45 protein-coding genes and 3 pseudogenes (1 of these 48 only partly in view) are annotated in these 57,671 nt (G+C 71.3%); 23 read left to right on the top strand and 25 right to left on the bottom strand.

The window, feature by feature from the left end; all coding sequences use genetic code 11:
* Positions 1-149 precede the first annotated feature (149 nt).
* The 3 genes from efeB to OG900_35005 form a co-directional block, all read right to left on the bottom strand.
* On the bottom strand, positions 150-1,403 hold the full coding sequence (efeB, locus tag OG900_34995; GenBank protein ID WUH94842.1) for an iron uptake transporter deferrochelatase/peroxidase subunit: 1,254 nt from the start codon (positions 1,401-1,403) through the stop codon (positions 150-152).
* Entirely contained in the window at positions 1,400-2,647 is a 1,248-nt protein-coding gene (locus OG900_35000) for an EfeM/EfeO family lipoprotein (GenBank protein ID WUH94843.1), read from the bottom strand. The genes efeB and OG900_35000 overlap by 4 nt, the downstream gene beginning before the upstream one ends.
* A 536-nt stretch (positions 2,648-3,183) precedes the next feature.
* Positions 3,184-5,838, bottom strand: coding sequence for a glycoside hydrolase family 9 protein (locus tag OG900_35005; GenBank protein WUH94844.1), 2,655 nt, complete (start codon positions 5,836-5,838; stop codon positions 3,184-3,186).
* A 347-nt stretch (positions 5,839-6,185) separates the two neighbouring features.
* Between OG900_35005 and OG900_35010 the strand changes: the two genes are divergently transcribed.
* A complete protein-coding gene (locus OG900_35010) occupies positions 6,186-7,565 on the top strand; it encodes a glycoside hydrolase family 3 protein (GenBank protein WUH94845.1) in 1,380 nt (459 codons plus the stop codon).
* A 10-nt stretch (positions 7,566-7,575) separates the two neighbouring features.
* Here the strand turns inward: OG900_35010 and OG900_35015 are convergent, their stop codons facing one another.
* Positions 7,576-8,424, bottom strand: a complete 849-nt coding sequence (locus OG900_35015; protein WUH94846.1) for a LysR substrate-binding domain-containing protein — start codon at positions 8,422-8,424, stop codon at positions 7,576-7,578.
* A gap of 142 nt (positions 8,425-8,566) precedes the next feature.
* Between OG900_35015 and OG900_35020 the strand changes: the two genes are divergently transcribed.
* On the top strand, positions 8,567-9,307 hold the full coding sequence (locus tag OG900_35020) for a dienelactone hydrolase family protein (protein ID WUH94847.1): 741 nt from the start codon (positions 8,567-8,569) through the stop codon (positions 9,305-9,307).
* A 698-nt stretch (positions 9,308-10,005) separates the two neighbouring features.
* Here the strand turns inward: OG900_35020 and OG900_35025 are convergent.
* From OG900_35025 to OG900_35035, 3 genes are all read right to left on the bottom strand, one after another.
* The gene (locus OG900_35025) at positions 10,006-11,274 is read right to left on the bottom strand and encodes a sigma-70 family RNA polymerase sigma factor (protein WUH94848.1); all 1,269 of its coding nucleotides are present in this window, start codon (positions 11,272-11,274) and stop codon (positions 10,006-10,008) included.
* A gap of 7 nt (positions 11,275-11,281) precedes the next feature.
* Positions 11,282-11,617 carry a YciI family protein gene (locus tag OG900_35030; GenBank protein WUH94849.1) on the bottom strand — a complete coding sequence of 112 codons (336 nt, stop codon included), beginning with the start codon at positions 11,615-11,617 and terminating at the stop codon, positions 11,282-11,284.
* 147 nt (positions 11,618-11,764) lie between these two features.
* A complete protein-coding gene (locus OG900_35035; GenBank protein ID WUH94850.1) occupies positions 11,765-12,493 on the bottom strand; it encodes a DUF1275 domain-containing protein in 729 nt (242 codons plus the stop codon).
* A gap of 188 nt (positions 12,494-12,681) precedes the next feature.
* Here OG900_35035 and OG900_35040 point away from each other — a divergent pair, with 188 nt between their 5' ends.
* Entirely contained in the window at positions 12,682-14,181 is a 1,500-nt protein-coding gene (locus OG900_35040) for an MFS transporter (protein WUH94851.1), read from the top strand.
* A gap of 171 nt (positions 14,182-14,352) precedes the next feature.
* Complete coding sequence (locus tag OG900_35045) at positions 14,353-14,610, top strand: hypothetical protein (protein WUH94852.1); 258 nt, start codon at positions 14,353-14,355, stop codon at positions 14,608-14,610.
* A 67-nt stretch (positions 14,611-14,677) separates the two neighbouring features.
* Here the strand turns inward: OG900_35045 and OG900_35050 are convergent, their stop codons facing one another.
* From OG900_35050 to OG900_35060, 3 genes are all read right to left on the bottom strand, one after another.
* A complete protein-coding gene (locus tag OG900_35050; GenBank protein WUH94853.1) occupies positions 14,678-15,601 on the bottom strand; it encodes a SigB/SigF/SigG family RNA polymerase sigma factor in 924 nt (307 codons plus the stop codon).
* A 57-nt stretch (positions 15,602-15,658) separates the two neighbouring features.
* Complete coding sequence (locus OG900_35055; GenBank protein ID WUH94854.1) at positions 15,659-16,642, bottom strand: acetylxylan esterase; 984 nt, start codon at positions 16,640-16,642, stop codon at positions 15,659-15,661.
* A 364-nt stretch (positions 16,643-17,006) separates the two neighbouring features.
* The gene (locus OG900_35060; GenBank protein ID WUH94855.1) at positions 17,007-17,588 is read right to left on the bottom strand and encodes a GNAT family N-acetyltransferase; all 582 of its coding nucleotides are present in this window, start codon (positions 17,586-17,588) and stop codon (positions 17,007-17,009) included.
* Positions 17,589-17,839: 251 nt separating this feature from the next.
* Between OG900_35060 and OG900_35065 the strand changes: the two genes are divergently transcribed.
* From OG900_35065 to glgC, 3 genes are all read left to right on the top strand, one after another.
* On the top strand, positions 17,840-18,265 hold the full coding sequence (locus tag OG900_35065) for a nitroreductase family deazaflavin-dependent oxidoreductase (protein ID WUH94856.1): 426 nt from the start codon (positions 17,840-17,842) through the stop codon (positions 18,263-18,265).
* A 60-nt stretch (positions 18,266-18,325) separates the two neighbouring features.
* Positions 18,326-19,492 carry a glycogen synthase gene (glgA, locus tag OG900_35070; protein ID WUH94857.1) on the top strand — a complete coding sequence of 389 codons (1,167 nt, stop codon included), beginning with the start codon at positions 18,326-18,328 and terminating at the stop codon, positions 19,490-19,492.
* A gap of 101 nt (positions 19,493-19,593) precedes the next feature.
* The gene (gene glgC / locus OG900_35075; GenBank protein WUH94858.1) at positions 19,594-20,811 is read left to right on the top strand and encodes a glucose-1-phosphate adenylyltransferase; all 1,218 of its coding nucleotides are present in this window, start codon (positions 19,594-19,596) and stop codon (positions 20,809-20,811) included.
* 12 nt (positions 20,812-20,823) lie between these two features.
* Here the strand turns inward: glgC and OG900_35080 are convergent, their stop codons facing one another.
* The gene (locus OG900_35080; protein WUH94859.1) at positions 20,824-23,925 is read right to left on the bottom strand and encodes a GH92 family glycosyl hydrolase; all 3,102 of its coding nucleotides are present in this window, start codon (positions 23,923-23,925) and stop codon (positions 20,824-20,826) included.
* A gap of 301 nt (positions 23,926-24,226) precedes the next feature.
* Here OG900_35080 and OG900_35085 point away from each other — a divergent pair, with 301 nt between their 5' ends.
* Positions 24,227-24,715 (top strand): substrate-binding domain-containing protein, encoded by a 489-nt coding sequence (locus tag OG900_35085; GenBank protein WUH94860.1) that lies wholly within the window; start codon positions 24,227-24,229, stop codon positions 24,713-24,715.
* 130 nt (positions 24,716-24,845) lie between these two features.
* Positions 24,846-25,853 carry a LacI family transcriptional regulator gene (locus OG900_35090; protein ID WUH94861.1) on the top strand — a complete coding sequence of 336 codons (1,008 nt, stop codon included), beginning with the start codon at positions 24,846-24,848 and terminating at the stop codon, positions 25,851-25,853.
* A 650-nt stretch (positions 25,854-26,503) separates the two neighbouring features.
* Here OG900_35090 and OG900_35095 read toward each other — a convergent pair.
* The 3 genes from OG900_35095 to OG900_35105 form a co-directional block, all read right to left on the bottom strand.
* Complete coding sequence (locus OG900_35095; GenBank protein ID WUH94862.1) at positions 26,504-26,926, bottom strand: type II toxin-antitoxin system VapC family toxin; 423 nt, start codon at positions 26,924-26,926, stop codon at positions 26,504-26,506.
* Positions 26,923-27,153, bottom strand: a complete 231-nt coding sequence (locus tag OG900_35100) for an antitoxin (protein ID WUH94863.1) — start codon at positions 27,151-27,153, stop codon at positions 26,923-26,925. The genes OG900_35095 and OG900_35100 overlap by 4 nt, the downstream gene beginning before the upstream one ends.
* Positions 27,154-27,870: 717 nt before the next feature.
* Positions 27,871-29,040, bottom strand: a complete 1,170-nt coding sequence (locus OG900_35105) for a hypothetical protein (GenBank protein ID WUH94864.1) — start codon at positions 29,038-29,040, stop codon at positions 27,871-27,873.
* 1,292 nt (positions 29,041-30,332) lie between these two features.
* Between OG900_35105 and OG900_35110 the strand changes: the two genes are divergently transcribed.
* The 3 genes from OG900_35110 (at position 30,333) to OG900_35120 (ending at position 32,999) form a co-directional block, all read left to right on the top strand.
* Positions 30,333-30,665 (top strand): MerR family transcriptional regulator, encoded by a 333-nt coding sequence (locus tag OG900_35110; protein ID WUH94865.1) that lies wholly within the window; start codon positions 30,333-30,335, stop codon positions 30,663-30,665.
* A gap of 59 nt (positions 30,666-30,724) precedes the next feature.
* Positions 30,725-31,528 (top strand): hemolysin III family protein, encoded by an 804-nt coding sequence (locus OG900_35115; protein WUH94866.1) that lies wholly within the window; start codon positions 30,725-30,727, stop codon positions 31,526-31,528.
* 232 nt (positions 31,529-31,760) lie between these two features.
* The gene (locus tag OG900_35120) at positions 31,761-32,999 is read left to right on the top strand and encodes a serine/threonine-protein phosphatase (protein ID WUH96038.1); all 1,239 of its coding nucleotides are present in this window, start codon (positions 31,761-31,763) and stop codon (positions 32,997-32,999) included.
* 120 nt (positions 33,000-33,119) lie between these two features.
* Here the strand turns inward: OG900_35120 and thiM are convergent, their stop codons facing one another.
* The gene (gene thiM, locus OG900_35125) at positions 33,120-33,935 is read right to left on the bottom strand and encodes a hydroxyethylthiazole kinase (GenBank protein ID WUH94867.1); all 816 of its coding nucleotides are present in this window, start codon (positions 33,933-33,935) and stop codon (positions 33,120-33,122) included.
* 558 nt (positions 33,936-34,493) lie between these two features.
* Here thiM and OG900_35130 point away from each other — a divergent pair.
* From OG900_35130 to OG900_35140, 3 genes and pseudogenes are all read left to right on the top strand, one after another.
* Complete coding sequence (locus OG900_35130) at positions 34,494-35,438, top strand: NADP-dependent oxidoreductase (GenBank protein ID WUH94868.1); 945 nt, start codon at positions 34,494-34,496, stop codon at positions 35,436-35,438.
* 420 nt (positions 35,439-35,858) lie between these two features.
* Positions 35,859-36,407 (top strand): annotated as a pseudogene (locus OG900_35135) (transposase).
* Between the two features lie 503 nt (positions 36,408-36,910).
* A complete protein-coding gene (locus OG900_35140; GenBank protein WUH94869.1) occupies positions 36,911-40,654 on the top strand; it encodes an RICIN domain-containing protein in 3,744 nt (1,247 codons plus the stop codon).
* Between the two features lie 137 nt (positions 40,655-40,791).
* Here the strand turns inward: OG900_35140 and OG900_35145 are convergent, their stop codons facing one another.
* Complete coding sequence (locus tag OG900_35145) at positions 40,792-41,112, bottom strand: nitroreductase family deazaflavin-dependent oxidoreductase (protein WUH96039.1); 321 nt, start codon at positions 41,110-41,112, stop codon at positions 40,792-40,794.
* Between the two features lie 219 nt (positions 41,113-41,331).
* On the opposite strand from OG900_35145, the gene OG900_35150 reads away from it, so the two are divergent.
* The 3 genes from OG900_35150 (at position 41,332) to OG900_35160 (ending at position 43,775) form a co-directional block, all read left to right on the top strand.
* On the top strand, positions 41,332-41,949 hold the full coding sequence (locus OG900_35150; GenBank protein WUH94870.1) for a DsbA family protein: 618 nt from the start codon (positions 41,332-41,334) through the stop codon (positions 41,947-41,949).
* Between the two features lie 49 nt (positions 41,950-41,998).
* On the top strand, positions 41,999-42,538 hold the full coding sequence (locus OG900_35155) for a cupin domain-containing protein (GenBank protein WUH94871.1): 540 nt from the start codon (positions 41,999-42,001) through the stop codon (positions 42,536-42,538).
* Between the two features lie 253 nt (positions 42,539-42,791).
* A complete protein-coding gene (locus OG900_35160) occupies positions 42,792-43,775 on the top strand; it encodes an alpha/beta hydrolase (GenBank protein ID WUH94872.1) in 984 nt (327 codons plus the stop codon).
* A gap of 574 nt (positions 43,776-44,349) precedes the next feature.
* Here the strand turns inward: OG900_35160 and OG900_35165 are convergent.
* The 4 genes and pseudogenes from OG900_35165 to OG900_35180 form a co-directional block, all read right to left on the bottom strand.
* Positions 44,350-44,928, bottom strand: a complete 579-nt coding sequence (locus OG900_35165; protein WUH94873.1) for a GNAT family N-acetyltransferase — start codon at positions 44,926-44,928, stop codon at positions 44,350-44,352.
* A gap of 53 nt (positions 44,929-44,981) precedes the next feature.
* Positions 44,982-45,562, bottom strand: a pseudogene (locus tag OG900_35170) (transposase).
* Between the two features lie 90 nt (positions 45,563-45,652).
* Positions 45,653-45,850, bottom strand: a pseudogene (locus tag OG900_35175) (site-specific integrase).
* Positions 45,851-46,313: 463 nt separating this feature from the next.
* Positions 46,314-47,150, bottom strand: a complete 837-nt coding sequence (locus OG900_35180) for an aldo/keto reductase (protein WUH94874.1) — start codon at positions 47,148-47,150, stop codon at positions 46,314-46,316.
* 246 nt (positions 47,151-47,396) lie between these two features.
* Here OG900_35180 and OG900_35185 point away from each other — a divergent pair, with 246 nt between their 5' ends.
* Together OG900_35185 and OG900_35190 are read left to right on the top strand one after the other, a co-directional pair.
* Positions 47,397-48,443 (top strand): LacI family transcriptional regulator, encoded by a 1,047-nt coding sequence (locus OG900_35185; GenBank protein ID WUH94875.1) that lies wholly within the window; start codon positions 47,397-47,399, stop codon positions 48,441-48,443.
* Positions 48,444-48,614: 171 nt separating this feature from the next.
* Positions 48,615-50,696: a SpoIIE family protein phosphatase gene (locus OG900_35190; protein ID WUH94876.1), complete on the top strand. Its 2,082-nt coding sequence runs from the start codon at positions 48,615-48,617 to the stop codon at positions 50,694-50,696.
* A gap of 113 nt (positions 50,697-50,809) precedes the next feature.
* On the opposite strand, the gene OG900_35195 is transcribed toward OG900_35190, so the two are convergent.
* On the bottom strand, positions 50,810-51,421 hold the full coding sequence (locus OG900_35195) for a LysE family transporter (GenBank protein WUH94877.1): 612 nt from the start codon (positions 51,419-51,421) through the stop codon (positions 50,810-50,812).
* A gap of 69 nt (positions 51,422-51,490) precedes the next feature.
* Between OG900_35195 and OG900_35200 the strand changes: the two genes are divergently transcribed.
* On the top strand, positions 51,491-52,420 hold the full coding sequence (locus OG900_35200; protein WUH94878.1) for a LysR family transcriptional regulator ArgP: 930 nt from the start codon (positions 51,491-51,493) through the stop codon (positions 52,418-52,420).
* Here the strand turns inward: OG900_35200 and OG900_35205 are convergent.
* Together OG900_35205 and OG900_35210 are read right to left on the bottom strand one after the other, a co-directional pair.
* The gene (locus OG900_35205) at positions 52,401-53,324 is read right to left on the bottom strand and encodes a GNAT family N-acetyltransferase (protein WUH96040.1); all 924 of its coding nucleotides are present in this window, start codon (positions 53,322-53,324) and stop codon (positions 52,401-52,403) included. The genes OG900_35200 and OG900_35205 overlap by 20 nt on opposite strands.
* Before the next feature lie 186 nt (positions 53,325-53,510).
* Positions 53,511-53,771: a hypothetical protein gene (locus tag OG900_35210; protein ID WUH94879.1), complete on the bottom strand. Its 261-nt coding sequence runs from the start codon at positions 53,769-53,771 to the stop codon at positions 53,511-53,513.
* A gap of 108 nt (positions 53,772-53,879) precedes the next feature.
* On the opposite strand from OG900_35210, the gene ykgO reads away from it, so the two are divergent.
* Positions 53,880-54,002 (top strand): type B 50S ribosomal protein L36, encoded by a 123-nt coding sequence (gene ykgO / locus OG900_35215; GenBank protein WUH94880.1) that lies wholly within the window; start codon positions 53,880-53,882, stop codon positions 54,000-54,002.
* 459 nt (positions 54,003-54,461) lie between these two features.
* Here ykgO and OG900_35220 read toward each other — a convergent pair whose 3' ends face one another.
* On the bottom strand, positions 54,462-55,163 hold the full coding sequence (locus OG900_35220) for a TetR/AcrR family transcriptional regulator (GenBank protein ID WUH94881.1): 702 nt from the start codon (positions 55,161-55,163) through the stop codon (positions 54,462-54,464).
* Positions 55,164-55,205: 42 nt separating this feature from the next.
* Positions 55,206-56,675, bottom strand: coding sequence for an MFS transporter (locus OG900_35225; GenBank protein WUH94882.1), 1,470 nt, complete (start codon positions 56,673-56,675; stop codon positions 55,206-55,208).
* 297 nt (positions 56,676-56,972) lie between these two features.
* On the opposite strand from OG900_35225, the gene uppS reads away from it, so the two are divergent.
* Positions 56,973-57,671 carry the 5' portion of a polyprenyl diphosphate synthase gene (gene uppS, locus OG900_35230; protein ID WUH94883.1) on the top strand. It continues 78 nt past the right edge of the window, so 699 of the gene's 777 nt are visible here — the first part of the coding sequence; it begins with the start codon at positions 56,973-56,975; the stop codon falls past the right edge of the window.

Raw genomic sequence — 57,671 nt, forward strand, 5'->3', positions numbered from 1 at the left:
CGTGCCGCTGTGGATTCGTGCACGTTGTCGAACGCGATCGTCCGGGCGGTCCGCGACATGACAAAGTCCCGGTGGTGGCGCTGGGGTGAACAGCGGGTCAGTAAATCCAGGGCAATTCTTGACCCGCTCTTTGTGTGTCGGGCGCCGCCTCAGCCGAGCAGGGCCCGCCCCAGCCAGTCGCCGCGGTCGCGTACACCCGGCAGAGCGTAGAAGTACCCGCCACCGAAAGGTGAGATGTAGTCCACCAGGGGTTCACCGGCGAGTCGCCGCTGCACCGCGGCGAACTGCCGCTCCAGGTCCTGCTGGTAGCAGACGAAGATCAGCCCCATGTCGAGGTTGCCGTTGCTGTCCATGCCCCGGTCGTAGTTGTAACCCCGGCGCAGCAGGCGGGAGTCGTCGGTCTTCGCGGTCCGCGGGTTGGCGAGCCTGATGTGGCTGTCCAGCGGGATGATGTCGCCGGTCGGGTCCTCGGCGAACTTCGGCACGTCGAACTCGCGCGAGCCGTCGAGCGGCGCGCCGGTGTCCCGGTTGCGGCCGAACATCCGCTCCTGCTCGGTGATCGAGACCCGGTCCCAGAATTCCACCAGCATCCGGATCAGCCGCACCACCTGGTAGGAGCCGCCCGCCGTCCAGGCCGGCTCGGCCCCGGCGCCGACCCACACCAGGTCGTCGGCGACCGCCGGGTCGGCGACGTTCGGGTTGGCCGTGCCGTCCTTGAAGCCCATGTGGTTGCGCGGGGTGCCGCTGGGCCGCGGCGGGCTGGTGAAACCGTCCATCCGCCAGCGCACCTGCATGCCGCCGCGGGTGTTGCGGGCGATGTCGCGCAGCGCGTGCAGCACGGTGTCCGGGTGCGGCGCGCTCAGCTGCAGGCTCAGGTCGCCGTGGCACCAGGCCTCGTCGAGGTCGTCGTCGGCGAAGGCCGGCATCTGCGACAGCCGCAGCGGCTTGCGGTCGGCGAGCCCGAACCGCCCGTCGAAGAGCGACGCGCCCACCCCCGCGGTCACCGTCAGCCCGTCGCCCGGCAGCCGCGGGCCCAGCGTGCCGCTGTCCGACGGCGAGTCGGTTATGCCCAGCGGGGCAGGCGTACCGCCCGCGGTCAGGAAGCGCGCCCGGTCGGTGACGGTGTGCAGCAGCTCGGCCAGCTCCCGCCGGTCCGCCGCCGTGACGTCGAAGGACAGGAAGGCGGTGGACAGCCGGACGTCCTCGACGATGCCCGCCTGGTGCACCCCGTGGAAGCCGGGCCCGCGCTTCGCGGGAGCGGCCGTCGGCGTGGCCGCTGACGCGGTGGAGCCGGCCAGCGCCGTGGCGCCGCCGGCGGCCGCGCCCACCGCCCCCACGCCCAGGGCGGCGCCGCGCAGGAAACCCCGCCTGCGCAGGTCGCCGCTGCTGTGGGTGTCGGTCATGCCGTCCTCCGTACTTCGAAGATCGCCGCCACCGGGGCGAGCTGTTCGAGCAGGTCGCCGAAGTCGGCGTTGACCTGCTGGCGCTGCGTGTGGGTGAGCTTGCCGACCGGCGTCCAGACGCCGCCGTGCCGCAGGGCGTCCAGCGTCGCCTGCGTACGGTCGAGCGCCGCGTCGAGCTTCGCGACACCGGCGTCGCGGGACTCCAGAAGGGGGCGCAGCTCGTCCAGGATCACCCGGGTGCCGTCCACGTTCGCGCGGGCGGTGGCCAGATTCGTGCCGCTGCCGTAGTCCGTGCGGGCGGTCAGCTCGAACTGATCCGCGTTCTCGATGATCTCGTGGGCGCGCAGGCCCATCGCCGCCGGGTCCATCCGCTGGTCCGGCCAGCCGTCGAGCAGGTCGTGCACCGCGCTGTCCAGCGCGGCGGCCGGTGCGCGCAGCGAGGCCGCGGACCGGCCGTGCCACAGCCCGTACTCGATCCGGTGGAAACCCGCGAAGTCCGGGGCGTCGACAGCGCCGGGCGTACGGGCCACCGTCCCGTTGATCGCCGCGTCCGCGTCGCCGAAGGTGTCGTAGGCCGCGCCCATCCGCTCGTAGACCAGGTGCGCGGGCAGCCAGTCCCGGCGGGCGGCGGCCAGGTCGCCGCCGTCGATGTCGGCCTTCAGCCTGCCCGTGCCGGCGGCGAGTTCGGCGATCCGCTGCCCCACCCACTTCTGGTACGCCAGCGTCGGCGGGATCAGGTCGTGCTGGTTGACCGGCGCCGCGGCCGGCCCCTGGGGCTGCTTGCCGGCCACCACGACGGTCGGCCCGGTCACCGCGTCCGTGTCGTTCTGCAGGCATTTGAACGCGTAGCTGCCGCCGCCCAGCTCCACCGTCATCGGCCGGGTGGTGCCGGGCGCCAGGCCCTCCACCTCGCCGAAGACCTTGCCCGTGCGCGGGTCGGTCAGGTCGACATCGGAGGCCGCGCTCGACGTGTTGTGCAGATCGAAGACCTGCATCCCGGTCCGCGGCCGGCTCCAACCCTGCCCGCACGTACCGGTCGACACGTCGATCGCGGTGTGCCGCAGCCCGTCGGCGGGCGCCTGCGCCTGCGGCTTCGCGTCCGCGCGCTTGCCGCTGCCGCCGCCCGAACCGGCGGCCAGCACGGTGGCGGTCACCGCCGCGGCGACGGCGACCACCGCGGCGGCGGCCCGCCACCTGCGGGTGAAGCGCGTCCCGGCGGACGAGGGCGGGTGTGGCGGGATCATGCCGTCAGGTTCGGCGGACACACCGGACCTCCAGTTTCGGTGCAGCGGATCGGGGTGCGGCTCATGCTAAGCACCACTTGGCTGCGCCATGCGGTTGACGGTGGGCGGGAATCCACAATTCCGTGCCAGTTCACCAACCAGCCATCTAAGGGTACCCTTAGGAGGGTTTTCCCGGCCCGCTGCCACTCCCTGCGGGGTGCTGTCACGGACTCCACAGTTGCGCTGTGTGGGTGGCTTGTCGCGCTGTTCTCCCCCAGCGCTTCGCCTGGGGGTACCCGCGCAGAGGGCCCCTGGCAGGGGCGAACGCCTGACGGCGGAGGACGCAGGCCAAAAGGGGCGCGGGGAACTGCGCGCCCCGCCGGAAAGGCGGGAAAGAAAGCAACGCCACCGCAAGGGGCAATCACCCAGGGGCGCGTGGGGGTACCCAAACGCGAAGCTCTGGGGGAGAACAGCGCGACAAACCACGACGGCGGGGCGGGCGGCGGGTCACCGCAAGAGGCAACCCCCCCGGATCCGCCCACCCCGCGCGGGAAGCGCTATGTGCAGGCCACCCCGTTCAGTGAAAAGCCGGACGGCGCCGAGTTACTCGTGGAGTACGTCGCCGTGAAGCCGGGATCCACCGTGCCGCCCGCGGGGATCGACGGGGCGTACGACGGGTTGGTCACCGTGACCTTCTGCCCGGACTGGGCAAACGTGCCGTTCCAGCCGCTGCCGATCTTCTGGTCGCCGCCGAAGGTGAAGGCCAGCGTCCAGCCGCTGAGCGCCGCGGAACCGGTGTTGGTGACCAGGACGTCCGCCTGGAAGCCGCCCGACCAGGCGTTGGTCACCCTGTAGACGGCGGTGCAGGCGGCCCCGCCGCCGGAGGAAGTGCCGGCCGTGGTCACCGACAGCGCGGGGGACGCCGAGGACACGGTGCCCGCGGTGTCGACCGCCTTCACGGTGAAGGCGTAGGCCGTGCTGGCCGTCAGCCCGGTGACGGCCAGGCTCGTACCGCTCGGGGACCCGACAAGCACGGGCCCCGTGCCGCGGTTGGCATAGACCTGGTAGCCGGCCAGGGGCAGAGTGCCCGGGGTGGCCGCGGGCCAGGACAGGGTGAGCGTGGTGCTGGTGACGGCGGACGCGGTGGGCGTGCCGGGGGGGCCCGGCGGGGTCGCGGTCGGGTCGGTGGTGCCCGAACCGCTGGGCGCGGTGCCCCACACCGCGGTCGAACCGTCGTAGAGGACCATGTCGTTGACGGTCACCGGCGTCGAGCCGGGCACCGTGGAGACCCCCTGGTAGGACCAGTCGCCGGACGGGTTGTGCGGCCCGGGGAAGGCGAGCCGGAACTGCACTTCGCGGTGGAAGGCGGACTGCCCGGCGGGGGCGATGTCCTGGCCCTCGCAGCTGATCGTCACGTAGTAGATGCTCCCTGAGAACTGCGTGGGACCGCCCGGCGCCAGGCACTGGCTGTACGCCGAGGTCACCGTGACCTGCGACGGGCTGGTGCCGGCGTCGAGGGTGAAGTAGTAGCGGAAGCTGCCGTGCTTGAGGTGGCGGGCCGGCCAGCCGGACTTGTTGACCACCTGCGCCTTGATCTCGTAGAAGTTCGTGCCCGCCGCGTTGACGGCGGCCTGCAGGAATTCCTCGGGACCGTCGGGGGTCTCCTTCGGCGGGAAGTTCGCCGCCGGAGTGCCGCCGTATTCGTCGGTCAGCGCGGCGAGCGCGCTGGAGAAGCCGGCGTTGTAGTCCAACGCCCCCTCGGTCTCGCCGTAGTTGGACCGCTCGTCGGAGAAGCCGTCATCGGCGGAGCCGGGGCCGCCGACCAGCAGGCCGTAGTCGAGGTGCCGGGTCGCGGTCGGCTCGGTCATCGACTGCGACCAGGAGCCGTGCGCGGCCCTGCTGTGCGGATTCCGCGGCCACTTGGTGTTCTTGCCGGAATTGGTGAAGCCGATCTCGTAGCTCTCCTTGGCCGGGTTGTCGCCGAGGACGTAGTCGATCTGCCGTACGCCGAAGTCGTGGTAGGTCTGCGCCTTGGCCGCGTCCTTGCCCTGCGCGTTGAGCCAGTCGGAGAACTGCAGTGCCGCGTATGCGGTGTTGGATGAGTAGCGCAGCGAGCCCCAGGTGTCGAGGAAGGCCTCGCCGCCGGGCGAGTAGGCCACCTTCTGGCCGTTCACGCCGGTCGTCCACCAGTCGAGCCAGCGCTCGGCGTCGTTGACGTAGACCTGCTTGCCGGTGAGTTCGGCGAGCAGGACGTAGTCGCCGTAGGACTTGTCGTCCCAGGCCAGCGTCCAGTTGTACTCGGGCGTGGTGGTCTGGTTCATCTTGGGCAGCTGGGCGTAGTACGTCTCCGCCTTCGCCAGGTACGTGCTGTCGCCGGTGGCGCGGTAGAGCCACAGCGCGCCCCACACCAGCTCGTCCCAGTAGCCGCTCCAGGAGTTGTAGTAGCCCTGGGCGGCGGTGATGCACTTGTCGTAGGTGCCGCGGTAGGTGTCGGCGAAGGTGTAGAGCTGCTTGGCGTTCGCCAGCAGGGTGGCGGCGTAGGTCGGGTCGCTCGCCTTGAAGACCATGGACGAGGAGGCGAGCGCCGCGGCGGACTCGCCCGCGAGGTCGGAGCCGGGGCAGGAGGCGTCGATCTTGAAGGAGGGCCGCGGCGACGGGTTGACCTCGGGCGGGCCCCAGAAGGAGTGGTCGCTGCCGCCGTCGCCCACCTGGCCGTAGAGCACGTTGGCCGACGGGTGGGCCTTGAGCAGCCAGTCGTCGCCCCAGCGCAGGTTGCGCAGCAGGTAGGTGCTCTGCCCGCTCTTGGTGTAGCCGGACGTCTCGTCGATGCCGCCCCAGCCGAGCATGGTCATCGAGAAGGCCATCGGGAAGCCGAACTTCACCTCGTCGCCTGCGTCGTGGTAGCCGCCGGTCAGGTCGATGCCGGCGTCGGCGCCGTCGGTGAGGTCGGAGTCGCCGCGCCAGCTGACGCGGTTGTCCGCGGGCAGTTTGCCGGAGCGCTGGGACTCGTAGAAGAGCATCGAGTCCTGGAGCGCCTCGGCGTAGTTGTAGCCGCCGGCCGCGGCGGGGGCGGCGGCCGGGGTGGCGGCGCGGGCCGCGGGGGCGCCCGCGGTGGCCGCCATCGCGAGCGGCAGCAGGGCGGCGACGGCGGTGACCGCCGCGGCCCGCGCGCGGCGGACGGCGCGGACGGGCGGTTTTCCGAAGATGGGCACGCGTCCTCCTGGGAGGGCGATGGTCGTGGTGGGGGGAGCGCGCCCGCGGGCGGACGGTCGGCCGGGAATCGCTGCCCGCCCGCCCATGGGAGCGCTCCCACATGCTCGCCCCGGGCCTTGCGCACCGTCAAGCACCGTGCGTACGCCAGTGCGTACGGCCTGGAGGCGCCCAGGAGGAGCAGCCCTCAGAAGATGCGCGACAGGGCCGTCAGGGGGCATCCTGATCCACTCACGAGGGTTTCTTTTCTTCACATGAGATGACTGATGTCTCGGGTGGCAGGAAGAAAGTGAGACGCAACCGCCGTTTCCGGCCCTTCCCCGACGACCGACGAGGTGTGAGGTCCACCGTGCGCCAGCCGACCCGTTCCCCCGCCGACCCGCGACCCCGTCGCGCGCCGAGACGCGCCGGATCCCGCGGCGGCCTCCTCCCCGGTGCGGCCGGCGGCGTCCGCGGCGCCGGACTCGTACTCGGCCTGCTGGCCACCGCCACCGCCGGACTCACCGCCTGCGGCAGCGACAACTCGAACTCCTCCAGCAGCACCACCTCCGCCTCGGCCCCCGAGTCCTCCGCCGCGACCACGTCCGGCACGACCAGCGCCACCACGACCCCGGCCTCGCCCTCCGCCTCGCGCACCACCGCCGTACCGCCGCCCGCGAACACCGGCACCGCCGAGCCGAGCAGCTGCGTGAACAAGGCGGTCGCCGGGATGAGCCAGGCGCAGCAGGTCGGCCAGCTCTTCATGAGCGCCGTGGGCTCCGCGCACATGACCACCGCGCAGTCCGCCGCGGTCACCGGCGGCCGGGTCGGCTCGGTCTTCCTGATGGGCCATACGACCGCGGGCGTGGCGACCGTCAGGAAGGTCACCGACCAGGTCAGGAAGCTGGCGCCGAAGGTGAAGGGCGCCACGGTCGGGATGCTGGTCTCCACCGACCAGGAGGGCGGCAAGGTCCAGGTGCTCGCCGGCCCCGGCTTCAGCACCATCCCGACGGCGGTGCAGCAGGGCAAGCTGGCGACGGGCACCCTGCAGAAGGACGCGAAGACCTGGGGGCAGCAGCTGAGGGCCGCCGGGGTGACGATGAATCTCGCACCGGTCGCCGACACCGTGCCGCCCAACCTGGTCAACGTCAACGCGCCGATCGGCAAGCTGCAGCGCGAGTACGGCACCAACCCCGCCACGGTGGCCACCCACAGCACCGCCTTCCTGCGCGGCATGCTCCAGGCAGGCGTCATCACCACCGCCAAGCACTTCCCCGGCCTCGGCCGGGTGACCGGCAACACCGACTTCACCCTCGGCGTCACCGACTCCACGACCACCCGCACCGACCCGGATCTGGAGCCCTTCCGCAGCGCGGTCAAGGCGGGCACGCCGTTCGTGATGGTCTCCAACGCGATCTACTCGCGGATCGACCCGCACATCCAGGCGGCCTTCTCCTCCATGGTGATGCGCGACCTGCTGCGCGGCTCGCTCGGCTTCAAGGGCGTGATCATCTCCGACGACCTCGGCGCGGCTGTCGCGGTCAGCAACCTCACGCCCGCCCAGCGGGCGGTGGACTTCTTCAAGGCGGGCGGCAATGTGCTGCTCACCGTCAAGCCGAGCGACATCGCGCCGATGACCGCCGCGGTGCTCAGCCGGATGCCGCAGGACGCGGCGCTGCGCAGCGCGGTGTCCGACAGCCTGCGCCGGGTGCTGGCGGCCAAGCAGAACGCCGGGCTGCTCACCTGCTGAGCCCGGCGCCTCAGCCCCCGGCGGGCGGCCCGGCGCGCAGCGCCGCCGCGGCGAAGGCGGCGGCCAGCGGCGCGGGCCGCCGCGCCGGGCGGGCCAGCGCGACCTGGTCCTGCGGCAGGTCGGCCACCGGCCGGTAGACGACGTCGGGGCGGCGGTGGAGCAGCGCGGCCGACCGCGGCAGGCAGGTCACCCCGCGGCCGGCCGCCACGTACTCCAGCTTCTCCTCGACCGTGCGGACCGCGGAGGGCTGCCGCGGGTCCGCCGCCTCCGGATTGACGCACAGGTGCAGGATCTCGGTCTGCGCCGCCAGGTCCGCCGCGGTCAGCCGCTCGCGGGCGGCCAGCGGGTGACCCGCGGGCAGCGCGGCCATCCGCGGCTCGCCGTACAGCGGGGTCAGCGCGAGTCCGGGCTCGACCACCGGCAGCCGTACGTAGGCCACGTCGACCCGCCCGTCGAGTACGGCCTCGGCCTGGTCGTCCCACTCCAGCCGGCGCACCTCGACGCTCACCCCCGGATGGGCGGCGCCGAAGGCGCGGACCGCCTCGGTGACCCGGATGCCCGTACGGAATCCCACCACCAGCCGGCCCGCTCCCTGGGCCACCCGCCCGACCCGCCGCCGGGCCGCGTCGGCCGCGGCCAGCAGCGGGCCCGCGTCGTCCAGCAGCTGCCGCCCGGCCGCGGTCAGCGCCACGCGGTGGCTGTCCCGGACGAACAGCTCGGCCCGCAGCTCCTTCTCCAGGGCGCGGATCTGCCGGCTCAGCGCCGGCTGGGCGATGAGCAGGTCCTCGGCGGCGCGGCCGAAGTGCAGGCGCTCGGCGACGGCGACGAAGTAGCGCAGCTTGCGCAGGTCGAGATCCACGGCCGCCCCCCACGGGGCCGCCGCGGGCGCGGCGGCGATGCGCCGAGGGTATCGCCGCGGACCGAACGGGTCTTGGACGCGGTGTCCGCGGCGACCGCAGACTCGGTCGCACCACCCGGTCCACGCAAGGAGAGTCCTCGTCATGGAAGCGACAACCGCCACGGTCGGCATCCCGGTCGCCGGGACGGCGGAGCCGATGACCGCCTACGTCAGCCGCCCGGCGGGCGACGGGCCGTGGCCCGCGGTGATCGTGGGCTTCGAGATGTTCGGCCTGACGCCGTACATCCGCAGGACCGCCGACCGGCTCGCCGGGCTCGGACTGCTCGCCGTCGTACCGGACTTCTACCACCGCACCGCGCCCGGCTTCTCCGGCACCGCCGACGACCGGGGCCGCGCCGAGGCCTACGCCCTGCTCGACCGGCTCACCCGGCAGGAGGTCACGGCCGACCTGCTGGCCACGCTCGCCCATCTGGAACACCGCGAGGACACCGCGGGGCGGGCGAGGATGGCCGGCTTCAGCCTCGGCGGCCACCTCGCCTTCTACGCGGCGAGCCACGTGCCGCTGGCCGCCGTCGCGGTGGTCTACCCGGGCTGGCTCGACACCCCGGGCACCGCCCTGAGCCGGCCCGAGCCGCTGCTCGACCTCACGCCCGGCATCGCCGAGCAGGGCTGCCGCCTGCTCTACCTGGTCGGTTCCGACGACCACGTCGTGACCCCGGCGCAGACCCGGCTGACGACCCGTCGCCTCGCCGCCGCGGGCGTCCCCCACCAGGTCGTGGTCTACCCCGACACCCCCCACGGCTTCCTCGCCGACGACCGCCCCACCTTCCACCCCGCCGCCTCCGCGGACGCCTGGCACCACCTCGCTTCCACCCTGCGGTGACCCCTGCGGGGCGGCTTGCGGACTCCACGGTGCCCTGCGCGGCGGGCCGGCCCACCGTGACGGAATGCGCTCCTACCGGCAGCCCCCGCCCGGCGCCGCCGACGACAGCGACCTCGTGAAAGCCCGAGGCCAGGCCAGGTGCTCAGGTCCCACCGGGCCCCATGTTCTGCCTCGTGGCGTTCGCGGCGCTCAGCCCCCGTGCGAGTCCTTGGGACGCCGCCGCGTGCTCCAGTGCCCCGCGTTCCCCCGACCCGCCTCTGCGCCGCAGTACGAGCAAGCACACCCCGACCGCGGCCGCGAGTACGGCCACCATAGAAACAACGAAGATCATGTGTCCCCCGTCTGGCTGGCGGGACCGTCCTGCGGTCCCTCCCTCGTTGATCGTTATTGTCGCCTGCCGCCCGCTCGCGGCCAAGCCCGAAGGACCCGGGACATCCGCGGGGCCCCATGAGTGACCGCAGCTCGCGGACGAGTTGGACGACCCCGGCCTGGGCGCGACACGGACGGTCGGCGCCGAGTGTCCGTTTCCGCCCCATGTCAGTCGGGGGACGATGCTCAGCAAACGCATACGGTTCGCGCAGCGTTGAAAAGCAGCGGGCCGCACGCAGGAGAATCTGCCCGAAGACCATGGCGTCGAGCGGTCGTACGGCCAGCTGAGGTGCGGTTTTGTGCTCTCGTCGGGCCGAGTGGCCTCGGCGTCACGACGGTGCCGGTCCGGGGGCGAGGGCGGCCAGGCGGGAGGCCAGGTAGCGGCGTTCGGCCTCGGTCGGGGCCAGGGGGAGGGCCTCGCGGTAGGCGGCGGCCGCCTCCTCGGGGCGGCCGAGGCGGCGCAGGAGGTCGGCCCGGGTCGCCGGGAGGAGGTGGTAGGCGGAGAGCTCGCCGCCCGAGGCGATGGCGTCGACCAGGGCCAGCCCGGCCCGCGGGCCCTGCGCCATCGCCACGGCCACCGCCCGGTTCAGCTCGACGACCGGGCCGGGGGCCATCCGGGCCAACTCCCCGTAGAGCAGCGCGATCTGCGGCCAGTCCGTGGCCGCCGCGTCAACCGCCTCCGCGTGGCACGCGGCGATCGCCGCCTGCACCTGGTAAGGACCGGGCCGCCTGGCGGCGAGCGCGGCCTCCAGGACGGCCGTGCCCTCGACGATGCGCTGCCGGTCCCACCGCGAGCGGTCCTGCTCGTCCAGCGGCACCAGATCCCCGGCCGCGTCGGTCCTGGCCGCGGACCGCGCGTCGTGCAGCAGCATGAGCGCCAGCAGCCCGCCCGCCTCCGGCTCGTCGTGCAGCAGGGCCGCGAGCAGCCGCGCCAGGCGGATCGCCTCCGCGGTGACCCGGCGCTGGTCGAGGCCCGCGGCCCCTGGGGCGTAACCGGCGTTGAAGAGCAGGTAGAGCACGGCGAGCACGGCCGCGGTGCGCTCGGGCAGCAGTTCGGGCGGCGGCACCCGGAAGGGGATGCCGGCGTTCTTGATCTTGTTCTTGGCGCGGGTCAACCGCTGCGCCATCGTGCCCTCGGGCACCAGGAAGGCGCGGGCGATCTCCGCGGTGCCGAGACCGGTCAGGGTGCGCAGTGTCAGGGCGACCTGCGCGGGCAGCGGGAGCGCCGGGTGGCAGCAGGTGAAGATCAGCTGCAGCCGGTCGTCGGGCAGCGCCTCGTCCCGCGGCAGCGCGTCCGGCGCCGCGGGGTGCGGCGGCTCGGGGGTGAGCCGGGCCGCCTCGCGCAGCTTGGCCTTCTCGTTGGCGGCCCGGCGCAGCCGGTCGAGCGCCCGGTTGCGTGCCGTGGTGGTCAGCCAGGCGCCGGGGCGGCGCGGCACACCGTCGCGCGGCCAGCGCTCCAGCGCCCGCTCGAAGGCGTCCTGCGCGCACTCCTCCGCCAGGTCCCAGTCCCCGGTCTGCCGGATCACCGCCGCCACGACCCGGCCCCACTCCTGGGACCAGGCCGTGGCGACGGCCTCCTTCACCGCGTCGTCGCGCACGAGGGGGTCAGTCCGTCCAGAACGGCCGCACCTCGACCATGCCGAATTTCGCCACCGGGTGCTTGGCCGCGATCTCGATGGCCTCGTCCAGGTCGGCGCAGTCGATGATGTCGAAGCCGGCCATCTGCTCCTTGGTCTCGGCGTAGGGCCCGTCGGTGAGCAGTCGGGCGCCGTTCCTGACGCGTACGGTCGTGGCGTCCTCGGCGGCCCGGGTCCTGTTGCCGTCCAGCCGGACGCCCCTGCGGGTCATCTCCTCGACCCACGGCGTGGCGTCCATGTCCTCGGGCGTGGCGCCCGGGAATCCGTCGGCGGTCTCACTGCAGATCAGCAGCAGGTACTTCATGGCACATCTCCTCGTCCGTTCCGTCGCCGGGAGGTCTTCCCCGGTCACCCCTACGACGATCGGGAACCGCCCCGATGTACACCTCGCGGAAGATCCGCGGGAAGTTTCTCAGCTCGGCCGGAATCCCTGACCCGCGGGAGACCCCCGCTACCCCGCCCACCGGCGCGTGGTGCGCCGCTGCGCGAAGAGCGCCGCCGACACCGCGGCCAGCACCGCCGCGGCCGCCGGCAGCGGCAGCTCGCGGCCCGCGTGCCCGACCAGCGCGGCCCCGGCCAGCGCGCCGAGGAAAAGCGCGGCCGCCGACAGCATCCTGCTGCCCACCTTGGAGCCCGACCCGCCCGCGAGGCGGCTGTCGGAGGCCATCCCGGTGATCGTCATGGTCAGTACGGTGGTGGTCAGTTCGGGCACGGCCAGCCGCCGCACGACCGCGTTCTGCCCGCCCATCGCCAGGGCCATCACGATGATCAGCGCCGCCCGCCAGCCGCCCCGCGCGGGCAGGTCGGCCACCGACGCCAGCACCCAGGCCAGCACCACCAGCGCCGTCTGCGCCGTGGTGACCGCCAGCAGCAGCCGACCGCGGTGCCCCGGCATGGCGTGGGCCAGCCGCCCGCCGGACAGCGCGCCGACCGCGAAGGCGGCCAGCGCCAGCACCGAGGCGGTCACCGAGAAGCCGCTCGCCCCGGCCAGCGAGAAGCCGAGAAAGACGACGTTGCCGGTCATGTTCGCGACGAAGACATGGCCCAGCACCAGGTAGCTGAAGGCGTCCACCAGACCGGTGACCAGGGTCAGCGCCAGCAGCAGCGGCGGCAGTGGGCCGTGCGGTCCGTCCGGGTCGGGGACGAGCGTGTCGCGGGCCTGGCGGAGCACGGGGTGCACGGCTGACGACCTCCGGAGGGCGTATCCACGGGCGTTCGGGACAGACGTACCCACCGAGGTGGGGGCACCCCTCCCAGGCCTGGCCCTGGGGGAGCCCGACGCCATCGTGCCCGGTCGGACGCACCGGGTGTGGCAGCCGCGCGAGGAACGGCGGCCGATGTGAGACTGCGACACGGAGGTGATCTTCGATGGACGGATCCGCTGCCCGCCCCTCTGCGGCGGCCGGTGACACCATCACCACGGATGTGCCGGCACGGCTCGACCGACTGCCCTGGTCGCGCTGGCACTGGATGATCGTCATCGGGCTCGGGACGGTGTGGATCCTCGACGGCCTCGAAGTGACGACCGTCGGCAACATCGCCGGGCGGATCGCGGAGGACGGCAGCGGCCTGGCGGTGTCGGCCGCCCAGATCACCGGCCTGGCCGCCGCGCTCTACGTGGCGGGCGCCTGCGCGGGCGCGCTGTTCTTCGGCTGGCTGACCGACAGGTACGGCCGCAAGAAGCTCTTCATGATCACCCTCGCGGTGTACCTGGGCGCCACCGCGATGACCGCTCTGTCCTTCCAGCCCTGGTGGTTCTTCACCTTCCGCTTCCTGACCGGCTTCGGTATCGGCGGTGAGTACGCGGCCATCAACTCCGCCATCGACGAGCTGATCCCGTCCCGCTTCCGCGGCCGCGTCGACCTGATCATCAACGGCAGCTACTGGCTGGGCGCGATCGGCGGCTCGCTGCTGTCGATCGTGATGCTCAACACGAACATCTTTCCCCTGAACGTCGGGTGGCGGCTCACCTTCGCCCTCGGGGTGGTGCTCGGCCTGGTGATCATGCTGGTCCGCCGCCATGTGCCGGAGAGCCCGCGCTGGCAGTTCATCCACGGCCACGGCGACGAGGCGAACGAGCTGGTCGGCACGGTCGAGAAGGACGTCGAGCGGGAGAAGCACCAGCGGCTGCCCGAGCCGGAGTCGAAGATCACCATCCACCAGCGGGCCGGCGTCGGCTTCGGGGTGATCGCGAGGACCGTCTTCACCCGCTACCCCCGGCGCGCGGTGCTCAGCCTGTCGCTCTTCGTCGGCCAGGCCTTCCTCTACAACGCCATCACCTTCGGCTTCGGCAACATCCTGACCACCTTCTTCGGCGTGTCGACCGGCAAGACCGGCTATTACTTCGCGGTGATCGCGGCCGGCAACTTCCTGGGCCCGCTGCTGCTCGGCAAGCTCTTCGACACCGTCGGCCGGCGGATCATGATCTCGTCCACCTACCTGCTGTCCGGCCTGCTGCTCTTCGGCACCGCGTGGCTGTTCGACCGCGGCTCGCTGAACGCCACGACGATGACGGCCTGCTGGTGCGCGGTGCTCTTCTTCGCGTCGGCCGGCGCGAGCAGCGCGTATCTGACCGTCTCGGAGATCTTCCCGATGGAGACCAGGGCGATGGCCATCGCCTTCTTCTACGCGGTCGGCACCGCCGCCGGCGGCATCAGCGGCCCGCTGGTCTTCGCCGACCTGACCAAGTCGGGCGTGGTCGGCGACACGGTGACCGCCTTCGTGATCGGCGCGTCGCTGATGTGCGCGGGCGGGCTGGTCGCGGCCTTCCTCGCGATCAGGGCCGAGGGCCGGTCGCTGGAGGACATCGCCACCCCGTTGTCCCAGGCCACCCCGCCCGAGCCGGCGTCGGCCGACGTCCGGGCCTGATCCGCGCCTCGACCGGCTGTCCGCCTCCGGCGTCACCGCGGCCGCCCACGCGATCTGGTCCGACCGCTGCGGCGCAGGCACCCCGGACTCGCTGCTGGTCGGCGGGCAGGCGACGGCAGCACCGCGGTCGCGGCCTTCGCCTTCCGCGGCACCCAGGTCGCCCTGCACGCGGTGCGCGACACCGACCAGGGCATCATGCCGCTGTCCGTGGACGGCGGTTCACCGGTCAGTGTCGACAACTACGCCATGAGCCGCGGCGCCTCGGGCGCGGTGTGGACCAGTCCGCGCCTGGCCGCGGGCACGCACACCCTGGCCGTCACCGTCACCGTCACCGTCACCGTCACCGTCACCGTCACCGACACCGGGCAGCGCAACGCCGGCGGCGGCACCACCATCGCCCTGGGCCGGGCGGACGTCACACCGTCCTGACCCGGACGCCCCGCGACCCCCCGGCCCGAGTGGGCCGGGGGGTCGCGGCGGTGCGGGGCCGGCGGCGTCAGTCCTGGACCAGCAGTCCGCTGCGCAGCCGGGAGACGATCCGGCTCAGCAGCCGGGACACGTGCATCTGCGAGCAGCCCAGCCGCTCGCCGATCTGCGCCTGGGTCAGCTCCTCGCCGAACCGCAGCCGCAGCAGCAGCCGGTCGCGCTCCGGCAGCTTCTCGATCAGCGGTGCCAGGGTGTGGAAGTCCTCGAAGAGGTCCATCGCCGGGTCGCACTCGCCGAAGGTCTCGCCCAGCGTGCGGCCCTCGCCGTCGGTCGCGCTGTCCGAGTCGCTGTAGGGGGTGTCGATGGAGCCCGCGGTGTATCCGTTGGCGGCCACCAGGCCCTCGATGACCTCCTGCTCCGACAGGTCCAGATGCGCGGCCAGTTCGGCCACCGTCGGGTCGCGGTCCAGGTCGAGGGACAGCGTCTCCTTGGCCTTGCTCAGCTCCACCCGCAGTTCCTGGAGCCGCCGGGGCACATGCACCGCCCAGGTGGTGTCGCGGAAGAAGCGCTTCATCTCCCCGACGATGTAGGGCACCGCGAAAGTGGTGAACTCCGTCTCGCGGGACAGGTCGAAGCGGTCGATCGCCTTGATCAGGCCGATGGTGCCGACCTGCACGATCTCCTCGTGGTCGGTGGCGGGCCGGTTGCGGTAGCGCCCCGCGGCGAAGTGCACCAGGGACAGGTTCATCTCGATCAGCGTGTTGCGCGCGTAACTGTAGGGCGCGGTGCCCTCCTCCAGTTCCTGGAGGCGGTCGAAGAACAGCTTCGAGAGCACCCGCGCGTCCTGCGGCGCCACGGCCGTCGCGTCGTCGATCAACGGCAGTCCGCCGGTGGCGGCCTCCGGTCCGCTCGGCCACCGCGCGGCCCGCGGCGCCTCGGGCGCCACGGTGGCCGACCTGTCCGTGCCTTCCGACTGCTGAACCATTGCGGTCACGTCATCGCCTCGCACTCGTACGACTGGTGACGAGGCGCCTTCCCCGGTTCTCCACGGCTATTCCTCTTTGTTCGCGGCCAACGTGCCCGGGAGCCACCGCAGCTGGGCCGCCTGCTGGTGGGGGCCGCCGCCCTCATGGCCGTTGAAGTCGTAGACCTCGATCTGCTTGTCCCGGCCGGCGTACGCGTTGAAGGCCGCGAAGACGGTGGACGGCGGGCAGGTGTCGTCCTCCAGCGCGGTGGAGAACAGCGCGGGCGCCCGGCCGCGGGCGGCGAAGTGCACGCCGTCGAAGTACGCCAGGGTGTCGAGCACCCGCGCCTTGCGGTCGCGGTGCACCGACAGGTACCTGCCGACCTCGCGGTAGGGATCCAGGTCGGTGAGGGTGACGGCCCGCGGGAAGTCGCACAGGAAGGGCACGTCGGGGGCGATCGCCGCCAGGTCGGGCACCAGGCCGCCGACCGCCAGCGTGATGCCGCCGCCCTGGCTGATCCCCGCCGCCACCGTGCGCGAGGCGTCGGCCAGCGGGTGCGAGCGGGCCGCCTCGACCGCGCGGACCGCGTCGGTGAAGACCCGGCGGTAGTAGAAGTCGTAGGGGTCCTCTATGCCGCGGGTCAGGAAGCCGGGGGCGGCCGGGCTGCTGCCGACCGGGTCCTCGGTGTCGCCGGCCGACCAGCCGCTGCCCTGGCCGCGGGTGTCCATCACGAAGTGCGCGTAGCCCGCCGACGCCCACAGCAGATGGGTGTGCGCCAGACCGCGGCCGCCGCCGTATCCGACGAATTCCACCACCAGGGGCAGCGGCTCGGTGGTGCCCGCGGGCACTGTGAACCAGCCCTTGACCGGGTGCCCGCCGAAGCCCGCAAAGGTCACGTCGTAGGTGTCCAGGGTCGTCAGCCCGGTCGGCACCCGCTCGAAGCGCGCGTCGAGGGCGTACTGCCGCGCCTGGCCGAGGGTGTCGGTCCAGAACTGGTCGAAGTCCGCGGGCTCCACCGAACTGCTGCGACGGTCGCGAAGCTGGTCGAGCGGCAGGTCGAAGAGGGCCATACGGAGTCCTTCACGGCAGGGTGGTGGTCGTTCAGGGACACCGTACGTCCTGTCGGGGCCCGCGCAGAAGCCCCTGCTTAACCGGTTGAGTCGTGGGTGCGTGCACAGGGGCGGCCGGACGGGTCCCGCGTGATGCGGTACGGGAGCCGCCCGGCCGCCCCTGTCGTGCGGAATCGCGAAGAATGGGGGGGATGGTCGCCGGTCAGCGCTTGGAGCCGCCGCTGCCGGCAGGCCGGCCTCGGTCCGGATCAGTCGTGCAGCCGCCCTTGCGGCAGTTCACGTCGGGGCAGGACATGGTGGGTCACCTCTCCTCTGCGAGTCACTTCTTTCCCTCTGGAGTCACTTCTTCTCTGTGAATCGCTTCTTATGTGCGGGCAGCCGCACATCGCAGCTGCCTTCCGACGAGGTCGTCGGGTACGCAGTCGAACAGCAGCTTGTCGACCCGCCTGCCGTGCCACAGGGCGGCGCTGCGCAGCCGCCCGGCGGCCCGGAAGCCGGCCTTGAGGTAGGCGTTGACGGCGGGGGTGTGGGGCGCGGGTACCTGGAGCCACACCGAGTCGAGCGAGGCGATGGTGAAAGCCCACTCGAGGGTCAGGGCGGTGGCCTCGGCCGCGTAGCCCCGGCCGCGCTGCTCCGGGGCGATCACCAGGGTGTATTCGGCGCTGTTGACGGACTGGTCGACGCTGAGGGCGGTGCTCCCCACCGGGGTCCCGCCCGGTGCGGTGATCACCTCGAAGAGCTGGTAATGAGCCGACGTGTGGCTGGTGCGGAATCGGGCGCGGAAGACCTCCCAGGACACCGGCCAGCGGGCCCCGAAACCGACGACGGTCGCCGGGTCGGTCTCCCACCGGTGGTATTCCTGCATCATTTCTTCTCTCGCCAGTGCCAACGACAACCGCGTCCCGGCGCGCAGCGGGACGGGTGCGGTCGGTGGGGTGTTGGTCATCACGTTCGTGTCTCTCCTACGTGTGCCCGGGGTCCGGCCCTCGCAGCCGTCCATAAAGCGTCAATCCGCCAGCTGCCGGGAGGGGCAGATCCGCGGTATTGCCGCCCCCCGGGTCCTCGTGTGCTTCGTCCGCCGCGTCCGCCGGTCGCCCTGTGCGACCGGCCGTCGCCACAGGTGAACCCTGCCGGTCCCAGCAGCCGCTTCGATAGGCTGAGGCCCCATCAGTCATCCCGGGTATAAAGGGGAGTTAAATGAGTGAGCCGGTGGACTACAACGCACAGATTGTGGCCGAATTCCGTGCCAACCACGGGAAGGTCGGCGGAAATTTCGAGGGCGCCCCGCTGCTTCTGCTGCACAACACCGGAGCCCGCACCGGGCGGAAGCTCGTCAAGCCGATGATGTACCTGCGCGACGGCGAGCGCTATCTGGTCTTCGCCTCCAAGGGCGGCGCCCCCGACAACCCCGCCTGGTACCACAACCTGGTCGCCAACCCCGAGGCCGAGATCGAGGTCGGCGACGACACGGTCCCGGTCCGCGCCGAGGTGCTCACCGGCGAGGAGCGGGACCGCAAGTACGCCGAACAGGCCGCGCTCTACCCCGGGTTCGCCGAATACCAGGAGAAGACCGACCGGATCATTCCGGTGGTCGCGCTGGTTCCTACCGCTTCCACGCGGTAGGCGGCCGCTGATCGGGGAAGGCAACAGGCACGGAAGTGTCGAGGGCGGGAGAGGGTGCCGGTGAAGGTCGGGCTGCTGACCCGGGAGTATCCGCCGGATGTCTACGGCGGGGCCGGGGTCCATGTGGAGTTCCTGGCACGGGAGTTGCGCGCGCTGGTCGACGTGGAGGTGCACTGCTGGGGAGACGCCGCCGCCGAGGGCGGCGTCGTCAGGCACCGGGCACCGGCCGCGCTCGACGGCGCCAACGACGCGCTGCGCACCTTCTCCGTCGACCTGGCGATGGCCGCCGCACTCCAGGGCCGCGACCTGGTGCACTCCCACACCTGGTACGCCAACCTGGGCGGCCACATCGGCAAGCTGCTGCACGGCGTCCCGCACGTGCTGACCGCCCACTCCCTCGAACCGCTGCGGCCCTGGAAGGCCGAGCAACTGGGCGGCGGCTACGCCCTGTCCAGCTGGGCCGAGCGGACCGCGATGGAGTCGGCGGACGCGGTGGTCGCGGTCTCCGACGGCATGCGCCGCGACATCCTCTCCAGCTACCCGGCACTCACTCCCGAGCGTGTGCACGTCATCCGCAACGGCATCGACACCGTGACCTACCGCCCCGACGAGCGCACCGACGTGCTGCGCAGGATCGGCATCGACCCCGACCGCCCCTATGTGGTCTTCGTCGGCCGCATCACCCGGCAGAAGGGCGTACCGCACCTGCTGCGGGCGGCCAGGGACCTGGACCCCGCGGCGCAGCTGGTGCTGTGCGCGGGCGCGCCCGACACACCGGCGCTCGACCGGGAGTTCCGCGCGCTGTTCGACGAGCTGAACGCGGTGCGCGACGGGGTGCACTGGATCCCGGCGATGCTGCCGCGCCTCGCGGTCGTCCAACTCCTCACCCATGCCACCGCCTTCGCCTGCCCCTCGGTCTACGAGCCGCTGGGCATCGTCAATCTGGAGGCGATGGCCTGCGGCACCGCCGTGGTCGCCTCCGCGGTCGGCGGCATCCCCGAGGTCGTCGACGACGGCTCCACCGGGATCCTGGTGCCCTACGACGAGCAGCGCCCCGCGGACTTCGAGGCGGGCCTGGCCGCCGCGCTCAACCGGCTCGTCCGCGACCCCGCGCGGGCCGCCGCCTTCGGCGCCGCGGGTCGGGAGCGCGCGGAAAGGGAATTCGGCTGGGACACCGTCGCCCGCCGTACGGTCGCCCTTTACGAGAAGGTGCTCGCCGCCGGGTAGGAGGACCGGTGGACGGGACCGACTCGCAGGACCGTTGGCACGCAGAACACGGCAGTACAGAGCAGGGCGGCAGGGCGGTACACGACCCAAGGGGGATGTCGATGCGCGGTGGACCTTCGGTGCTGGGCATAGTGCTGGCAGGCGGTGCCGGCAAGCGGCTGATGCCGCTGACCGCCGACCGCGCGAAGCCGGCGGTGACCTTCGGCGGCACCTACCGCCTGGTGGACTTCGTGCTGTCCAACCTGGTCAACGGCGGCATGATGCGGATCTGCGTGCTGACGCAGTACAAATCGCACTCGCTCGACCGCCATGTGACCACCACCTGGCGGATGTCCAGCCTGCTGGGCAACTACGTGACACCGGTGCCGGCGCAGCAGCGGCTCGGCCCGCGCTGGTATCTGGGCAGCGCCGACGCGATCCTCCAGTCGCTGAACCTGGTGCACGACGAACAGCCCGACTACATCGCGGTCTTCGGCGCCGACCACGTCTACCGGATGGACCCGCGCCAGATGCTCGAACAGCACGTCGAGCACGGCGCCGGGGTGACCGTCGCGGGCATCAAGGTGCCGCGGGCCGACGCCTCGGGCTTCGGGGTGATCTCGCCGGCCGCCGACGGCATCTCGGTGGAGCGCTTCCTGGAGAAGCCCGCCGACCCGCCCGCGCTGCCCGGCGACCCCGGGCACGTCTTCGCCTCGATGGGCAACTACCTCTTCACCACCAAGACCCTGATCGACGCCCTGCACGAGGACGCCGAGGACCAGCAGTCCGTGCACGACATGGGCGGCAGCATCCTGCCCCGGCTCACCGCCGCGGGCGTCGCCCAGGTCTACGACTTCGACACCAACCACGTGCCGGGCGAGACCGCCCGCGACCACGGCTACTGGCGGGACGTCGGCACCCTGGACGCCTACTACGACGCGCACATGGACCTGATCTCCGACCAGCCCGCCTTCAGCCTCTACAACAGGCGCTGGCCGATCTACACCCACCCCGGCCAGCTGCCGCCCGCCAAGATCGCGGCGGGGGGCATCGTGGGGGAGTCCGTGGTCAGCCCCGGCTGCGTGATCCGCGGCCAGGTCACCCGCTCGGTGCTGTCGCCCGGCGTGGTGGTCGACGCGGGCGCGGTCGTCCAGGGCTCGGTGCTGCACGACAACGTACGGGTCGGGCGCGGCGCGATCGTCCGCGGCGCGGTGCTCGACAAGAACGTGGACGTGCCGCCCGGCGCCACCATCGGCGTGAACCCCGACCGCGACCGTGAGCTGTACACGGTGTCCGCGGCCGGGGTCATCGCCCTGGGCAAGGCCCAGTTGGTGGGGTGACGGCTCAGGCCGTCAGCTCACCGACCACTGCTGGTCGGTGCCGCTGTCGCAGGTCCAGACGTCCAGCTGGGTGCCGTTGGCGGAGTTCGACCCCGGCACGTCGAGGCATTTGTTCGCCGCGGCGTTGATCAGCTGCTTGCCGCTGACGGTCCACTTCTGGGCGCTGCTGCTGTTGCAGTCCCACAGCTGCACCAGCGTCCCGTCCGCGGTGCCCGAGCCGGCGTCGTCCAGGCACTTGCCGAGTGCCTGGACGGTGCCGTCGGCGCCCACGGTCCAGGACTGCGCGTCGGTGCCGTTGCAGTCGTAGAGCTGCACGTGGGTGCCGTTGGCGGTCGCGGAGTTGGCGACGTCCACGCACTTGCCGGCCAGGCCGGTGATCGCGTGCGGGGCCGTGCCGCCGCCGGACTGCCCGAAGACCTCCAGTTCGTAGACGCGGGCGGCCGTGTCGCCGCCGGTGTTGGTGGGCGCCGAGATCGCCAGCCGGACGTAGCGCGCCTGCCGCGGGGCGATGGAGTGGTAGGTGCGGCTGGAGCGCGAGCCGGTGACGTTGGTCGCCAGCGACCAGGTGCTGTTGTCGGTGCTGGTCAGGATCTGGAAGGCCGAGGTGTTCCAGCTGGTGTTCTCACCGCCGAGGCCCGCGTGCTTGACCACGAACGACCCCACGGTCTGCGTCGAGCCGAGGTCGACCGTCAGCGTCGGGTTCGCCGCCTTCGAGCACCACTTGCTGTTGTTCTGCAGGGAGTTGTCGACCGCCTTGTCCGCGGACTCCGCCGTCCCGCACGGTGTGGAGGCGGTGACCGCCCTGCCCTGCGCCAGGTTGGTGCCCAGGGCCGGCGCGGCCGGTACGGGGGTGGCCCCGTCCTGGAAGGACGGCGGTACGTCCCCGGCGCCGGTGCCCCAACTGCCGCTCGGCGTGCCGCCCATGGTGTAGTCGAGCGTGCCGCCGCCGGCGATGTCCGGGTAGCGCAGGTAGTTGTGGCTGGTGGCGGCGCCGTTGACCTTCAGGCCCTGGACGTAGCCGCCGCTGCCCGAGGAGTTGATGGTGATGTTGCCGCCGGGCCGCTGGAGCAGCACCGAGGGGAACTGCGGGCCGTTGACGGCCAGCGTGTCCGCGCCGGGGGTCGCCGGGTACATCCCCAGCGCCGCCCACACGTACCACGCCGAGGTCGCCCCGAGGTCGTCGTTGCCGGGCAGGCCGCCCGCGCCGGTGGTGAACGACTCGGTCATCACCTTGTGCACCGCGTCCGCCGTGCCCGCGGGGTCGCGGGCGAAGTTGTACGCCCACGGCACGCCGTGCTCCGGTTCGTTGCCTATGTAGTAATACGGCAGGCTCTGACCGGCGTTGACCTGGGTGAAGTGGTGGTTGAGCCGCTGGGCCGCGGTCGCGGGGCCGCCCATGTCGTTGATCAGGTCGGCGAAGTCGTACGGCACCATCCAGGTGTACTGCGCCGCATTGCCCTCGGTGAAGTTGCTCGGGCTCGCCGGGTCCAGCGGCCACGACCAGCTGCCGTCCGAACTGCGCGGCTGCATGTAGCCGGACTCGGTGCTGAAGGTGTTGCGCCACCACTGGGCGCGCGTCATGTGGGTGTTGTAGCTCGCGGTGTTGCCGAGCGCCTTGGCGAACTGCGCCACCGCGAAGTCCGACGCGCTGTATTCGAGCGAGTCGGAGGGCGCGCCCAGGTAGTGCTGGCTGGTGTAGGTGCCCTGGTTGCCGCGGATCGGCGAGCCCTGCGCCGTGCCGCCGTTGGAGGCCTTCTCCATCAGCGACAGCGCCGCGGCGGTGTCGAAGTCCCGCACCCCGAAGGCGTACATGCTGCTGACGATGATCGGCCCCGGGTCGCCGGTCATCACGAAGTCCTCGTTCGTCTGCTGCGACCACTTGGGCAGCAGGCCGCCCTGCTGGCCGTCCAGGACCATGGACTTGGCGATGTCGGCGGCCTCGGTCGGCGCGATGAGGGCGACCAGTGCCGCCCACGAGCGGTAGATGTCCCAGCCCGAGTAGTTCTGGTAAACCGGCCGGGTCGAGTTGTGCACCGCCCCGTCGAAGCCGCGGTAGTCGCCGTTGACGTCGCTGGAGATGTTGGGGCTCTGGAAGACGTGGTAAAGCGCCGTGTAGAACTTCTTCAGGTCCGCCGTGGCGCCCCCGGTGACCTGGGCGCGGTTGAGTATCGCGTTCCAGGACGTGTCGGCCGCGGTGCGGGTCGCGTTGAAGTCCCAGCCGTTGTTCTCGGCGGTCAGGTTGGCCTGCGCGCCCGCCACGCTCACGTAGCTCAGGCCGACCTTGGTCTGCACGGTCTGGTTGCCGGTCGTGTCGAAGGTGACGTAGGCGCCGGTGTTGGTGCCCGACGCGCTGCTCGAACCGGCCGAGACCGTACCGCCGTTCCAGGTGCCGAAACCGGACGGGGCGCGGTCGAAGCGGATGTCGAAATAGATCTGGTAGGTCTTCGACGAGCCGCAGAAGCCGCCGGCGGTGACGCTGCCGGTCACCTCGGACCCGCTGACCTTCACCGACCCGCTGCGGTTGCCGGTCGCGCTGCGGCCGGTGTTGATCAGCAGGCCGGCGCTGGTGGTCGAGGGGTAGGTCAGCCGGGCCATGCCGCCGCGGGTGGTGGCCGTCAGCTCCACGCCGGTGCCGTACTTGTCCAGGCGGTTCCTGTAGTAGCCGGGCGCGGCCGACTCGTTGGACTTGGTGTACGCCGACGCGTAGCTGGTCCAGTTGCTGCCGGGGGAGGTGCCGACCGCGCCGGTGATCGGCATCAGCGGCAGGTCCTCGTTGTTGGGGCAGCCCGCTCCGTCGAAGTGGGTGAGGCTGAAGTCCTCGATGGAGCTGTCGGAGTAGCGGTAGCCGGACGGCGAGGCCGTCGGTGTGTCGGGGCTGAACTGCACCCCGCCGAAGGGCGCCACGGCCCCCGGGTAGGTGCTGCCGCCGGCGCCGCCGCCGACCGGGTTGGGGGCGTTGCTGTCGTCGGACCCGACGAAGGTGTCGACGTACTGCGTGAGGTTGGCGGTGGCGGCATGGGCGGGGGCCGACGTGAGGCCGCCGATGCCGAGGGCGGCCAGTAAGAGGGCGCCGACGGCGCCCGCGGTTCTGCTGCGGAGCACGGGAGGGAGCACGGAGGACCACCTTCTCGCGGAGGCCGCGGGCCGTGGGATGACGCACGGCGAGCGGCCTCGGGGCACGGGGGATGCTCGTACGGATGTGAACGTTACCAAGCGAATCAGCATCTTGACGTGTACCTGATTTGCTGTCAAGGGCGCGCGCGACACCCCGATTCCCCGCTCCCGCGCCGCCCCGTGGGGTACGCCGCCCGCTGTTGCGCGATGTGTTGACACGCCGTCAGGACGCCCGCACAATCCCGGAACGCTTGCGAACGTTACCAATGCACCGCGTTACCGCGACGCCGGGAGACAGCCGATGGCACAACCACGCCTGGAAGCCAGACGCCTGGCCAAGCGGTTCGGTCACGTCAGGGCGCTCCAGGCCGCCGACTGTCGTCGCCCGCCCGCCGGGGATCACCGGACAGCCCTGAGGCCAGGGTCCCCCCCGCCGATCGTCAGCCTCGGCGGCTTCGGCGCAGCGCTCGGCGCCGCCCAGATCAGCACCGGCGGCCAGGACCCGGCAGGCATCTCCACCGGACTGCAGGCCGCGGGCAAGCAGGGCAAGGTCAAGGTCGCCGCCTTCGACGCGGAACCCGACGAGATCACCGCGCTCACCGACGGCACCCTCGACGTCCTGGTCGCCCAGGACCCCGGCGCCATCGGCCGGCAGGGCGTCGACCAGGCACTCGCGGCGATCGACAAGAAGAAGGTCACCGCGCACATCGGCACCGACATGGTGGCCATCACCAAGGCCGACATGGACCAGCCCGACGTCAAGAAGTTCTTCCACCAGGCCGCCTGCTGATCAAGGGGAGCCCGGAATACACCTCCCCGGGGCCCGCCTGCCATCATCGACGCACGAGCCGGCCTGCCGCCGGTGACCGGCTGTCCGCCGGCCGCCGGCCAGCCCGGCCGGCACAGCGACGAGGAGGCCCGTGAAACGCCCGACGATGAAGGACGTGGCCCGCGCAGCCGGGGTCAGTCCGATGACGGTCTCCCGGGTCGTGTCGGGCGAAGCGGGCGTCGCCCCCGAGACCGCCGCCCGGGTCGGCCAGGCGGTGCGCAAGCTCGGCTACCAGCGCAACGACAACGCCCGCAGCCTGCGCCAGAAGAACCTCGGCACCTCCACCATCGGCCTGGTCGTCGACGACCTGGCCAACCCCTTCTACGCCCTGATGGCCCGTTCGGTGGAGGACGAGGCCCACCGCCGCGGCCATGTGGTGCTGGTCGGCAGCACCAACGACGAACCGCAGCGCGAGCGCGAGGTCATCGCCGCCTTCACCGCCCGCCAGGTGGACGGCCTGATCCTTGTCCCCACCATCGGCAGCCACGGCTTCCTCAAACGCCCGATGGACGGCGGCACCCAGGTGGTCTGCGTCGACCGCCCCGCCAAGGGCCTGGCCGTCGACACCGTCACCGTCGACAACCGGGCCGCCGCCGGACGGGCCGTCACCCACCTGCTCGGCCACGGCCACACCCGCATCGCCTACCTCGGCGACCGCTTCGACATCTGGACCCAGGCCGAGCGCTACGCCGGCTACCTCGACGCGCTCGCCGCCCACGGCATCCCCGAGGACCCCGCGCTCGTACGGCACGAGCTGCGCTCCCACCCGCAGGCCCGCGACGCGCTGGCCGTGCTGCGTACGCTGCCCGACCCGCCGACCGCGCTGTTCACCAGCAACGACCTGATCACCCTGGGCGTCCTCGACGGCCTCGACCACCCGGCGCCGCTCGCCCTGGTCGGCTTCGACGACCTGCCGCTGGGCGAGCGCCTGACCCCGCCGCTGACCGTGGTCAGCCAGGACCCGGTCGCACTCGGCGGCACCGCGGCCAACCTGCTCTTCTCGCGGATCGCGGGCGACCGCTCGGCGCCCCGGTCGGTCGTGCTCCTCACCCGCTTCGTGGTCCGCGGTTCGGGCGCCTTCCGCACGGCGGCCGGCTGACCCCGCGGCCCCGGCGCGACGCCGCACCGGGACCAGGGGGGCGCACGAGGGCGCCTCACGCGCCGGCGTGCGCGTGGCGTGCGCACCCGCGCACTTGTAAAGCGTAGGTCGTCGGTTCGAACCCGACAGGGGGCTCTTTTTCTTGCCTGGCCAGGCCTTGTCCCCGCGGCGCGGGGCGCTCGGCGGCCGGTCGCGAGGCCGCCGTGCCGCGGTCGAGGGCTGCAACCGGCGGCAGGCGGGCAGGAAGCTGCCCGATATCAGCGCGGGTGTCATCTTTCCCGGATTCTCTGCCGCCACCACGCTTCGGCATGCCACGGGCTGATGGACGCGGCCCCGGGGTCGGGCAGGGTGCGACGAAGGAACTCCGCGTCCAGCGGGGTGACGATCTTGCGGAGCCCTGCCCGGCGCGCGGGCGGCAGTCGTCGGAGTGCTTGTTCGAGGATGTCCCGTGGCCCTGCTGGATCGCAGCAGGGGCAGTCGGCCCAAGGCAGAGGAAGCGTCACTGCGGGCCGGCCATCGCTGAGCACGGATGGCGCTGGGCGGTTTACGCGCCATCGGCCTTTCTGGTCTGCGTCATGGCGCACATCATGCCAGGCCCCCGGAAACCTCGTCAGCGTTGAGGCAGGGATGCCTCAACGAGGTTGCTGGGGTCAGGTGGTGGCTGCCTCGTACGTCTCGATCGTGCAGCGGGCCGCTCCGCTGCGTTCGATCCTGGCGTCGCTGGTGACGAGCGGTACGCCGAAGCTTTCGGCGAGGGCTACGTAGTGTGCGTCGTAGGCGGAGAGGTTGTTCGAGAGGTCGCGTACCCGCTGCCACAGCACCAGCGTCGGGTGCAGGTCGAGAGCGAGGGCCTGGTAGTCGGTGATCGCCTTGGCGGCTTCCTTCTCCGTGATCTTCGGCTTGCCGCCGCGCCGACCGCGCGCCAGTCCGAAGACGGCCGACGTGATCTCGTAGTCGAGCAGACTCGGCGCGGCAAGAGTGTCGGCGCGACCCACCCGCTCGCGGATCGCGGTTCCGGTCGTGCCGTGGTCGAGGAGGAAGTGCACAAGGCTGGAGCAGTCAATGACGATCAACGTCGTTCACGCCCGTCCTCGATGGCGCTGAGGATGTCGGTCGTGCTGAGCGCGGTGCGGGTTTCACGCTCCAGGCGTGCCGCCATCTCCGCGAGAGTGGGCCTGGCGGCTTCCCGGGACAGGAGCTCCAGGGCGTACGCCTGGAGGGACTTGCCCGCCTGCGCGGCGCGTACCTTCAAAGCGTTGACTGTGTCGTCCGGGACGTCCCGGATGGTGATCGCGGTCATGCATTCATTTTAGCATCAGTGCAGGCAATGTGCAGGCGCACTTGAGTTGCGGAGCACGGATTCAGCACACATGGGGCTGGAAAGCCGTCCCAACCAGTGGCATGAGGTGAACGTTGTTTGCGCTGTTCAGGGGAACGTTCGCTGCATTTCCACAGGTCAGCCGCCCGCCCCGAGGGATCTTGTAAAGCGTAGGTCGTCGGTTCGAACCCGACAGGAGGCTCCATGGTGAACCCCAGGGTAAGCGTTTGACCTGGCATTTTTCCCTTCTCTTGGCCATGGGGAGGCCTCCAGTGGACCCCTTTTGACCTACGCATTGTGATGCGTCCGGCGCGGGCTGACCCAGGGGAGGCACTGGTTGGGCCCGTGGGCGCTCACGGGCCTCTGAACAGGGCTTTCGCGGCACAGTGCTGTGCCTGACGGCCGGGCGGGCAGCGGGCGAACGGGCAAGGGGAGCGCGAGGGGAGCGCATCAGGACAGTGCGGGTGCGGCGGGCGTCCCTGTGCAGGGAGGTCGTCGGCGGTCGTGAACGGTTCTCGTGAAGGCGGGTGGGGGACGCGGTCTGCGCCCCGGACCGGTTGTTGCGCGTGCCGGGCGCCTCCGGGGGCGGGAGCGAGGAAGGAATCTTCGATCGTGGACTTTGTGCCGGGTCCACAAGGGGTGGCCCTGGGGAGCGGCCGATGAGGGCGGCGCGCTGGTGCCGGTGTTCCCCTCAGGCGATCAGCGGGCTGTCAGGCCGGCGTCGGTGAAACGTCGCATCAGCGAGGGCTTGCCGCGGTGCTGGTCGCGTAGGGGCTGCAGGCGCCGGGCGAACTCCTCGGGGGTGCCCGCCCGGTCGTGGACCTCGCGGAGATCCTTCAGGAGGGCGACTGCGGCGTCGTACGGGCCGGGCTGCTTCTGCCCGATCAGGTGGACGATGTCCTGCCAGGCCTGCTCGGCGTTCTCGGCCAGGCGGTCCAGCTGGTCCTCCCTGGCCCGCTGTTCGGCTCGGAGGGCCTGGGCGCGGGCCCGTTGCTGCTGCTGCGTGTGCTCGCTGCGTACTTCGTGGGCGGCGTCGAGGAGCTCTGCGGCTGAGCGGCGTGGGGCGGCGGTGGAGGGTTCGGATGTGCCCTGGGATGCGGTGCGGTGGCGGGCCAGCAGCGCGGGGCCCGGTTGTGGGGATGTGCCCAGGGCGGCGTCCAGCAGCATGGCGTCCTTCTCGCGTTGCGGCAGGGCGCGGATCCACGCGGCGAGTGCGTCTTTGCCGACCGCCTGGGAAGGGGCGGCACAACTGGCCCGCGCGGCTGCGGTGAGCAGGTGCGGGTCGAGGTGCAGGAAGTCCGCCAGGGCCTGTTGCGAGCCGGTGAGCTGGGCCAGACCGGCGGGTACGGGCGGCTCCATGGCGGAGGTGTACTCGTCTTCGTCGACGCCTTCCTGCAATTCCCAGCGGGTGAGCGCGGAAAGCCAGGCCAGATAGAGGGGACGCAGGTCGCCCGCGGCGAGTTCGGTACGCAGGGCGGTAAATGAGGCCAGGGTGAAGGAGGTGTCGAACTCCCACTCGCTGTCGTCCTCGGCCGAGTAGCCGAAGTCGAGGATCAGGTGCCCGTTCCTGGTCCAGCAGGTGAAGGCGTCTTCCGCGCAATACGGTTCGGCGCTGCGGGCGGGCAGCAGCGTGGTGGGCAGGCGCAGCATGAGGCGACGCGAGCCCCAGTTGGCAAAATACAGATGTGCGTCGTACAGCTGCTCCATCAGCTTGCGGCCGTCACCGCGGAAGTCGCCGTAGTGGTATTCGTTGACGAAGTGCGTCGTGCTGATCCTGGCCCGGCTCGACAGGGCCCGTACCTGCTGGAGCTCGTCCGTGGTCAACGGTCGGTCAACGGCCTGGAACTCGTAGTACTGGTACTCGCTCACGGCCGCGCAGCTTACCGCCGAGTGCTGCCGCTCGTGCCACGGAGACATGGCGTTGCTTCCCCTACGGCACGGAGGGTTCGGCGGGGCCATCGGACGTGGACCGGCACTCGGGGCGGGAGGTCGGGTGGGGAACAACGCACCGGCGTCCTTCGTCGAGCTTTGCGGGCCGGTGCCGGACCGCGCCGCGCGCCGCAGCGGGACGGCACGTCAGCGGGTACGGACTACTCGGCGGGGCGCCGGTAAGTGGTCGGTCGTCCTCTGTCCGAGTTGCTCCACCAGGCCCCGGCTGCGCAGGTCGCGGAGGACCTTGCGGATGTCGGGAGCAGTGAGCTCCAGTGACTTCTGCAGTTCGGCCGCGCTCTGGGGGGCGGCTGCGAGCGCGTCGTAGACGCGCAGCGCGGTTTCGTTCAGCCCGAAGGTCGCGTGGCGGGTGCCGCTGCGCGCTGCAGACCGTCATCGCACCCCCCCGGGGAGGGAGTGCACCCCCGGCGACCGGCGCAGGTTACCTCTTTAGTGAGCACTCAGAAATCTATGGTGGCTGGAGTAGACATTGGGCGGTGGAATGGTTATGGTTTCTCTCGTAGTCGAGATCAGCAAGGTCCGGCAGACACGAACTGCCGGGCAGCAGTACACGCAAGTGCAGTACGCAGGACGGTGCGGTGGTGGAGTTCCGAAGCCAGAGTGGTTGCCTGACGGCGACGGGGCTGACGACCGGACCGGGTGGCCCGCGGTGATCAGGGGCTGCCATGAGCAGGATCGCAGTTCAGGCAAGTTGCAGTACCTGTAAGTGCAGTGCGCAGTACCCAGCAGTGAGTTCAGTGAGCAGTACCTCGGTGAAGGCGTCGGCTGCGGGCGCGCGTACCGGGAGGTTCGGCAGTGGGGTTCTAAGCCAGAGCAGACGCAGGACGGGCGACGGGGCTGGCTGCCGAAGGGTGGCGCTTACTTGAGGCCATCAGCAGTTCGCATCACTGGCAGTACCAGCAGTACGCAACACGAGCAGCAGGCAGTTCACGTTTGGCAGGTAGTTGATCAGAGGGAAGAACGGAGGAGCCCAAGCGCCATCGGGATCGCCCGGGCGGAATACCTTTGAGCCCGGGTACCGCAGGACATCGTTAGCGAGGTGGTCTCCGGTCAAGCAACCGCGATCCCCGCACACGCCGGTACCCCCTTCGGCGGTGCGGACACAGTAGGCCGGCGCAGTTCTAGGGCCGGCAGATGGTGTAGTAGTTCCTTCGGGGCCTTGGTGCCGTACGGCACCAAGGCCCCTCACACGTGTTCCACAGAGAGGTGAGATGACAGCAGGCGACTCGTACAACCGGCTCGAAGACGACGACTACCCCGCCTACACCATGGGCCGGGCCGCCGAACTGCTCGGCACCACCCAGAACTTCCTGCGCGCCATCGGCGAAGCCCGCCTGATCACCCCGCTGCGCTCCGCCGGCGGACACCGCCGCTACTCCCGCTACCAGTTGCGTATCGCCGCCCGCGCCCGCGAACTCGTCGACCAGGGCGTTTCGATAGAGGCGGCCTGCCGCATCGTCATCCTCGAAGACCAACTCGAAGAAGCCCAGCGCATCAACGAGGAACTGCGCGGCGCCGCGTTCAAGGACCGCGCCACCGCTTGACCGGCTTTTCTTCCCTGGCTAGTTGCTGCGTTATGCGTAGTTTCTCATATTATGTGCGCATGATCGCCGAAGATGCCCAGCCACCGGTCCGGGGGCGGGAGCCCCAATACCGCTCCGGCCACGCGCACGACGCCCTCCGCGCCCCGGCAGGTGATCCGCCTGCCGGCGCGACCGGTGAGCCGGTCCCCGACCGGGCCGCTGCCGGCCCGGAAACCGGGGCGGCGCGGGCGGCGGCCGTGGTGAAGCCGCGATTGCGCGGCTGGCTGCATGCCGGGATGTTCCCCCTCGCTCTGGCCGGCGGCATCGTCCTGATCGCGCTTTCGCGTTCGGCGGCGGCGATGGCGGCCTGCTCGGTGTACGCGGTCTCGGCCTGCCTGCTGTTCGGTACGAGCGCGGTGTACCACCGCGGCAACTGGGGCCCGCGTGGGGAGGGGGTCCTGCGCCGCCTGGACCACGCGAACATCTTCCTGATCATCGCCGGCACGTACACGCCCCTGGCGGTACTGCTGCTGCCCGGACGCCAGCAGGTGGTGCTGCTGTCCCTGGTGTGGTCCGGGGCCGTGGCCGGCATCGCCTTCCGGATCTGGTGGATCCGGGCGCCGCGCTGGCTGTACACCTTGTGCTACATCGCCCTGGGCTGGGCTGCGGTGTTCTACCTGCCCGCATTCGCACGCGCCGGCGGCCCCGCAGCCGTCGTCCTGGTCATCGCCGGCGGCCTCCTCTACACCGCGGGCGCCGTGGTGTACGGCCTGAAGCGCCCCGACCCCTGGCCGCGCTGGTTCGGCTTCCACGAGGTCTTCCACGCCCTCACTCTCGCCGCCTTCACCGCCCACTACACCGCCATCGCCCTGGCAGCCACCTGACCGGCGTCCGGGCGTTCTCCAGCGCAGGGCCTGTGCGGGTCGGCTGGCGCGGGGCCCGGATACGGCCTGGGGTCCTGCGCTAGACCATGATGTCCGGCAGCGTGACAGGCACCGTGTTGGTGCCCTGAGCGTCATCGAGCAGTGGGGAGTCGCCGTGACCGCAGCGGAGCCGAACGGGGACGGCGCAGGGGCCGCTCGTCCCGGCGGAGACGGGATGCGCCCGGATTCGGCGTTGTCGCTGGCGGGGGTCCTGGGGGCGGCGGAGGCAGCGGCGCCGGTGGAGTCCCTCGACGTGGTGGCGCGGATGCTCAAGGAACATCTCGGGGCGGCGTCGGTGTCCTTCCTGATCACCGACTTCACCGGCAGTTCGGTGGTGCGGCTGGGCACTGCGGGAAGCGTGGACACGGGTGAGCCGGCCCGGCGCATCACGCTGCGGGGCACCGTCTACGACGACGTGATCCGCACCCAGCAGCCGGCCATCGAGGACAGCGGCCGGGGGACGTATACCCGGGTCGTGGCCCCGGTGACCAACCGCGGCGACGCCATCGGACTCCTGGAACTGTTCCTGCCCGCGACGCCGGGTGCGGAGGTGCTGCGGGAGATCGGTGAGAGTGCGCACGCGCTGGCCTACATCGTCATCGCGAACCGGTCCTTCACCGACGTGTACCAGTGGGGGCGGCGCACCAGCCCGCTGAGCCTGGCCGCGGAGATCCAGCACCGGCTGCTCCCGGCGTCGCTGGCGTGCGAGGCGGCGCAGTTCGCGGTCGCCGGGGCGCTGGAGCCCGCCGACCTCGTCGGGGGTGACACCTTCGACTACGTGATCGACCGGGACGCCGTCCAGCTGTCCGTCACCGACGCCATGGGCCACGACGTCCAGGCAGCGCTCCTGGCCACCCTCGTGGTCGGTGCGTTGCGCCGGGCACGGCGGGCGGGCGGAAGCCTCCTTGAGCAAGCAGATGAAGCCGATCGGGCGATGCGGGACCACGGCCGCGAAGGCTATGTCACCGGTCAGCTGCTGCGGATCAGCCTGCTCGACGGCAGAGCCGAGTTCGTCAACGCCGGGCACCCTTGGCCGCTGCTGCTGCGGAACGGGGAAGTGCGGCAGATCGTCCCGAAGGTCGATATGCCGTTCGGCGTCCGGATTCCACACTCCTACCGGGTGCAGTCGCTCGACCTGAGGCCGGGGGATCGGCTGGTGATGCTGACGGACGGCATGTTGGAACGCAACGCCAAGAGCCTGGACCTGCCGGACCTGATCGCCGGAACCCGCGCGCTGCACCCCCGCGAAGCCGCCCGCGCCCTCATCGGGGCGATCGTCGACGCCGGCGATGGTCACCTGGAGGACGACGCGACCGTCATGTGCCTTGACTGGCACGGCACCGGCCACTCCCAGCGGGACGCCGACACCGGCGCCGACCTCACCGACGCCTCACAACCGCTGGACACGGGACGGACCGCTCCCGGGCGCTGACCTGGGGCGCACCCGGCGCGGCACGGCCGGAGTGTGGGCGCTGGAAGGGCCGGTCGCCTGCTGGCAGGACAGGGGTGGGGTGCGCTCTGTAGTCATGGGGCGGCCAGAAGGCTGCTCACATCACGAGAGAGCCGCCCGTTCGAGTAGATCCTGCTCCGTCAGCGCGGCGAGTGCGTCCAGGAACGCGACGGCGAAGCTCCCTGGCCCGGCGACCTGTTGTGCGGCCACTTCGGCGGCGACCTTGTAGACGGTGACGGCTGCCACCGTCGTGGCGAGCCGGTCTTCGTCGATCGCCGCGAAGGCGGACATCACCGCGGCCAGCGCGCCGCCGGCACCCCCGGCCACCTGGGCCAGCAAGGCGTCCCCGTTGGCGATGCGCGCGTCGCGCGTCCCGTCGGTGACGAAGTCCACGGGTCCGGAGACGGCGACCACGCCGCTGGTCCGGCGGGCGAGTGTGCGCGCCGTCTCCTCTGCGGCCTGGAGGGTCTCGGCGGAGTCATCCGCGCCCTGTGCGCCGGCGCTGTCACCCGCGACCGCGATGATCTCCTCCGGTGTGCCCCGGATCACCGTGGGCCGCAGCTCCACGAGCTGGTGTGCCAGCGCGGTGCGTACCGGCAGCGGGCCGATCGTGAACGCGTCGAGGACCCACGGCGTACCGGCGGAAGCGGCCGCCTGGGCCGCTTCGGCCATGGCGGTCCGCTGTTCCGCGTGCGGCGTCGCGAGGTTGATCACGACAGCGGAGGCGATCCCTGCGAACGGTCCGGCCTCGTCCGGAACATCGACCATGGCCGGTGTGGCGCCCAGCGCGTACAGGACGTTCGCGGTGAAGTCGGTGACCACCGTGTTGGTCAGGCACTGGACAAGAGGGGCGCGGGTCCTCACCTGCGCGAGGGCCTGCGGGACGAATGCGGCGAGTTCGGCAGGGGTCGTGTACATAAAGGGTCGCTTCCGGGAGACAAGGGGAACCCGCCGCGCAGGCAGGACGGCCCACCGGCGAGCAGTGGATCAGGCTCGGGCCGGCGCAGCCGGAGCGGCGCGTGGCGCACAGAACATCAGGAACGGTAACCGAACAGTCGCAGCATGCAGTGGAAGCGGGTCATGGTGTCGGCGGGGAAGCGGCGATCGCATCGGGGGAAGCTGACGGGGACTGATCATCAACAGTTCCCGCTCTGGCCGGGAGACGGGGGAGCTGACCAACAGGTCCATTACCGGCAGGCCGCTGATGTTGGCGATGGGTGCGGGGTGACGGGACTGGGGGAGCGTCCCCAAACGTATCCGTCGGGCTCGCTGGTCGGAGCCTTCCCTCCTCCCGGATGACCGGGCGACACGGCAGGCATTCGCGTTCTGCTGCTGTCGGCGACGGCTGGGAGGTGGTCCGGGTGGATGGGCTGCTTGGCCCGTACGGTCGAGATCATGTCGTGGCAGGAGTCATGACTGCTCGCAGGGGGCATCGGTGTTCTCGACTGTTCCAGCGCAGCTCCTGAAGGCAGGCCCATGGAAGCCATCACCGTCCGCGACCGGGAAGCCGGTACCGGCGGACTCACCCTGGCGGAACTGCCCTATCCGCACGCCGCCGAGAACGACGTCATCGTGCGCGTGCACGCCGCGGGCTTCACGCGCGGGGAGCTCGACTGGCCCACCACGTGGGCCGACCGGGCCGGCCGCGACCGCACGCCGAGCGTGCCGGGCCACGAGCTGTCCGGGGTCGTCGCCGAGCTGGGATACGGCACCACCGGCCTCAGCGTCGGCCAGCGGGTCTTCGGCCTGACCGACTGGAGCCGCGACGGGTCGCTGGCCGAGTACACCGCGGTCGAGGCCCGCAACCTGGCCCCTCTTCCCGCCGGCATCGACCACACGGTGGCGGCCGCGCTGCCGATCTCGGGCCTGACCGCCTGGCAGGGTCTGTTCGACCACGGCGGGCTCGCGGCGGGGCAGACGGTCCTGGTGCACGGCGCTGCCGGAGGTGTCGGCTCGATCGCGGTCCAGCTCGCCCGCGAGGCGGGCGCACGGGTGATCGCCACGGGCCGGGCCCGCGACCGGGACACCGCTCTCGGCCTGGGCGCCGAGGCCTTCGTCGACCTCCAGGCGGACCGGCTGGAGGACACCGGAGAGGTCGACGTCGTCTTCGACGTGATCGGCGGGGAGATCCTCGAACGCTCGGCCGCGCTCGTGCGTGCCGGCGGCACCCTCGTCACCATCGCCGCGCCGCCCACGGCCACCCCCGAGAGCGGGCGGGCCGTCTTCTTCGTCGTCGAACCCGACCGCGCCCGTCTCGCCGACCTCGCACTGCGGGTCAGGGACGGCCGTCTCAGGCCGATCGTCGGCGAGGTGCGCCCGCTCGCCGAGACTCCGGAGGCCTTCGCGGCCGGCCACCACGCCCAGGGCAAGACGATCATCCGCGTCGCGCCTGACGAGACCACTCGCGGCCGATCGGGATGACGCGGTCATGCGTTTCCGCAGGGGCGGCGAGTTTGCGGATGGGCAAGCGGGTGAAGGGCCGGCCGAGCTTCGGGCGGTGGCCGTCTGGGCTATGAAGTCCTCGTTGTCAGGGCTGAGCAGGCGGGATGGCTCGCGCCCACCGAGGTCCGGGCAGGCCAGAGCATCTGTCACCGCCTGTACAGCAGCCTCAGTTACCTGAGTCTCGCCGAAGCCGCACTCGCAGTCTGAGCACCACACCAGCGGTGTCCGTCAGACCGGAACAAGCTCATCCGGCGCACGATCTGCTGCAGCTTCGAGCAATGCTCAGGACTTGTGGATCAGCTCCTCTGGAGGACGCGCGAAGGGCGTACCTTCCCGAGTGAGTGATCTCAAGTCACTGAGTAGGCCCGCGCTGCGAACGCGGGTCGGGAATGCACGCCCGTGCTCAGCGTAGTCAACGAAGACGGCACCACCGAGGCCGGTTCCCTGATCGACGAGATCGTCCGCGAGGGTGCTCGGCGGATGCTGGCCGCCGCCCTGGAGGCGGAGGTGGACCAGTACACAGCCGAGCTCGCCGGGCAGCGTGACGAGGCTGGTCGCCGGCTGGTGGTCCGCAACGGCCGGCACCGGCCGCGGACCGTGACCACGGCGGCTGGGCCGGTCGAGGTGGCCGCCCCGCGCGTGAACGACAAGCGGGTCGACGAGACGACGGGTGAACGTCAGCGGTTCTCCTCGAAGATCCTGGCGCCGTGGTGTCGGAAGTCCCCGAAGATCAGCGAGGTGCTGCCGTTGCTCTATCTCCACGGCCTGTCGTCGGGCGACTTCGTGCCCGCGATGGAACAGTTCCTGGGCTCCCCGGCCGGGCTGTCGCCGGCCACGGTGACCCGGCTGACGCAGCAGTGGACCGCCGACCACGTCGCCTTCCAGCGCGGTGACCTGGCGGAATCCGACTACGTCTACGTCTGGGCCGACGGCGTCCATCCCAAGATCCGCCACCGCACCGCACCTCGTCGCCCTCGTCCGAGCCGGCGCAAGGTTCGAAAACGGCCTCCTCGTTGAACGAGACGAGACCCTCGCAGCGTGATCCACCTCAACTGATCCACAGATCTCGACAATTACTCCCGCGAAAAATGAGTCCGACTCATTCGGCAGAAGCGCGTTTGCGTCCGTGAAGATAAGTGGGACGCAGTCTGGCCAGTTCGACCGCGATCGTGCCACACTCCTGGCGCTGGGATGGTCCCGCTACGGGCCTCAGCCGTGGCCTGCGACGAGGGAGGCGATCTGGTGTGCGGTGCCTCGGTTCCCGACCGTTGAAGAGCCCGCGCCCCAGCCGGATGTCGCGCGGTCGGCCACCTCGCGCCCACCCCGTATCGACGATCCCGGTGGCGCTGGTGGTGCCCGCGTTGGGCGATGTCGAAGCACAGCCCGCACTGAACCGGCAGCGGAAGCTGCGGACCTGACGCTGCCATCACGGTTCCACGCACTCATGGGAGATGATGATGATCGAGCCGCAGGACGAAGGACGATCCATCCGCCGGCGCACGGTTCTCGGCGGGGGGCTCGCCGCTTTGGGGGTCGTGGCCCTGCCGGGCGGGATCGCGTCGGGCGCGCCCGGCGCGGCACCCGAAGTGGCAGCCGCGTGGGTGGACCCGCCCAACGGTTACCCCGAGTGGAACAACAACATCGGGATCTTCGAGGTCAACTCGGAGCCGCCGCACGCGACCTCCATGCCGTACGCCGACCTCCAGCAGGCGCTGGACGCCGACCGCACCACGTCGCCGTACCGGCTCGACCTCACCGGGACGTGGCGGTTCAAGCACGTCTCCAAGCCCGCCGACCGTGACCTGAACTTCCACCGCACCGACGTCGACGACACCGCCTGGCCGACCATCCCGGTGCCCGCCAACTGGCAGCAGCACGGCTACGACTTCCCGATCTACACCAACTTCACCTACCCCTGGTGGGGCGCCAACGGGCAGAACGAGAACGCCCAGCCGCCGTTCGCGCCGACGCGGTTCAACCCGGTCGGCCAGTACCGCCGGCGGTTCGACCTCCCGGCCGCCTGGCAGGGGCGGCGGGTCCACCTGCACTTCGAGGGCGTCAAGTCCGGGTTCTACCTGTGGGTCAACGGAACGAAGGTCGGGTACCGCGAGGGCTCGTACACGCCGGCCGAGTTCGACGTCACCGACTACGTCCGGGCCGGCTCCAACCTGGTCGCGGTCGAGGTCTACCGGTTCCCGGACGGGGACTGGATGGAGGACCAGGACATGATCCGGCTGTCCGGGATCTTCCGGCCGGTCTTCCTGTACTCGGTGCCCGCGGTGCATCTGCGCGACTTCACGCTCACCACCCCGCTGCGGGACAACTACACCAACGCCGACCTGGCGGTGAAGGTCGCGGTGCGCAGCCGCGGCGCGCAGCAGTCGGGGACGTACTCGGTGGAGGTCCAGCTCTACGACGCCAACCGGCAGGCAGTCTGGCCGTCGCCCCTGCGGGTACCGGTGAACGTGGGCGCGGTGCCGGTCGGGCAGGACGCGACGGCGCAGGGTTCCCAGGCCGTCCAGGGCCCGAAGCTCTGGTCGGCCGAGCACCCGAACCTCTACACCGCCGTGCTGCAACTGCGCGACCCGTCCGGCGCGGTCACCCAGACCGCGTCGGCACGGGTCGGCTTCCGCGAGTTCACGCTCTCGGGCGGCCTGATGCGGATCAACGGTCAGCCCGTGTCGTTGCGCGGCACCAACCGGCACGAGACGAACCCCGACCGCGGGCAGGCGTTGACCCGCGAGGACATGGTCACCGACATCAAGCTGATGAAGCGGCTCAACATCAACGCCGTCCGGACCTCGCACTACCCCAACAACGCGGTGTGGTACGACCTCGCCGACGAGTACGGCATCTACGTCATGGACGAGGCCAACCTGGAGACCCACGGCGTGCGGGACAACTACCCCGACTCCAACTCCGCCTGGACCGCGGCCGTCGTGGACCGGGCCGTCCAGATGGTGCACCGCGACAAGAACCACCCGTCGGTCGTCATCTGGTCGCTCGGCAACGAGGCGGGCGGCGGCAGCAACTTCGTGACGATGCGCAACGCGATCCGCTCGGCCGACCCGACCCGGATCGTCCACTACGAGGGCGACAACCGGCGCGAGGTCAGCGACATCCGGTCCCGGATGTACGAGAGCCCGTCCACGGTCGAGGGCCGCGCCAGGGACACCTCCGACACCCGCCCGTACGTGATGATCGAGTACTCGCACTCGATGGGCAACTCCAACGGCAACTTCAAGGAGTACTGGGACATCGTCCGGCGCTATCCGGTCCTGCAAGGCGGCTACATCTGGGACTTCGTCGACCAGGGCCTGCGCCGGCCGATCCCGTCGGGCAGCAGCGGGACCTACCTCGCGTACGGCGGCGACTGGGGCGACAACCCCAACGACGGCAACTTCTGTGCCAACGGCATCGTCACCGCGGACCGGCGGCCGGCCGGCAAGGCGGCCGAGGTCAAGCGGGTCTACCAGGCGATCACCGTCTCGGCGGGCGCGGACGTCACCAGCGGGGTCGTCAAGATCACCAACGAGAACCTGTTCACCAACGTCAACGAGTTCACCGGCCGGTGGGCGCTGGTCGCCGACGGCACAGTCGTCCAAAGTGGAGCGCTCACCGCCGCGCAGCTCGACATCGCGCCGTTGACGAGCAAGACCGTGCAGCTGCCCGTGCAGCGGCCGACAGCCCCGGCGCCGGGGGAGGAGCACTTCCTCGAACTGTCGTTCACCCTTACGGCCACCACGGCCTGGGCCGACGCGGGGTACGAGGTGGCGCGGCAACAGCTCCCGGTGAACTTCTCCAGCCCGCCCGTCGTGCCGACGCCGGTGGCGGACGTGCCGGCGTTGACGGTCACCGAGGCCAGTGACCGCGTCACCGTCGCGGGCACGGACTTCACCGTCGTCTTCGCCAAGGCGACCGGCACGATCAGCTCGTTCGACGCGATGGGCGTGCGGCTGGTCAACTCCGGCCCGGTGCCGAACTTCTGGCGCGCGCCCACGGACAACGACCGGGGCAACAGCCAGCCCAGCCGCAACGGCACCTGGCGGCGTGCCGGCCTGGACCGGACCGTGACCGGGTTCTCCGTCAGCAAGCCGTCGGACCGCGCGGTCCGGATCGCGGTCACCGGCACCCTGCCGACCAGCACCACGTCGACGTACACCACGACGTACACGGTGTACGGCAACGGGGAGATCAAGGTGGACAACACCCTGCACCCCGGGGCGACCAGCCTGCCGTACATACCGGAGGTGGGCACGATCCTGTTCCTGCCCGCGGACCTGGAGCAGGTGCGCTACTACGGCCGTGGGCCGGAGGAGAACCACTGGGACCGCAACAGCGGGTCCGACGTCGGTGTGTACTCCTCGACCGTCTCGGGGCAGTGGACCGGTTACATCCGGCCGCAGGAGAACGGCAACAAGACCGACGTGCGGTGGGTAGCGCTGGTCAACGGCAGCGGCCGTGGCCTGCTCGCGTTCGGCGAACCGCTGCTCGAGGTGAACGCGTCGCACTTCACCCCGGAGGACCTGTCGACCGGTGCCCGGCACGACTACCAGTTGACGCGGCGGTCGGAGGTCGTGCTGCGGCTCAACCACCGCCAGATGGGTGTCGGCGGCAACGACAGCTGGGGCGCGCAGACTCTGGACCAGTACAAGCTGTTCGCCAACCGGGACTACTCCTACACCTACCGGCTGCGGCCCCTGCCGGATGTCGGCCAGGCCCTGGCGCTGTCCCGGCGACCGGTGGAGACGCCGGGCGGCGGCAGCGGTCCGCAGACCGGCGTGTACTACCGGCTGGTGGCCCAGCACAGCGGCAAGGCCGCGGACATCAACGGCGCGTCCACCGCGGCCGGCGCGCTGCTGATCCAGTGGCCGGTGTCCAGCGGGCTCAACCAGCAGTTCGACTTCGTCGACTCGGGTAGCGGCTACTACCGGATTCGGGCGCGGCACAGCGGCCTGGTGTTGCAGGTCGCGAGTTCGAGCACCGGCGCCGACATCAGCCAGCAACCCGATTCCAACGCCGCGAGCCAGCAGTGGCGCGTGGTGGACCAGGGCGGAGGCACGGTGAGCCTGGTCAACCGCCAGAGCGGCCTGGCGATGGACGTGTTCAACGCGTCGACCGCCGACAGCGCCCGCATCTCGCAGTGGACCCCGGGCGGCGGTGCCAACCAGCGCTTCGCCCTCCAGCGCGTGTGAGCCGGTAGTCCGGGTGCGGACCGGCCTGGCGCAGGTACCGAGGTACCTGCGCCAGGCCGGTCCCCGTTGACCCACCACCCTGTTCCGAACAATCGCTCAACCCGCGTCGTCAGGTGAGGGCTTGAAGCCCTTGGCGATCAGCCACACGCCCAGTGAGAACTCCCACAGTGCGATCGGAAGTGCCCGCGAGCCCCGACTGCGCGGAGGTTCGTCCCCGGACGTCGAACAGCACGGCGGTGAAGGAGGCGACGAGCAGGGGCGCTCCGATGAATCCGAGCAGCGGGAGAACTCGTGGGACCAGGCGCGACGGTCTCGTAGCCGCGCTGGGCCACCAGCCAGAAAACCTCGTCGGTCAGCCCGTCACACACCGGCGTGCGCCGGGGAAGCCCCGTGCGCAGCCCGGTCGTCTCCAGCAGTGCGTCACCCGGCGGCGGGTGATCCAATTTGTGCGCGAGCATCACCGTGGGGTTGACAGCATGGGTCTGAAGCAGGTGGAACAGTCGATTCCCGGTGGCTGACCTGGTCATCCGGCTCGTCCAATCCGGTGCTCCTGAGACCACCGAAGGCGGCCGTCGGCACACCCCACTCGAAGCCCAAATTACCTGGAGATGCGCAGGGACACCATCGCACCTGTGCCGCCGAGGCCGGGCTTGCAGTCCGTGGGAGGGTGCGCGACGGTGGAATCATGTCGATCGGCGATTTCTCGCCCGGCAGGAGCGGAAGCCACCGCGCCTGTCCTGCACTGGTACGACATCGTCTGCCCCTTCTGCTACGTCGGACAGGACCGATCGCGCATTCTCACCGCCCGCGGTTTCACGGTGCTGAGCATCCCGCTTCCGATCCACCCGGAGATCCCGCAGGAGGGCATCGAGGCGGGCCCTCGGCAGGGTCCGATGTATGAGTTTCTGCAGAACGAGGCGCGCTCCGTCGGCCTCTTTCTGCACTGGCCCGCCCGGCTTCCCAACACCATTCTCGCGCTCACCGTCGCTGAATGGGCACGCCGTCATGGACCCAGGGCTTTCCCCGCGCTCTATGCGGCACTGTTCGAAGCCCACTTCGTCCGCGGCGAGGACATCGGCGCGCCGGCGGTGGTGCAGCACCATGCGGCGGCCAGTGGTGTCATACGCGCACTGGCGGTGGCGATGACGAAACCGGGGCCCGCGCAGGACGTCGAGCAGTCGTCCGGGCTGGCCGAACAGTTCGGCATCGCGGGCACGCCCACGTGGCTGGTGGGTTCGCTGGTGATATCAGGCCTGCGCCCGCGGTCGGAGTTCGAAGAATTCCGCTCCGCCTGAAGAGACGCCCGATGAACCAGAGGCGTGACAACGACGGAAGGAGAAAGTTATGACCGGCAAAGGTGCGCGTGGCGTCAACGTGGTGCGTCCGGGCGAGGGGGAGGAGGTTGCCATCCCCGGATTCGGGGCCACCTACAAGCTCTATGCCCGTGATACCGGCAGTGAGGTGTCGATTGTGGAGCACCCCTTCGCTGTCGGCTTCATCACCGCACCCCACAAGCACGTTGGAGAAGACGAGCACTCCTTTGTCCTGGAAGGCGAAATCGGGTTCCGCTCGGACGACAGTGAGGTGGTTCTCGGGCCGGGCAGTTACATAACGAAGCCACGCGGCCAGATGCATGCGATGTGGAATGCGGGAGACATGCCCGGACGAATCATTGAGATTATCACGCCCGGTGGATTCGAGGACTATTTTCGCCAACTCGGTGAACTTTTGGTCGACGGCAAGAAAACCGAATCCGCCTCCAGAAGTCTCCACGACACTGACGAGTTCACTGCCCTGGCCACCAAGTTCGGCCTTACCTATGGAGAGCCGGACTGGCTCGACGACGTGATCAAGCGTTACGGCCTCCGGCCGCCGACCCACTGAAGCCAGGGGACTTCGCTTGAGGTGTACAAGCCTTCGAACGAGGCCTGCAGTCCATCAGGAGTGGGGGCCGACGGCAGCCGGAATGGGAGAAACCCAGGCCAGGGCCGGCGCAGGTCGGGTCTCGGCGGGCATCAGGCTTGGAAAGGAAGAACGGATTGTCCCTCCATCGCACGCCCCCTGCGGGGTATAGCCCGGCCGGGGAAAAGCCCGGCGGCGAGGCGTGCGCCCCCACGACGCGGGGAGAGGCCCTCTCATGACCGGATTTCCACCACCTCCCGTACCGGTTCTCGAACAGCCCGCGCTGGCGGTGGCCCGTGCGACCTTCCCCCACCCGCGCAGCTACGAGCTGCCGCCGGAGAAGGGGCGTGAGCGTCTGGTCGCGCTCCAGGCCGGGCGAGGAGTGGGGAAACCGGTGGTCGAGGAGACCTGGGTGACGGTCGACGCCGGCCGGTACGGGAGGGTCCGGACCCGCATCGTCCGTCCTGCGGGCGCCCGTGGCGATCTGCCTGCCGTGCTGTTCCTGCACGGCGGGGGCTGGGTCTTCGGCGACGAGACCACGCACGACCGTCTGGTCCGTGAACTGGCCACCGGTGCGGGTGCCGCCGTCGTCTTCCCCCTCTACTGCCGGGCGCCCGAGGCGCGGTACCCGGCACAGATCGAGCAGAGCCACGCGGTCGGCGCATGGATCGCGGGGCAGGGTGGCGCACACGGCCTGGACACCACGCGGATCGCCCTGGCCGGGGACTCCGCCGGCGGGAACCTGGCCGCGGCGCTCACCTTCCTGGCCGAGGAACGCGGTAACCTGCGGTTCAGGGCGCAGGTGCTGCTCTACCCGGTCACAGACGCGGGGATGGACAGCGGGTCCTTCCGGCAGTTCGAAGACGGCTACTACCTGACGCGGGACGGCATGGCGTGGTTCTGGGACCAGTACGTCCCCGACCCGCGACGGCGGGCCGAGCCGTATGCCTCCCCGCTGCGGGCGCCGGCCGAGCAGCTCACGGATTTGCCGCCCGCCCTGGTCGTCACCGGTGAGGCGGACATCTTGCGGGACGAGGGCGAAGCCTACGCGGCGCGCCTCCGTGACGTCGGTGTCGAGGTCACGGCTGTACGCGTCCTGGGCACAGTCCACGACTTCCTCGTGCTCGACAGCCTGCGGGCGACCCGGGCAGCCACCGTTGGCCGGGAGCTCGCCGTCGACGCTCTCCGCCAGGCCCTCCATGGACAGTTCCCGTCGTGATCGGACGAAGCATGCTTGCAGACAGTTGATGTCCCCGGCGTACCACCCGGCCGGGGTGGCGCGGAAGCGTTGAGGAGACGACGATTCGGGACGGGCGTAGTGATTCCCCATCGGCCAGGCCGAACGCGGGTGAGCGGACGTACGCGATCCTCACGCGCATGGGCGGCGTCACCGTCATCGACGGTGGCTTTCCTACAGAGGCGGCGGCCCTTACAGGGGAGCACAGGCGGTGGCTTGTGCGCGTCCTGGTCTTCTGCGCGAAGCCGGCGGTTGAGTCCAACGCGGAGGGATCACACGGGTCCCGAAAATCTGGTCCGCGGAGGTCGAGCGGTAGGTTGCTGATGGGGGACGGCGCAGAGATCTGCTGCGGGCCGGTGGTCGGCGCGGACAGGCAGTGGAGCACGGCCGGCAGCGCTGACCCTGGGTCCCGTCCTTGTTCGTCGGTCACAACCGGCGTCTTCGCGGGCAGAGTGGTTCAGCGGTGCTCGTGCGGTCCTGGAGGACGCAATGATCCTTAGAGGTCGTCTCGTTTGGTGCCGAAGGGACGAGAGCTGAGCTCGATGGGTGCGGATGTTCAGGGGCAGGGAGTGCCGTTGACGGGCGGCGTAGGACGGTTCAGCCGCCAGACCACTTCGATCCCGCTGCTTGAGGGAGCCGCGGGCGGTGTTCCCTGCTCACGCAGGACTTCGGTGAAGCCCAATCGGCGTGGTATCGCGGCGCTGGAAGTGTTGGACAGGTCGTGCGCGATTTCCATGTACTCCACGTCCGGCAGCGTGAACATCTCGGTGACCATGGCCGCCGTTGCTCTAGTGGCGATGCCCTGGCCAGTGGCGGCGGGGTGCAGCCAGTACCCCATGCGCCGGACCTGAGGCTCGGCCCCGCGGTAGGTCTGACACATTCCAATGAGAGTGCCGTCTTTGGCGATGGCGTAGTTGTACACGTCACCGCTTGCCCACTTCGACTCGGACATCGCGAGGAAGTCTCGGGTGCTCTTCGCACTGTGACGGGCGACCCACGACTCCCAGGGGCGCAAGTGGTCCAGAGACTCCTCGATCAACTTGAATGCCGGAGCGAAGTCGCTCTGCCCCCGCCAGCACCGCAGGACGAAGTCTCCGCACTCGATGATCTGCCTCGGTCGGTCCATGACGGCCATGCTTGTCCGCAGGACAGCCCGCTGCAACGGGATACGGAGAACTGGTGAACCGCCTACCTGGCAAGACGGCGATAGCAGATCAGGGCGGCGGCGATCCCGGCGAAGGCCAGGAAATGTTCCGCCTTGCGCTCGTAGCGGCGGTGCAGGCGGCGGCATCCGGCGAACCACGCCACCGTGCGCTCCACGGTCCAACGGTGGCGGCCCAGCCGCTGGGAGGACTCGATGCTTCTGCGGGCGATGCGCGGAGTGATGTTCCGGGAGCGGAGCCACCGGCGCAGGTGTTCGTAGTCTCGGACCCGTCAGGTCCCCCTTTTGTCGCGCGCATGTTCACGGAGTCGACGGCGCACCTGGACCAGTCCAACTCGCCACGCGCGCCGAGTTCGTCCAGGACCAGGCGGTGGAGCTTGCTCCATACTCGGGCCCGGCTCTACTCGGTGAACCGCCGGTGCGCGGTCGGCCGGGACGGGCCGAAGACCGGTGGCAGCTGCCGCCATGTACACCCCGTCGTGGCCACGAACAGGATCGCCGCCAGCACTTCGCGATCACCGTAGCGGCGTCGGCCACCCTGCGGACGCAGCGGTTTGGCATGCGGAGTCCGCGCCTTGGCAAGCAGCGTGGTCCGGCGTTCGTCCATCTTGTCGGAGACCTCGTCGAGGCGGTCGGCGAAGAGATGGCCGTAGACGTCGAGGGTGAGGGCCGCGGACTTGTGGCCGAGCATCGTCCGGATGACGTTCACGTCGGCGCCGCCGGTGATGGCGAGCGAGGCGGCGGTGTGGCGCAGCTTGTACGGGGTCAGGTGGAGGTGGCCGAGTCCGGCCGCGCGGACCGCCGGGTCGAAGAATCGGCTGCGGAAGTTGCTGCTCCGCAAGGGGCCGCCCTGGGGCGCGATGAAGAGGAGCTGGTCCGGCGTGCGGCCCGCCATATGGGTGGCCGGCTCGCCGAGGTGGAACCGGTGGAGCGGCACCGAGCGGCGCTCGGTGGTCCTTGGGGGTGTACAGATGGAGGACGCCCTTCTCGTCGACATACGCCCGCACCACGTGAGCGCTGCTCAGCACGACGTACGCCTTCCGCGCGCTCAGCTCGCGGCCGGTGGCCGACAGGTCGGCCGGCCACTGCGCCACGTCGTCGTACCGGACGCGGTCCGGAGGCGTCGTGCCCCACCTCGGCAGGACGTGGAGGTCGAGGATGCCCCGGTCCGGTTCCCGGTCGACCGCTTGAGGTTCGCCTGCGCTGCCGGCCACGCCTCGGCTGTCTCGCCGAACCTCGCGCGTGCGGCGGCGGGGTCGCGACAGGAACCGGTGTGGCCCGTCAGGGGACCGTCCCGTCGCATTCCTGCACGCCGACCGCCCGCGCAAAGGAACCTGGCGCGGAGGGGGTCGGCCGGCTCAGCTCGGGATCCAGTTGAAGGTGTCCGGGTCGGGGCCGAAGCGCTCGCCGCGGTCCAGTGCGGTGATCGCCGCCATGTCGTCCGGGGTCAGCTCGAAGTCGAAGAGCCGGAAATTCTCCTCGACCCGGGCCTTCGTCACCGACTTGGGGAAGACGATGTCCCCGCGCTGCACATGCCAACGCAGCGTGACCTGCGCGGGCGAGCGGTCCACCCGCTCGGCGATCTCCGTGATCACCGGGTCGTCGAGCACCTTGCCCTGGGCGATGGGCGACCACGCCTCGGTCGCGATGCCGTGGTCGGCGCCGAAGGCGCGGACGTCGTCCTGCGCCAGATAGGGGTGGACCTCGATCTGGTTGACCGCAGGGACCGTGCCCGTCTCCCGCAGCAGCCGCTCCAGATGCGACGGCTGGAAGTTGGACACCCCGATCGCCTTGGTCAGGCCGGAGCGGTAGATATCCTCCATCGCCTTCCAGGTCTCGACGTAGTCCCCGACCGCGGGCAGCGGCCAGTGGACCAGGAAGAGGTCCATGTACTCCAGGTCCAGGTCCTCGATGCTGCGGGCGAAGGCCGCGAGCGCGTCGTCGTAGGCGTGGTAGCCGTTGTTGAGCTTGCTGGTGACGAAGACGTCGCCGCGCGGCAGCCCCGAGTCCCTGACAGCCTGGCCGACCTCCTTCTCGTTGCCGTACATCTCCGCGGTGTCGATATGGCGGTAACCGGCCTCCAGCGCGGTGAGCACCGCCTCCCGGGTGTCCTGCGGCTCGATCTGGTAGGTCCCGAAGCCCAGCTGCGGGATCGAGGTGCCGTTGTTGAGCGTGAGGCTGGGGATGTGGGTCATGGGTGTCTTCCCTTGCTCTCCTTGGCTGCTGTCCCTGCTGCTCTTCCCCTCACCCACCGTAGCGGCGGCATGCGCGATCGTCCTGCCGGATGCATCCGGAGAGCGCTCTCACGTCACCCGCCGACCCGATACGCTGTGGCCTGCCCGGCCGTCGGCCCACCGTCCGCGCCGGTCCGCGCCTCCCCGTATGTGCCCGTGCCTGTCCCGCGTCACGTCCCGCGTCCGCCGCGCGAAGGAGCCATCCCGTTGTCCGCACGGCCCGCCGCCCCGCGTCCCACTCTCGAAGCCGTCGCAGCCAGGGCAGGGGTGTCGCGAGCCACCGTGTCGCGGGTGGTCAACGGGGGAGCGGGGGTACGCGGCCCGCTCGCGGAAAGGGTGCGCGCGGCCGTCGACGAGCTGGGATACATCCCCAACCAGGCCGCCCGCACCCTGGTCACCCGGCGCAACGGCGCCATCGCGGTGGTCGTCGCGGAACCCGAGTCCCGGTTCTTCACCGACCCCTTCTTCGCCCAGCAGGTCCGCGGCATCAGCCGGGAGCTGGCCGCGCACGACAACCAGCTGGTGCTGCTGCTCACCGGGGGCGCGGCCGACCACGAGCGGGTCGGGCGCTACCTGACCGGCGGCCATGTGGACGGCGCGCTGATCTTCTCGCTGCACGCCGACGACTCGCTGCCGGTGCTCGCCCGGAACGCCGGCGTGCCCACCGTGATCGGCGGCCGCCCCACCTGGCCGGACCCCGACGCCCGCCGCCGCACCCTCTATGTCGACTGCGACAACCGCGGCGGCGCGCGCGACGCCGTACGCCGGCTGCTGGCGCTCGGCCGCCGGCGGATCGCGCACATCGCGGGACCGCTGGACCAGCCCGCCTCGATCGACCGGCTCGACGGCTTCCGCGACGTGCTGCCCGACATCGCACCGGGGCTGATCGCCGAGGGCGACTTCACCCCGGAGGGCGGTGCCCGGGCCATGGAGAGACTGCTGGAGCGCTCTCCCGACCTCGACGGGGTCTTCGCCGCCTCCGACGTGATGGCCTCGGGCGCGCTGCGGGTGCTGCGGGCCCGCGGCCGCCGGGTGCCCGACGACGTGGCCGTGGTCGGCTTCGACGACATGGTGTCGGTGGCGGAGTGGACCGACCCGCCGCTGACCACGATCCGGCAGGACATCGAGGAGATGGGCCGGCTGATGGCCCAGCTGCTGCTGCACACCCTGGAGCCGACGTCCGATCCCGACGGGGCGCCCGCGGTGTCCTCGATCATCACCCCCACCCGGCTGGTGGTCCGCGACTCCGCGTGAGGCGTGCGCCGGTGCCGCCGGCGGGCCGTGCGGCCCTTACCGCCAGGACTGCGGGAGAGCGCTTTCCCGCAAGTCGCCGGGGAAGACCCCGCGCCCGGCGAGCCCCGTCAGGGCCCGCCCCGGGCGCACGTTCGCCGTGCCCCCCGCCCCGCCACGCGCGATGATCGGGGGATGAGGCGTAGCGGCCACGAGACGGGTGCGCCCGAACTCGAACCCGAGGTTTTCGACAGCGCCATCGTGCCGATCGCGATGACCGCGGGCGGCGACCACGTGCTGGTCTACTACAACGACGCCTTCCGCGCCCTCTTCGGCCCCCGCACGCTCGGCGCCCCGGCCCGCGAGGCCTTCGGCGAATCCCTGGCCGCCCCCTACATCACCATGCTCGACCAGGCCTTCGGCGACCGCACCGCCGGCCAGGCCGCCTCCCCGCGCAGCAGCGACGGCAGCACCCCGGGCGTCTCCGGCGTCCGGCACTTCGTCTACAGCTGCTCGCCCGTGGTGTCCCGGCACGGCCCCGGTGTCCTCACGGTGGCCATCGACACCACCGCCCAGGTCGAGGCGGCACAGCGCGCCCATCTGCTCTCCGAGGACCGGCACCAGGCGCTCCAGCGCTACGAGGCGCTGATGTCCGCGGTGAACCAGATCGTCTGGCTGATGCAGCCCAGCGGCGAGATCCAGGAGTTGGTCGGCGGCTTCGAGAAATTCACCGGCATCCCGTGGCGGCCGATGATCGACCAGGAGTGGCTGTCCGCGGTCCACCCGCACGACCGCAGCCGGCTGGTGGGCAACTGGCGGGAGGCGGCCGAGGACAGCCCGTCGATGTTCGTGTGCACCTTCCGGATGCGGACCGCGTCCGGCACCTACCGGCGCGTGCAGTCCCGGGCGGTGCCCATCGTGCGCGACGGCGCCGCCATCGAGTGGATCGGCACCACCGCCGACGTGGAGGACCAGTGGCGCAACCGGCTGCGCGAACGGCTGATGGCCAGGGTCGCCACCGTGATCTCGGCCAACGACGTACCGCAGGCCTTCGCCGCCGTGACGGAGGCGGTGGTGCCCGACCTGACCGACGTGTGCGCCGTCTTCCTGCTGCCCCCGTCCGCCCTGCCGGGCGCCGACAGCACCCTGAGCGCCGTCCGGATCGCCTCCACCGCCCGCGAGGGGCTGCCCGCGCTGCCGCCGATGAGCAACCAGCCGCGGCAGGTCGGCCCGATCGCCCAGCAGGTCATCGAGAGCCGCAGGCCGCGGCTCTTCACCTTCCCGGCGGGCGAGCCGCCTGCCGGGATGCTGCCCGAGCTGTCCATGGGCTGGCTCAGCGACGCCCGCGCCACCAGCATCACCATGGTGCCGATCGTGATCGACGCGGCGGTCGTGGCCTTCGCCGTCGCCGCCGGCTGCGCCGACGGCCCGCCGCCGGGGCCCGCCGACCTCCAGATGCTCGGCGAGGTGCTGCACGAGGTGCGCGACCCGCTGCGGCAGGCGCTGGAGCTCCAGCGCACCCGGCACACCGCGCTGACCCTGCAGCGCGCCCTGCTCACCCCCACCCCCGACGTGCCGGGCGCCGAGCTGGCCGCGAACTACCAGCCGGCCAGCAGGACCGCGGAGATCGGCGGCGACTGGTACGACTCGCTGGTGCTGCCCGACGGCTCGGTCACCCTCACCATCGGCGACATCGCCGGCCACGACCTGGAGGCGGCCACCTCGATGAGCCAGCTGCGCAGCATGCTGCGGGTCATCGCCTATGACCGGTCGCGCCGGAACACCCCGGCCGAGAGCCTGTCCCGGCTGGACATGGTCGCCGAAGGCCTCGACCTCGCGCCGCTGGTCACCGCCGTGCACGCCCGCCTGGAGCGGCGCCCGGACGGCGGCTGGCACGCGGCCTGGTCCAACGCCGGCCACCCGCCGCCGCTGCTGCTCCCGGCGTCGGGGGCGCCGCGCTTCCTGGAGGGCGACGGCCCCGACCTGCCGCTGTGCGTGGCCCCCTTGATGCCCCGCACCACCTGGCACCGCGAGCTGCGCCCCGGCGACACGCTGCTGCTCTACACCGACGGCCTGATCGAGGTGCCGGGCACCGACCTGACCGAGGGCATGGCCGCGCTGGCCGCCCACGCCGAGCAGGCCCGCGTCCGCGGTCTGCCGCTGGCCGCGCTGTGCGAGCGCCTGCTGGCCGCCGCCGCGGACCGCCGCGACGACGCGGCCGTGATCGGCTTCCGCCCGATCGCCCAGGGCCGCGTATGGACCGCCCGCCTGCCCTGACGCACCCTTCCGCGTACGGCGGCGAGCCCGCCCGCGCCCCGCGCGGGGCCGCCGCTCCAGTCCGCGGGCTACGGCGGCGAGCCCGCGGACATCCCGCGCGGGACGCGGCCGGCTCAGGTGCGGGCCGCCATCAGCACCCCCAGGGTGATCATCGTGCCGGCGATCACCACGTCCAGCGCCCGCCAGGAGTTCGGGCGGGAGAAGGGGCGCTCCAGGAGCCGGGCGCCGAAGCCCAGGCCGCTGAACCACAGGACGCTGCCGGTCGCCGCCCCGGCGCCGAAGGGCCAGCGCGAGCCGCCGTAGCCGTTGGCGACCGAGCCGAGCAGCAGCACGGTGTCGAGGTAGACGTGCGGGTTGAGCCAGGTCATCGCCAGGCAGGTGAGCACCGCGGCCCGCAGCGAGCCGCCCGCGGTGCCCGCCGCCTCCAACCGCCGCGGGCGCAGTGCCCGGCGGGCGGCCAGCAGGCCGTAGGACACCAGGAAGGCGCCGCCGATCCAGCCGGTCACGGTGACCGCCGACGGCCACGCCTCGACCACGGAGCCGACACCGGTGACGCCCACCGATATCAGCACGGCGTCCGACAGCGCGCAGATCGCGACCACCGCGGCGACATGCTCGCGGCGGATGCCCTGGCGCAGGACGAAGGCGTTCTGCGCGCCGATCGCCACGATCAGCGACAGGCCGGTGCCGAGGCCGGCGAGGGCCGCGAGGAGGGCGGTGTTCACGAGCCCGAGGCTATGAAGCGCGGCGCCTTCAGTCCAGCTCATGTTTCTTAGCTAAGATGAGGGATTGTGATGACGACGTCCGGGCTGCCGCTCGACCAGGTGCGCACGCTGCTCGCCGCGGTGGACGAGGGCACGTTCGAGGCCGCCGCCGCCCGGCTCCATGTGACGCCGTCCGCCGTCAGCCAGCGGATCAAGGCGCTGGAGCAGCGCACCGGGCGGGTCCTGCTGCTGCGGTCCAAGCCGGTGCGGCTGACCGCCTCCGGCGAGGTCGTCGTCCGCTTCGGGCGGCAGCTGGCCCGCCTCGAACAGGACGCGGCAGCCGAGATCGGCCTGACCGGCGGCGCCGGACCCGCGACGCTGTCGATCGCGGTCAACGCGGACTCGCTCGCCACCTGGTTCCTGCCCGCGCTCGCCGAGGCGGCGGGCGCCCTCGACGTCTGCTTCGACCTGCACCGCGACGACCAGGACCACACCGCCCTGCTGCTGCGCCAGGGCCGGGTGATGGCCGCGGTCACCTCGTCGCCCGAGCCCGTGCAGGGCTGCTCGGTGCGCCCGCTCGGCCGGATGGCCTACCGGGCGTACGCGTCCCCCGCCTTCGCCGCCCGCCACCTCGCGCACGGCACGCTCGCCGACCTGCTGCCCGCCGCGCCCATGGTGGTCTTCGACCGCAAGGACGACATCCAGGACGGCTTCCTGCGCCGCCTCGTCCCCGGCCGCCCCACCTCGGGACAGCCCAGGACCTACGTGCCCGCGTCGGAGTCCTTCGCGGCCGCCGTCGCCGCCGGCCTCGGCTGGGGCATGGTCCCCGACGCGCAGGCCGCCCCCTACCGCGCCGCGGGCGCCCTGGTCGACCTGGCCGCGGACCGGCCGATGGACGTACCGCTCCACTGGCAGCAGTGGAAGCTCGACTCGCCGCCGCTGGCCGCCCTCGCCGCCGCCGTGGTCCGCGCCGCGGCCGGGGCCCTGGACCAGACGCCGGTCAGGACCAGGTCATCATGAGGGTGCGCTCGAAGTCGACGTAGCCGGCCCGCGCGAAGGCGCGGGCCATCGGGATGTTGCCCAGGTCGGTGGACGCGCGGATCCGCGGGGCGTCGTGGGCGGCGAGCACGCGGGTGCCCTCGGCCAGCAGGTCGTCGACGTGGCCGCGGCCGCGGTGGGCCGGCAGCACTCCGATGTAGGCGATGATCGGGTTGTAGTCGTTGCGGGCCGGGATGACGAAGCCGACGGCCTCGCCGTCCGGCAGGGTCGCCACCCGCCACCAGTGGCGCGGGCTGCGGTAGCCGTCCAGCTCGTCGCCGTAGTGCGCGGCCGCTGCCTCGCCCGGACTCATCGTGGCCAGGTCGGCGAGGCTGTGGGCGTCGAGCGTGCCGTCCAGCACCGCGGTCATCAGGGCCAGGATCTCCTCGGCGTCCCGCACCGGCCGGAAGCCGACCCGCCCGGAGGCGGCGGGTACGGGAGTCCCCGGCCGCCACTCCAGCCGCAGCCGCTCCACGAAGAGCCTCGCCCCGATCCGCTCGAGCACCGCCATCCGCTCCTCGACGCCCTGCCGCACGCGTGCGTCCTCCCGCCATCCGGGCGGCAGGAAGCGGCTGTATTCCGGCGGCACGGCCCCGGCCGGTACGACCGCCGCCATCGCGGTACGCACCAGGTGCTCGGCGATCTCCAGCCGGTCGGGGGCGTCGCCGTCGATGTCGAAGACGTCGAGGTAGCGCGGCGTGTCGTCGCCGCTGCGGCCCCACCACCCCACTCTGGCGAGCAGCCGGTCGCCGCGCAGCGCGACCCACATCCACCCGGGCCGCCGCCGGCCCCCGGCGAGGTCGTCCGCCAGCTCGTCGTCGAGCACATAGGGCAGCCGCGAGAACAGCCCCACCTCGTCCGCCCCGCTGATCGGGCGCACGGTCACATCGTCACTTACCGAGGTCAAGCTGTTCGCTCCGCGAGTGTGAGGCTGCAAGGTCGTCCGCGGCAGTCAACACCGCACCCCTGCCGGACGCGAGCGCTTTTCCCCGGGGGCCCGGACGGCATGCGCCGCCGCCCCGCTGCGGCCGTGCGCCGCTCGCGCCGAGCCTCTTTCCGGCCGAACGGGGGCTTATTCCCCCATCTTCCCCGGCGTCGTGAAGTCGGGGCTCGAATAGCCGGGGGCGGAGAAGCCGGCCTCGTCCGGGACGAGGTCGTCGGCGTCCTCGGCCTCGTAGTCGGGGCCCTCGAAGGGCGGGACGACGTAGTCCGGCGGGGTGTAGTCGCGGACCGTGGAGTCGGGGCCGGTGAAATCCGGGCTGGAGAAGTCGGGGCTGGAGAAACCGGGGGAGAAGTCCGGCTCTTCTTCCGGGGGCTGGGATTCGTCGCTCATGCCGTCCTCCTCCGTACGGGCGGCGCGTGCGGAATGAATACGGGGGCGCCGCCGTTGTGGTGCGTGCACGACGAGTATGACGAGCACACGAAGAGAAAGGCGCCCCCCATGAAAGTACGCAACTCGCTGCGGTCGCTGAAGAACCGTCCGGGCGCCCAGATCGTGCGCCGGCGGGGCAGGGTCTACGTGATCAACCGCAAGGACCCGCGCTCCAAGGCCCGCCAGGGCTGACCCGCGCATCTGGGCCGCCGGGAACCGCGGACGGTGACCGGCACGCAAGGCCGTGCCGCTTGACCCTGACGGAAGCGTCAGGGTCGCAGCATGGCCGCCACTCACCTCGGCACGGCGGGCGACGCCCGCAGAGGACCCATTGCCCCGGCGGTGCACCCCGCTTCGAGGTGCCGCGGCATCGCACCGGCATGTGGCGCCGGTGCGATGCCGGAAGGCCCCCTGGCCGCCGCGGCCGCGCACCGGGTGTTCGGCGCGCGACATCACAGGCGGGGGTCGGTACGGATCACCGCGGCGCCCCGGCACCGCGGAAGGTCCGTATGTCGACCGGCCGTTGATCTTGCGTCACCCACTATGCCGTGCCGGGTCGCCTGGGGTCTAGACCACTTGAAGTGAATATGGGGATCCGTGTGCACAGCCGCGGGTCACCGGCGGCGCCGGCTCCCGTGACGGGAGCCGGCGTCACGACTTCGCGGGCGTGCCCGCCGTGGCCGCCGGGCCGGTGCCGATCCGGCGCAGCTGGGCGCGCGTCACGGCGGGCGGGCTGTCCGGGGGGACGTCCGCGGCGCGCAGGCCGGCCAGCTGGATGTCGAGCTGGCGCCGCCAGGCGTCGGGGACGACCGCGCCGCTGGTCTCCACGATGCCGCGCAGGCCCCAGATCAGGGCCATGATGTCGCCCAGCTCGACGCCGGGGGCGACCCGGCCCGCCTCCTGGGCCTGGAGCAGCAGATCGGCGATGCGGTCGCGCAGGACCTCGACGCAGGAGGTCTTGGAGTGGCCGACCAGCTTGTCGGCGTAACCGCGGTGCTCGGCAAGGGATCTGCCGATGACCCGCAGGAACCGCTCAAGGCCGGTGCCGTCCGGCAGGCCGAGGGACCGGCGTGCCACCTCGGTGAGTTCGCTCAGCATCAGGCCGGCGATCTCGTCGACCAGCGCCTCCTTGTTGGGGAAGCGCCGGTAGACCGTGCCGACGCCGACGCCGGCCCGGGAGGCGATCAGCTCCATGCTGGCGTCGGTGCCGAATTCGGAGAGCACCTCCCTGGCCGCCTCGACCACCAGCTGGTGGTTGCGTACGGCGTCGCGCCGCAGCGGCTTGGCCGCGGGCGGGTCCTGGTCCGGTGCGCGGCCGGAACCCGGTGCCTTCGGGTGCGCGTGTCCAGTCATCGTCGCTCGCTCACTCCCGCCGGGTCCCCGCCGCCCGGCAGCTCATTCCGGCTTGTCACCCACGACGGTACCTCCGGGGACCAGTGCCATCTCCGGATGCTGCGGCTCGTCGGCGAAGTCGACCCGGCTGGTGCGCCGGCCGACCGGGATGAGCGTCGCCGCGAGGGCCGCGACGACCATGGCGGCGCCCAGCATGGCGAAGCCCGCCGTGTAGCCGGCCTCCCGCGGCAGGCCGTCGGCCGCCGGGCTGGCGGTGACGACGCTGGCCATCAGGGCGGCACCGATGGAGCCGCCGATGGTGCGGATGTTGGCGTTCATGCCGCTGGCCACACCGGTCTGCGCGGCCGGGACCGCGCTGACGATCAGGCTGGACATCGCGGCGAAGGTCAGTCCGAAGCCGGCGCCCATGATGGCGGTGGCGACGTACAGCTCCCAGGTGCTGGTGTGGGCGAAGGCCAGCAGCGCCATCGACACGGCGCCGATCAGCGAGCCCATCAGCACGACCTTCTTGCCGCCGATGCGGTTGGCCAGGCCGTTCGCGCCGAGGCCGACCAGGAACATCATCACCGACATCGGCAGCAGGATCAGCCCGGACTGGGTGATGCCGGCGCCGAAGCCGTAGCCGGTGGACTTCGGGGTCTGCACGAATTCCGGCAGGAAGGCGAAGACCGCGTACATCCCGACGCCGACCAGCAGCGCCACCAGGTTGTTGGTCCACACCGCGGGGCGGGCCATCATCTTCATGTCGATCAGCGGTGTCGCGGCGCGCAGTTCGACCAGCACCCAGCCCACGGCGAGCACGACGGCCGCCGCGATCAGGCCGAGCACCTTGCCGGAGCCCCAGCCCCACACGGGGGCCTGGCTGAGCGCGACGAGCAGTGCCACCAGCCACGCGGACAGCAGCACGGCCGGTGCCCAGCTGATCCGGCCCGCTGTGCGCACCGGCGACTCGGGGACGAAGAAGTGGGCGGCGACGGCCGAGATCAGCGTGAGGATCATCGGCAGCCAGAACAACCAGTGGTAGTCGAGCGCGTTGACGATCGGTCCGGCGAGCACGATGCCCAGGCCGCCGCCGACCGCGAGGATCGAGGCGATCAGGCCGACCGCGCCGTTCAGCTTCTCGCGGGGGAATTCGTCGCGGATGATGCCGAAGGCCAGTGGCAGCACACCGCCGCCGATGCCCTGGATGGCCCGCGCGACGATCATCGTCTGCACGTTGGTCGCCAGCGCGGCGAGCAGCGATCCCGCCGCCAGGGCGCCGAGCGTCGCGACGAAGACGCGCTCCTTGCCGATCATGTCGCCTATCCGGCCCATGACCGGCGTGAATATGGAGGCCGACAGCAGATAGGCGGTCAGCACCCAGGTGACGGTGTTCTGGTTGGTGTGCAGGTCGGCCTGGATCGTCGGCAGCACCGGGGTGACCAGGGACTGAAGCAGCGCGTATGCGCTCACGCCCGCCGCAAGGACCGCGAACGTGACCTGGTGGTGCGTGCGCCGGGTCTCGGACGCCATGGAACTCCTTCGCAAGATGAAACGGAACGATCATTCCGGAACCCAGGATAAGGGATCAGGAATGACGATTCCGTTTCATCGCGATGAGGGAAAGCGCACACCCGGTCCGGGAATTTTCCGGGCGCCCCGCGCACACCGGTCGTGAGCTGAGTCTTTGCCGCCGCCTCCGCGGGGTGCGGGAACCCGAAGCTGTGGAAGCGCTTACACGCCGTCGCACTCCCCATGGTTCCCGCCCATGTCCCGCCCGGCGGACGGGCCGTGGTGTCCTACGCTCGGCTGACGGGAAAGGACACCACCATGCGGATCGCCTCTCCGGCCTACGCCCTCTACACGCGCCGGCTGCGCCGACGGCTGCGCGGCGGTGCGCTGCCCCGGCACATCGGTCTGATCATGGACGGCAACCGGCGCTGGGCCCGGCAGGCGGGCCTGGCCGGTCCGAGCCTGGGGCACAAGGCGGGCGCCGACCACGTGGACGACGTGCTGGGCTGGTGCGAGGCGCTCGGCATCGGCCATGTCACCGTCTTCGTCTGCTCCGCCGAGAACCTCGCGCGCCGCAGCGAGGCCGAGATCGCCTTCCTGATGGGCCTGGTCGAGCAGGTCGTCACCGACAGGCTCACCCGGCCCGGCGCCCGCCGGCGGCTGCACGTCGCGGGCAGCCTCGACGCGCTGCCCGACCGTACGGCCCGTGCGCTCAAGGAAGCCGTGGCCGCCACCGAGGACTGCGCCACCGGCACCCAGGTCACCCTCGCCATCGGCTACGGAGGCCGGCAGGAAGTGGTCGAGGCGCTGCGCGAACTGCTCACCGAGCGCGCCGAGTCGGGCCAGTCCCTGGCCGAACTCGCCGAGCAGGTCGGCCCCGAGGACATCGCCGGACACCTGTGGACGGCCGGTCGCCCCGACCCCGACCTGGTGATCAGGACCAGCGGCGAGCAGCGGATGTCCAACTTCCTGCTGTGGCAGAGCGCCCACTCCGAGCTGTACTTCTGCGACGCCCAC

The organism is Streptomyces sp. NBC_00433, from assembly GCA_036015235.1.
Taxonomy (GTDB): domain Bacteria; phylum Actinomycetota; class Actinomycetes; order Streptomycetales; family Streptomycetaceae; genus Actinacidiphila.

What these genes read in the sequence shown, in the direction of transcription:
- efeB (WUH94842.1), bottom strand. Translation starts at nt 1,403, where the DNA reads ATGACCGACACCCACAGCAGCGGCGACCTGCGCAGGCGGGGTTTCCTG.
- OG900_35000 (WUH94843.1), bottom strand. Translation starts at nt 2,647, where the DNA reads ATGATCCCGCCACACCCGCCCTCGTCCGCCGGGACGCGCTTCACCCGC.
- OG900_35020 (WUH94847.1), top strand. Translation starts at nt 8,567, where the DNA reads ATGGAAGCGACAACCGCCACGGTCGGCATCCCGGTCGCCGGGACGGCG.
- OG900_35030 (WUH94849.1), bottom strand. Translation starts at nt 11,617, where the DNA reads ATGAAGTACCTGCTGCTGATCTGCAGTGAGACCGCCGACGGATTCCCG.
- OG900_35040 (WUH94851.1), top strand. Translation starts at nt 12,682, where the DNA reads ATGGACGGATCCGCTGCCCGCCCCTCTGCGGCGGCCGGTGACACCATC.
- OG900_35055 (WUH94854.1), bottom strand. Translation starts at nt 16,642, where the DNA reads ATGGCCCTCTTCGACCTGCCGCTCGACCAGCTTCGCGACCGTCGCAGC.
- OG900_35060 (WUH94855.1), bottom strand. Translation starts at nt 17,588, where the DNA reads ATGACCAACACCCCACCGACCGCACCCGTCCCGCTGCGCGCCGGGACG.
- OG900_35065 (WUH94856.1), top strand. Translation starts at nt 17,840, where the DNA reads ATGAGTGAGCCGGTGGACTACAACGCACAGATTGTGGCCGAATTCCGT.
- glgC (WUH94858.1), top strand. Translation starts at nt 19,594, where the DNA reads ATGCGCGGTGGACCTTCGGTGCTGGGCATAGTGCTGGCAGGCGGTGCC.
- OG900_35085 (WUH94860.1), top strand. Translation starts at nt 24,227, where the DNA reads ATGGCACAACCACGCCTGGAAGCCAGACGCCTGGCCAAGCGGTTCGGT.
- OG900_35100 (WUH94863.1), bottom strand. Translation starts at nt 27,153, where the DNA reads ATGACCGCGATCACCATCCGGGACGTCCCGGACGACACAGTCAACGCT.
- OG900_35110 (WUH94865.1), top strand. Translation starts at nt 30,333, where the DNA reads ATGACAGCAGGCGACTCGTACAACCGGCTCGAAGACGACGACTACCCC.
- OG900_35115 (WUH94866.1), top strand. Translation starts at nt 30,725, where the DNA reads ATGATCGCCGAAGATGCCCAGCCACCGGTCCGGGGGCGGGAGCCCCAA.
- thiM (WUH94867.1), bottom strand. Translation starts at nt 33,935, where the DNA reads ATGTACACGACCCCTGCCGAACTCGCCGCATTCGTCCCGCAGGCCCTC.
- OG900_35130 (WUH94868.1), top strand. Translation starts at nt 34,494, where the DNA reads ATGGAAGCCATCACCGTCCGCGACCGGGAAGCCGGTACCGGCGGACTC.
- OG900_35140 (WUH94869.1), top strand. Translation starts at nt 36,911, where the DNA reads ATGATGATGATCGAGCCGCAGGACGAAGGACGATCCATCCGCCGGCGC.
- OG900_35145 (WUH96039.1), bottom strand. Translation starts at nt 41,112, where the DNA reads ATGCTCGCGCACAAATTGGATCACCCGCCGCCGGGTGACGCACTGCTG.
- OG900_35155 (WUH94871.1), top strand. Translation starts at nt 41,999, where the DNA reads ATGACCGGCAAAGGTGCGCGTGGCGTCAACGTGGTGCGTCCGGGCGAG.
- OG900_35160 (WUH94872.1), top strand. Translation starts at nt 42,792, where the DNA reads ATGACCGGATTTCCACCACCTCCCGTACCGGTTCTCGAACAGCCCGCG.
- OG900_35165 (WUH94873.1), bottom strand. Translation starts at nt 44,928, where the DNA reads ATGGCCGTCATGGACCGACCGAGGCAGATCATCGAGTGCGGAGACTTC.
- OG900_35180 (WUH94874.1), bottom strand. Translation starts at nt 47,150, where the DNA reads ATGACCCACATCCCCAGCCTCACGCTCAACAACGGCACCTCGATCCCG.
- OG900_35190 (WUH94876.1), top strand. Translation starts at nt 48,615, where the DNA reads ATGAGGCGTAGCGGCCACGAGACGGGTGCGCCCGAACTCGAACCCGAG.
- OG900_35200 (WUH94878.1), top strand. Translation starts at nt 51,491, where the DNA reads ATGACGACGTCCGGGCTGCCGCTCGACCAGGTGCGCACGCTGCTCGCC.
- OG900_35210 (WUH94879.1), bottom strand. Translation starts at nt 53,771, where the DNA reads ATGAGCGACGAATCCCAGCCCCCGGAAGAAGAGCCGGACTTCTCCCCC.
- ykgO (WUH94880.1), top strand. Translation starts at nt 53,880, where the DNA reads ATGAAAGTACGCAACTCGCTGCGGTCGCTGAAGAACCGTCCGGGCGCC.
- OG900_35220 (WUH94881.1), bottom strand. Translation starts at nt 55,163, where the DNA reads ATGACTGGACACGCGCACCCGAAGGCACCGGGTTCCGGCCGCGCACCG.
- OG900_35225 (WUH94882.1), bottom strand. Translation starts at nt 56,675, where the DNA reads ATGGCGTCCGAGACCCGGCGCACGCACCACCAGGTCACGTTCGCGGTC.